Raw genomic sequence first — 57671 nt, 5'->3', positions numbered from 1 at the left:
GATAGATCTTAATGTCCTGTTTCTCGATCAATTGGTCAATCTGCCGGTCCCCAAGCTTCACGATCTTCCAGTTCTCTTTCCCGAGTTCCTCTGCACTGGTTCCGGCTAAAATAATCGAACCGTCCCTGTTCAGCTTAATATCTGACAATCTCTCCTCACGTTTACTTGACTCGCCTTTAACGTGTTTCCGCCACTGCTCATTTCCGTTTTGATCTAAATAAAGCATCCAGAATTTCTCATCATCATTCTCAATCCTTCCTTCCGCCTGAGTATATCCACCTATTAAAATCCCGGTACTCACATCTTGGCTCTTGTCTCTTGGTTCTTGATTCTTGTCTCTTGTATCCTGGCTCTTTGCCACCACACTCATCCCCATCAGCACATCCCGGTTCTTGAAGCTGTACGACTTCTGCCAGATCTCGTCGCCCCTTTCATCAAGTGAAACCAGCCACAGATCGGTTCCTTCTTCAATTCCAACCGTTTTATTGCCTGATCGTTCCGACCTTGATTCCCCGCCGATTAAGTATCCTGATGAAGTCAAGGCCAGAGTCCTTGGATGGTCATCGCCGTTGCCGCCGAAGTTCTTTTCCCATTCCACTTTCCCGTCTTTATTAAGCTTAATGATCCAATAGTCTCCCTCTCCATAGTTCTCGGTTTTCTTTGATCCGCCGGCACTGCTTCGGGAATACACGCCCAGTAAGGCGCCGCCGTCTTTGGTCGGAACCATCTTTTCCACTTCATCGAGGCCTTTTCCGCCTAAGATGAGCTGGGATAATTCTTTTCCGTTTTTATCCAGCCTTATAATCAGGACATCTTTGGAGCCGTACCCTTTTCCCGTTGCCTGAGCGGAGCCGAAGGCAACATTCCCGGCCACAAAGAACCCGAAATCCGTCGTCTGGATCACGGCTCTCGCTTCTTCATCGGAAGCGCCGCCGATGGTTTTCTGCCATAATTCATCCCCGAATTCATTGATCCGTATCAGCCAGAGGTCAGATCCTCCTTTCGAATCTTCCTTTTTATCCAGGCCTTTTGATGAGTACGAGGTTCCTGCCAGAAGAAAACCTCCCTCCTGGGTATTCACGGTGGCGGACAGGAAATCATGGTTCTTTCCGGAAAAATATTTTTCCCATACTTCTTCGCCCTGTGGGTTTAATTTTATCAAATGAAAATCGAAACCATTATTCTGTTGTTGGCTATTAGCCTGCAGTTTACTGCTCTGGATGGAGCTTCCGGTAATTAAATAGTGCTGGTCAATGGTGGTGGTCACCTGCGAAAGGAAATTCTGGGTAGAGGATTTTAGGTCCTTCTGCCATATAATTTCCTGGGCTGAAATGCCAAGTACCGTAAACACGGTTAATGCACTCATGTAGAGTTTTTTCATGCTTAGTATAATTTAAGTAATTGTGTTATTAATTTATAAAACGCTGCAAAAGTATTCTTTTTAATTCACGATTGAAAGGTCTAAATATATATTTAATGTGAATACTGTCAATTTGCCTGTTAACAGTATCTCTGCTTATATTCCTTAATGATCTTATGAAGCAACGGTATGACAGCAATGCGACAGAACCTGTCGTGTTATATTCTGGTTTTATACAACATAAAATAATTCCAGGCTGCCTTAAAGATAATCAAGCAGAATCAAAGATAAGATTATAAAGTAATAAAACAATAAATTATTTAAATAAAAACAATATAAAATTGCTTTTTAGTGGCAAGATATCATATTCGGGCTGATTGCTATATTGATATTCCATGTCAGTTTCTTCGGTCATTGTTCGATAGTTCTTCGGAAAAAAGGGGCAGTATTCCCGGTCAAAACCTGCCAAAAGCGGTCACATTGGGCAAAGGTATTTTAATGTAAAAAAATTCCGCGGTATATTGATCCTGTACCCGGCAAAATGGAAAAGATGGCGGAGGCAGTTAAAGCCCCTCCCGGCCTGTATGATCAAAGTGTGCCCTTATGCCCGCACTCATGACATTCATCCTGATCCGGTATTCTTTGACCGCTCTGTCAGATCGGACCCTATTTCAGGAGTGTACATTCATTAACCGCCCGAAAGATTTTAATGTATCTGCCCCAGGTCAGACCGGTTATTCCATAGGAGAAACAAGAGGACCTTTTACAGCATTAACAGCCGGTCCCGGCTTTTGAAGGCCGGTGAAAAAGAAAAAAGCATCAGCAATACAAAAACAAGATTGATTCGTTTTTAAATTCACAATATTTTCAATAAATTTTTGAATTTATATTAATTCCAGCCAATGGGATGTCGATTAAAAAACGGACTGGCTACCATGGGCTGAAAAAATCATTTTGGGAATCATTTTACACAAATCCGGTGATAAGGACCCCAATATCATATCCCTGGTTCCTGATCCGCATTAAAACGGTTATAAATTTTGAGAATTTAAGCGTGAAAACCGTACTTCTTAAAGAGCGTGTACCTGAAAATCAATGACAGAATAGAGTTCCTGTGTGGACAGGAAATGAAAACCGGTTCAGGTTTGCCCAGGCAGCCGCCTTATGATTCTGCCAAGAGAATCCTCATCACCGGATGCTGCAAAGCCATGGTATTGCGGCCAATCCTGTTCAATCCTACTCATCTGTCATTAGGAATCCAAAAGGGCTGAAATCCGGCACAATGCTGCGTTTAAGAACCCTAAAAGCCTTTAACCCGACCGTACCTGATCCGGGAACCGCACAAAAAATCCCCATCCTTGCGGATGGAGATCAGACTAAATCAGTATTTATATGAAATCAGGGTCAGGTCACCGGGATACGCGCTGTGGGAACCCGGTGCCTGTCCGGCATTGTTGGAGTACCCCGGACCAGTCCTGGACCTTTTGCCGTCATCCTCATCCGGCAGCGTACGGTCTGCCGTTAAGCCCGTCCTGCCCGCAGGTGCTGCGATATCCCAGACATGGCTGAAGCTTTATGGCAGCAGGCTGCATTCGCTTTTTCCGTTGCCGGGAGGGTCCTGCCACGCAGGACTGATCCCCTTTCCGGGCTGCGGGCTGCGGTGATGCTCTTCAGCGGCCGGGGAAATCCGGTCCCCCGTCCGGACGTCACCTGCCGGAGCAACGCTTCCCCGCAGCCCGGCGGCCCCTGGGCATGCTCCGGATGAGGTCCTGTCCGTGCCGTTTGGTGCCTGCTGCCGTTCCTGCTTTTCCTGAAAATCTGCCGGGATCCCTTTTGCGATTGGTGCCATGGGGTTGCTTTTTTGGGGTTACTGGCACAAAGGTATCACCGGTTTTTGAATTGGCCATGGCCTGAACACGTTTTGGCAGCTTGTGTCCGGTTTTGGCAGGTTTTGGCAGGTTTTGGCAGCCTGTGACCGGTCATATCCGGCATTTCTTCGGGTCCGCTTCGGGTCTTCTTCGGGTCGGCTTCGGAAAACAGGGGGTTTTTCCGAAGAACAGTCGAAGAAGGGTCGAAGAATGTCCGGAAAATCGGGTGTTTACGGCAGGTTATTCCGATCCGGAAATATCGATTTTGATTTTTGATGAATTGATAATTTTAAACCTGTTTGTTTGAAGATTTATCAAATAGTAAATTTTCTATTGTAAGAGCCGTTTTACCTTGATGCAAAGAATCAAAACAATTCCCCATGGTCACAGGACTTTGAGATTTTTTTATTTGTTCTTTTGCTTCTGTCATGTCTATTTTTTTTATGAATCAGCGAACCCTTTCGGGTTTACCTTGATGTAAAAGAACCAAAAGATCAAGACTTAAAACTTTTAAAGGCTACAAATTGAGCCAATGCTGAAAAGTTTAAACTTGCGCGGATTCACTGTAGGTCTGTTGATTACTATTACCGCCGCGCTTCGGACATAAAACTTTTTTTGGTGGCCCCTGCTTTCAATTTGCTTAACGCTAAAAGTTTGAGGTCGTTTTTTACTTCTGGTCGGTGTTGCTATTTCTGTATGCATCATTATTTTATAAACGCATTTTTCATTGTTTTGGGATTTCATTAAACTTATTCTTTCCCGGGTCACCAAACTTTTGGGAAAGGGGTTTTTATTTTTATTTGTTCTTTTGCTTCTGTTATGTCTAATTTTTTTATGAATCAGCGAACCTTTGCGGGTTTGCCCTGATGCAAAAGGACCAAAAGATCAAGACTTAAAACTTTGCCTCAGTATTTTATATTTTATTTGTGTATCGGCGAATCTCTTCGAGATTTGTAAACGCTACAAATTGAGCGAATGCTGAAAAGTTTAAAATTGACTCCCGTTGGTCGTCGAACCACTCCGTTAGGTTTGCGCGAATTCACTGTAGGTCTGTTGATCACTATTGCCGCCGCGCTTCGGACATAAAACTTTTGGCTCATTATTGCTTAATTTTTTTATTGGTTTCGCCGAACCATAAATGGTTTCTCTGTGGCCTATTCTTTTCAATTTGCTTAACGCTAAAAGTTTGAGGTCGTTTTTTACTCGCGGTCGGTGTTGTTATTCTGTATGAATCATTTGATGAAGGCATTTTTCTTGCCTCGGCTGATTATATACGTTTTTTGAGGTGTAACTGCTGGTATAATCAGTTATTCACTTTCTGGGAGCAGGGACCGTATTACAGCACTGCCTTCCTGTATACGCGCGCGGGCACCCGCCGGCATAAGAGCTCCAAACCGGATCATTATATTATCAGGAAAAGTTTTTCCTTTCTTTTGCTGGCTTATCCAGTATTTGACTTCCTCGGCACTGAGCTCTTCGTGATTTTCATGGGTTCTTAATTTTCTCATGATGGCCTGTGCTTCAGGAGAATGGAACAGCTTGCCGATTTCCTGCTCTCCGATGTTGCGGAAGAGCAGATGGATCAATCGTATCGACGGATGTACGCCATAGCCTACCTGACCGCGTTCAAAATGTCTTGTGGCCAGCATAGCGCCGCGCCTGCCGTTTGGATCAACGGTTTCGGGATAGGCCAGTGCCTGCCGCTGCTGATAATAATTGGTTCCTATCCATAATGTGCCGGCAGCACCGGCACCTCCCAAAATCTTTGCATTTCTTGAGCTTGCCAATAGTAATAAGTAAAATTTTTTTATAGTATTCATAATTAATGATTTTTCCGGACAGACAGAATACGTTTCTGAATGATAACAGAGTGTATCACAAATGTCTATCTAAAGATCGTGATGGAGCAGAGGGAAAATCCCCATTTATATAAATTAAGTGTTTACCCCTATTTTGAATTTTAATGGAAATAAAAAGAAAACCGGAACTCACATTTTAATCTTATGTGATTAATTATAATTGACAGGAAGTAAAGGAATTTAACTTAATGATATTACGGTCGTTTTCGTTTTTTATCTATTCTTATATAAGCTATTGGTTTTCAATTAAATATAATTAATGAAAGTTTAAAAGGATATTTCAATTCACTATTGGGAGAATTCCCTTGTTTTCTAAAATTCAGTTTTTTCCCTGAATGCCGAGTTGTTTTGATTTGAGAAATTTGTATCAGACAAAAGAGGTAAGGCAGTCTCCGATACGGCAGCATATCCGCAATATAATAAAGGCCGGCTTACCATGAAAGGGAATCTTTGAAAAAAGATCATCATACAAATGAATAACCAATTAAACCAAAAATATGGCAGAAACAGTAAACAATCAGACAACAGATGCCGTTACGCAGACCAATGTTACCGTGCTTGGCGAATCTCCGGCACAGGCCATGAGTATGCTCTACCAGATGGCTACACACGCCAGCGGAATTTCCATTCAGAATTCGGTGACCAATCAGCAGAACCTGAATCAGCTCAACCCCGCGATTGTTGCCGATGCCATTAAAATTTTAAAGGGATAATTTAAAACTTTACCAAAATGGATGAGAACAGCAATGAAACAACAGGGACCACGGCACCAACACCCGGCAATGCGGCAGAAAAGTCGGTACAATTTGTAAATGCTGAAGTATTATCACCGCCGGCAGCCTCTCCGATGGGGGGCGTTGCCAAAGTAATGATTGAGCAGTCAGCCGGAATGATGGTCCAGGATTTACAGTCCTTTTTAAAAGGGTTTGAGCAGGTGGGACTCATCGCATTGAGCAGACTGGCGAACAACTTACTGACCTACGGGTCACCGAGCGCACCTACAGGCAAAAGCAGCAGCAGTGACGCTGTAGAAGATGAAGCTCAGGTTCAGGGTACAGGCAGTGGAAATAATGATATGATGAAGGATTTATTTAAAATGGTAAATGATTATGCTGAGATGAAGGCAAAAATTTCCAATACGATTTATCATGCCACTCCTCTTCATCCTATTCCTGGCACAAAACAAAATTCTCCTCTTTTCACTGATGTTTCGGCTGAAGCTGAAGACCCCGAAAAAAAAAACGGGTGACCGAACCGGCTGCAGAAACTTCAGAAAAGAAAGACGATGCCATAAAAAACAACTTTATCCCGGCTGGCCCTGAGGGAAAATTGGTTCTGAAACCGGTCAGACTGACAGAGCCACTGGTAAAACCGGAAATAATAGAAGCCGTAGCCCCTGCAGAAGTGCATACAAGCGGATCTTCCAAGAAATCAATATTTACAAAATTAACAGATCAACTAAAAAAAATTAAAATATGAATTATTCAAGCGAAACCAAACCGGCAAAAATTTTAAACCTAGGTTCTTTAAAGGACATCAATGAAAGCCTGTATGTGGTCAGGAATAGTGATAATGCCTATTTCAGTACAAAAAAACCGGAGAACAACAGTGACCGTGTGGCTTTTAGCCTTTCCACGTCAGATATTAACATTCAGCCCATTGTAAGGCAGGTGATCTGTACCAATAAAGCAAAGAGATACAACAACTACCAGTCTTTTGTGATAGAATCCAAGGATAAATCTACAGGGATTGCGGTTATTATGATCAAGCTGGAAGAGCACCAGACCTTTTTCTGTAATGTAAGGATCCTGCCCCTCAATACCTTAACTGACATCGCAGAACCTGAAACGGACTCCAGGCTTCTTACCGTAAATCTTGAAAAATCAAAATGCATACTGAAAACGGATATTACGATCACGGCTTCCAATACGGGAGAGGCCCTGTACTCCGTTCACGATGTGGATGTCAATGCGATATCTGATCTGGTTACCCCAAATGAAATCGTAGAATTAAAAAGAGAACTGGAATTCCAGGGGGCTAAGTTAATTGCCCATTATTTTCAGGAAATCCTGGATATTATCGTTAATGAGAGCCCTGCAAATACGGGGAAATTACCTGTAATTCCTGATGAATATGTTTTAAACCTTCCTAATGACCAGTTAAAAGAAATGCTTACTGCCAATGCCATTTCAGGATGTATCGCCCTGGAAATCGTAGGAAGCAACGTCATCCAGGATCTCAACAGGGACTGGACTGCAGCAGGGGCTTTTATCGGCTATTTATTATAGGCATATGATCATTTTGAAGAGCAGTCCCAGCCTTCGGTTATTCATCATTAAAAACAAAAATTATGCGCAGAAGAATAAATCATAGAGCGAAATCTCCCGCTCCTGTGCCGGACCGTGAACCCATAGTAGTGGAAGTGGAACCGGTAGAGCCGGAAGTTATGGAAGATATCATGCCTTTTGTGATCAGTCATGAAGATGAAATTATTAATTATATCAAGGATAAAGCAACCAAGGAGACCCTGAAATCTTTAGCCCCTTTACTTGAAAAACTGGAAGAAGCCGTGAAGCAGCAACAGGCTTATCAACAGCAGCCGGCAGCAACAGCCGGTCCTGTTCCCATGAGCTATGAAGAACAGCTGAAAAAGCTTCAGGAAACTTCCACAGGAAAAATAAAGGAAAAAGAACTGAAGATCACGGAAAGAATGAACAAACTGCAGATGAGATTTGCCAATCTGCGAAAATAAACATCAACCAAAAAAAAAAATAGTTATGTTACACAATCAGAACCAAATCAACACGGAAGTTGTCGGGATGGCCCCCGCTGTCCCTGCTGCCATTTCGATGCAGGTGAGTGCACACTCTACAGGATTAATGTACGAGCAGTCCGTAACGAATCAGCACCGGGATTCGCTGATAGGATTGAGCCATTCCGTAATGGGGATTAAAAAAATGGGCTCCGGAAGATTAAAAAAAGAATTAATGATGTTGAGAAAAAGCCGTTTTAACTTTTAACTTCAACAGCAGACGACTACGGATGCGGCCTATTCCCCTGCAGGAATAAAAGCCGGTGATCTCAGCCTGTACCGTCAGGTCAATGTTTTATGCACCGCTTTCAGATGCTGTGAATCTTCAGGAATTAATTTTTTGAAATGCATTCTTCAGTCCACGGTATCATTTTATGTACAGCATGCCTACAGCAGGAATTGATTTCTATGACATGAAAAGAATCCCGGCCGCATCCTTTATTTTACCTTCTTTAAACCCCCGCAGCCTGTACGGATAAAGGTTTCACCATTGTACCGGGGACCGTACTTACCTACATCTTTTTAAATCATCAGCCTTTGAACAATGCCTGCTTATTTTCTCCGCATCAGCTGCGGGAGGTTTATCATAATCTTAAAACTAGTTTAACAATCAAATATTTATTAACCGGGATTAAAATCTCAAAAAAAAACAATTACAATTATGGCAACAACAGTGAATCCACAAATCACAGACGCAGTAACCCAGTCTAACGTAAAAGTAGTAGGTGAAGCGCCGGCAATGGCTCTTGGTAACGTATACCAGACAGCAGCACACTCCACAGGAATTATGTTTGAAAATGCGGTTAACACGCAGAATCAGCAGAATATCTTAGGTCAGGCGGCTACTACGCAGGGGGTAATGCAGATTTACAGTATGGATACGGTATCCGACGCAATTTCCATTGCAAGAATGCTGAACCCTACTTCTTAAAACCTTCTCTGTCATTAAGCAGAAAAGTAATGACCGGAAAATCCGGTTATTTTTAAAACTCAAATAAACAAAATCATTATGGCAACAGTAGTCAATGAACAAATCACAGACGCAGTAACGCAGTCGAATGTAAAAGTGGTAGCAGAAGCTCCGGCAATGGCTTTAGGCAACGTATACCAGACCGCGGCGCATTCTACAGGAATCATGTTTGAAAACGCAGTGAACACGCAGAATCAACAGAATATCCTGGGTCAGGCTTCAACCACACAGGGGGTAATGCAGATCTACAGCGTAGACACCGTAGCAGATGCAATCTCTATTGCTAAACTGCTGAATCCTACCGCTTAATAGAGGGTTTCAGTAAACAAAAAATGCAGACAACCGGAAAATCCGGTTGTTTTAAACCAAAACAAAAAATAATACATAAATGGCAACAGTAGTCAATGAACAAATCACAGATGCGGTAACGCAGACCAATGTAAAAGTAGTGGCAGAAGCTCCGGCAATCGCTTTGGGTAATGTATACCAGACCGCGGCCCACTCCACAGGGATCATGTTTGAAAATGCGGTGAATAACCAGAATCAGCAGAATATCTTAGGCCAGGCAGCCACCACTCAGGGGGTAATGCAGATCTACAGCCTGGATACGGTAGCAGATGCTATTTCTATCGCCAGAATGATGAATCCTACTTCGTAGTTCCGCATTTAAAACAATTCAGCAGCCGGATCTTTTTCCGGTTGCTTTTAAAATCAGTCAATCATAAAAAACATGACCGGAAAATCCGGTTGCTTCTTTAAACCAAAATAAATAATACATATGGCAACAGTAGTCAATGAACAGATCACAGACGCGGTAACGCAAACCAACGTAAAAGTAGTGGCAGAAGCTCCGGCAATTGCTTTGGGCAACGTATACCAGACGGCCGCACACTCCACAGGAATCATGTTTGAAAATGCGGTAAATAATCAGAATCAACAGAATATTTTAGGTCAGGCAGCCACTACCCAGGGCGTTATGCAGATCTACAGCCTGGATACGGTAGCAGATGCAATTTCTATTGCCCAGATGCTGAATCCTTCTTAATATCATGTGTTTTAGGTTTTTTTCCAGGGAGCGTATGGCAATGCGCTCCCTGATTTTTATAAATTATAGTTTAACTTAATAAAATTGATATGATAAAAATATTCTTTTATAGTGTTTTGCGAAGATCAGCCCAATATGCCGCTCGTACTTCCTGGGAAAATGAAAAAAGATATATCAGGGAATACAGGGGAATTCCGATAATGAACGGAATACGCTATGTGTGGAAGAAATTAGATCTGAACGTAGATAAGCGGCCACATTTTTATTCGGATGTAAAAGTAGTGGCAAAAATCAGACCCGGTGTGGATGGACGTGCGTTTTTTGAATTTCTGAAGACTTACAGCATCACCACAGTTCCGGGATCCGTCAAAGGCGGAAACTATAAAATACTGGGCCCAAGAACTCAGGGTGGCGATGCCACAGCCATATTCGGCGGCCCTGTACAAACAACCCATGATGATAAAAATATGACGCTGATTAACTTTGCGATGCCGGGACATTTTTTTAGCGGAGGATACGTAACCATCAGGGTTTTTGAAGAAGGAGGCCATGTGTATGCGGAGACCGTAGGATTTGGGAACAATAATTTTGCATGGTTTAATGAATGGTTTGGGAGTATGCTGTTTAAAGCAGTCATGAAATTCAATATTGTACGATATAATGCGCGGATAGCTACTTATCCAGCAATATAATCTCATCGGCATCCACAATATTATTCTGTACGGCATAAATTACCAGTCCCGCCATATTTTTTACACAGGTCTTGATCATCAGGTTGGTTTTATGGGTTTCCACTGTTTTAGGGGAGATGAAGAGGGTATCCGCAATTTCTCTGGTGCTTAATTGCTGACAAACCAGTTTCAAAACATCAATTTCCCTTTCCGTGAGCGCATCTTTGGAAAAAGCATGAAACTCCGGAAGCTTATTGGACAGCTGGCTTCGCATCACCTCAATCTGCTCGCCGGAAAAATAATGTCCCGTGTGATGCACTGCATTGATAACCCTTAAAAGCTCTTCCGGCTCAATTTCTTTCGGTAAAAAAGCATGGGCCCCCATCTTCAGCATTTGTCCCATAAAAGACCGCCGGTAAAAACTGGACAGTACGATGATTTTAGTTCCGGCGCTCTTTTGGGACAGGGCTGACATCACTTCGAGCCCGGTGCCGTTCGACATTCTGAGATCCAGCAGGAGAACATCCGGCAGATCAGTATCGGTTTCATTCAGAAAATGATGGCCGCCGGTGGAGGTCGATACCACTTCGTAACCCTCATGGGCATTAATATAATTTTTTAAAAGCTGTACAAACAGCAGGTCATCATCCACGATGCCGATTTTAATTTTTAAGTTTTCCATTTTATTGTTGGTTATTGACAAAGATGATCCATTTTGTTCCTCTTTGTGGCTTGGTTTTCAGTTTATAAAAGGCATTAATTTGTTTTGTTCTTAAGTGAATACTTCTCAGACCTATCCCGGAATGATTTCCCGTTGTAAATCCGGTGCCGTTGTCTTCAGCAATCAGGATAAGATATTGCTTTGAAATTCTTACAATTACCTTTATTTGTGAAGCTTCAGCATGTTTTAATATATTATTGATAAGTTCCTGCAGTATTCTGAAAATATGTAGCTTGGTTGAGTTGTTTAGGGCGATTTTATTTAAGGTAATCTGATAAAAATGTACGTCAATATTCACTTTCAGCTGTTCCAGATAGTCCGCAATCAAATCTGTCAGTTCAATGTCATTAAGATCCGGTGGTGTCAGGTTATGAGTAAATTCACGGATGAGCTGCATGGAATTTTTTAAATCTGAATTAAGTTCATCCGGATTTTTTTGATGGGCATTCAGGCGGATGAGGTTTAACCGGGATATAATGTTGTCATGAAGCTCTTCTGCAAGCCTTTCCCTGTCTTTTTCCTGAAAGGAAATTGCATTTTCCCGGTATTCTGTTTGTGTACTGCGGAACATCTGCATGACTTTCTTCTTGTTTTTTTTGATATTTTTTATATAATTGGTCACCAGAACAGCGATAAACAGGGTAGTAAGGAACAGCAGCCCGATGCCTATCCATATCCATAAGATAATCACACTTTCATTTTCCACACGCGGCATCCCAGGTTAATAAAAGCAATATAAGTGACCCATAATAATATGCCCCTGAAAAGCCAGACGGGCGCTACCCATTCCAGATGCTTATTAATTAAAAAATTAAAAGTAGTTGAAATGATACTTTCAATCGAGAAAAATAAAAAGATCAGAACATTCACGGTAAATAGTGTTTTGTCAGCTTTTGAAGTCCTGATCACATTCAGGAAATAGACCGCTGCAAAACTGCAGATGATAATATTCGTAATGATATTTAAATAAAAAGTGACCGATTCTGTATTTTGGGTATACAAGAGATTGACCGTTAAGCCTATTCCTGTAAAAATATAAACGGACCATTTTAAAGATGGTGAGATCTTAAAAAAATAGGTATTATAAATCCTTGTAATCATCAATAAACCAAAGCTCTGGCTGAACGGGTAAAAATAAATGTTGACCGTGTTTACCCGCATGAGCCGGAAAATAAGATCCGACATTTCCAACGCAAGCTCACCGGAGATAAAAATCAGCAACAGCTGTTTTGACTGTTTTCCACGTTTCACAAACAATCCGAGCCCTGTAAGCAGGGTAAGGTTGATGGTGAACTGTAAGTAAAATGACAGCTCGTTATACGTGGGCATCACTCTTCAGCAATAGTTGATAATCTGCTACAGGATCATTGGCGGTGAACGGCGGCCGGGGAGTAGAATAATTTTCTGCAGTCTGGCTTATGCTGTTGATCCCGACATCTTTTACCGTAATAATCTCTATATGATAGTTTTGTATGGACATGTTTTCCGAAGCTTCATTGGTAAGCCCGAAGAACGAAATACATGACCGGCTGTCTGTGAGTCCCATTCTTTCATAATCATCAAAAGGGATAGAAATGATACGGAAAGGGTCTTCTTTCTGAGCTGCAACCCATGCACTGCAATACATATTGAATCTGAAATTACGGTAAATAGCAGATTCCGAAGTAATAGGAGCCTCTGAGGTAAGTCCGGCACTGACAGGGATGGTATTTTCCGGAGGAATGCGGTTGAATTCTTTTATAACAATATCACTGAAATTCCCCTCGGTATCGCTTTTAGAATCGATCAGGAAAAATTTCAGCAGGTTATTATCGATGCCTGTATAAACGTGAATCGCCTTGTCAGGCTCATTTTTAAGGCGTTTTTTCCACTCATTAATTTCGGTTGCGTCTACAGAGAAATGGGAACCCTGATTTAAAAACCGGATAATCTCTTTTCCGCTTTCCTCATTTCCGCTTTTATAAGAATCAACCAGAGCTTTCCAGTTTTTGATCGCTTGATAAATGGTGCTGATATTCATGCTTATTTATTTATAATGGTAAAAATTTTGTGTTGAATTTACAAAAAAAGCAGGTATAATTATCATTAAGTCACTTTTTAGTGTGTTGTTTTGTTGTTTTTGGAAATAAGAAGGATAAATGAGCATATTAAAAAGAAAATCCTTCTTACTATTCACAGGTAATTTTATCCCTTAGGCTGTTTCGTAATCAGCTGCAATCTTAAAATCAATTGTAAGACAAAGCCTTTTCAGTCAGCGGTGTCTGAATTTTTATAAATTACCTGACCATTTTACCATTTCCAGTCATCTTGACATCCAAAGCACTTCCAAAGAAATGGTGAACGATAAAGGCTAAAACCACCAAGTTTGCCGCAGACCCCCGGATATGAAAAATCCTGCTGTTCCTTTGTTCCGTCAACGGATGAAAAAAAGACGCCTACAGGGAAGCAATAGAGAAAACTGCAAAAATTTAACTGTCGTTCCCAACCTTTTCCCCGGTTTCCGCATCTCTATCTATAGAAACGGTTGTTAAACCAAAAAAGATCCAATGAAAACATTATATATGAAATTCCTGTTGTTTTTTCCTGTGTTCTGCCTGGCGCAGGTTCCGGTGATCGAAACGGCGGACGGAAAAGGCGGGTACACTAAAAACAACCAGGTTGTCCTTCAGAAGCTAATGATCGAAACCAAGATCACAGGCAGCCTCTCTACCCATGTCGTGACGATGGTCTTTAAAAACAATTCCAATCGGTTAAGAGAAGGGCGGCTGACCTTTCCGCTTCCGGAAGGGGTTAATGCCAGCGGATATGCTTTGGATATCAACGGGAAGCTGCGCAGTGCCGTTCCGGTAGAAAAAGAAAAGGCCAAAGAAGTGTATGAAACCATCAGGAAAAGAAATGTTGACCCGGGTGTCCTGGAAAAAGTGGAAGGCAATAATTTCCGGACCACCATTTACCCGATTGCTGCCAACGGAGGGGAAAGGACGGTTCAGATTACCTACAATGACGAGCTGAAAAGATCAGAAAACGGCTACCGGTATTTTCTGCCCCTGAATTATTCATCCGGAATTCCGGAATTCCATATCAGGACGACTATTTTTCAGAATGCGTCTGCCCCTCAGCTGGAAGAAAAACCGGACGGCAGCTTTGATTTTGTGAAAAACGGGAATGCCTGGACCGCAGAGATCCGTAAAACCAACTATGTACCGGGACATAACCTGAGAATCAACATTCCCCGGGGCAGCGACAGTCAGAATATCCTTATCCAGAAAGCTTCCGGCGATGCATCCTATTTCCTGGCCAACCTGAACATCAGTTCCAATGAACGTCCGAAAAAACTTCCGGAGGAACTGGCCATCGTATGGGATCATTCACTCAGCGGAATCAAACGTGACCATGCTAAAGAGCTGGCTTTGCTGGAAGCCTATTTTCAGACCCATAAAAATCTGGCGGTAAACATTTATTTGATCAGCAATACGTTTGATGAAGGAAAAAGCTTTGCCATCAGGAACGGGGACTGGAGCCGTTTAAAATCGTATTTGTCACAGGTGGCGTATGACGGCGGGACTGATTTCGGATTGTTGCAGCCGGTAAAAGGAGAGGAAATCCTGTTTTTTACCGACGGACTGGCTTCTTTCGGAGAACTGAAACTCGCCTGGAAGCAACCGGTATATACCGTCTCTTCATCCAATACTGCAAATTTTAACCGGTTGAAATTCATCAGCAACAAAACCGGCGGTGAATTCCTGAACCTCAACGAAAATGATCCTGAAAAGGAAGTCAGGAAATTACTGTTCCAGCCGCTGAAGTTTTTAGGCATTGAGAGCAATCCGTCCGTTGACGAAGTATATCCTTCGCTGAAACAGACCATCTCGCAGGATTTTGTCCTGACCGGGATTTTAAAAGGAAACCAGGCTGCGGTCAAGCTGAAGTTCGGCTATGGCAATGAAGTGACAGAGGTGAAAACAGTCATGCTGAATGCCGCCGGGCAATCGGTAAAAGACTGGGAGATTTCAAAATTCTGGGCCCAGAAGAAGCTGAACGAACTGGAGATTTTTGAAAAACAGAATAAAGGCGAGATTAAAAACATCAGCCGGCAGTTTGGCCTGGTCAGCCATTCCATGAGCCTGATGGTGCTGGAAAATGTGGAAGACTATGTGCGGTATGATATTGCCCCGCCTGCAGAGCTGAAAGCATCATTCGAGCAAATGGTGAAAAACAGGCGTGCTGAAAAAGAAGAAAGGGTGAATGACCTGATGAGTAATGCCGAAGCCATGACCGAAAACCTGAAAGAATGGTGGAAAAAAGATTACCGTCAAAAGCCGAAACGGTATCCTGAACCCAGGTCGTATTCTTCAGGAACCGATACTGCAATGGTGCTTGATATACGGGAAGTGGTGGTTACCGGAGCTTCAGGAATTCAAAGAAGAAACAGAAGCTCGGAAGCCGATGTGGAACAACAGAGCGATATAGAAGAAGTCGTAATAACCGAGAGGGCTGCAAAAATGGTAAGAAGAGAGGCTGTGACTTCAGCTTCCGTCGCTGTTACTTCGGAATCCGCAAGGCAAAACCCGCAGATCAGTGTGCGGGGGATGTCTTCCATTGCTTCCCATAATGCGGTTCAGGCATTGCAGGGAAGTGTAGCAGGGCTTACCATCAGAAATAACACGGGAAATGTAATGGCAGATGAGGTTATGAATTCCGGAAGAATCAGCGTGACGGATATCCCATCCGATGCAGAATATCTGAAGTTTTTTAACGGGATAAAAAATCCGGAAATGATCTACGAAGTATATCTTACAAACAGAAAAACATACGAGAACCTGCCTCAGTATTATTTTGATGTTTCCCAGCTGCTGTTTAAAAATAATGACAGGAAAGCAGGCCTGAAAGTATTGAGCTCGGTTGCTGATCTTGACCTTGAAAACGAAGAACTGTATAAATTGCTGGCATACAGGCTGAAACAGGCTGAAGCCTATGACAAGGAATTATTGGCAACCCAAAAAGTCCTGGAGTGGAGGCCTTTCGATCCGCAGAGTTACCGGGATTATGCCTTAGCCATGGAAGATAACGGAAATTATCAGCAGGCTCTGGATAACCTGTACAGGATTCTCAACCAATCCTATACAAAAGAACTGGCCGACCGCGACCAGGGAATTGAAGAAACGGTTATCATGGAAATCAACCGGCTGATCAGTACGTACGGAAATAAGCTAGACCTTACAGGCATCAATCCGAAAATCATAGCAGACCTTCCGGTCAATGTAAGGGTGGTCATCAACTGGAACAAGGACGACACGGACATCGATCTGTGGGTAACGGATCCCAATAATGAACGGTGCTATTATTCCCACAAGGAAACGGAAATCGGCGGAAGGCTGAGTGACGATTTTACCGGAGGCTTCGGGCCGGAACAATTCCTGCTGAAGAAAGCCATTAAAGGAAAATATAAAATCCAGACCAATTTCTTCGGGGAACGGCAGACAGGCGTGGCAGGGCCGACAGCAATCATGGCGGAAGTCTTTATCAATTATGCCACAGGGAAACAGGAAAGAAAAATAGTGGTGTTCCAGAATCAGCAAACAGATGGGAAGAGAACTGATGACGGCATCCTGATCGGTGAGTTTGAATTTTAATGATCAGTCTGACACTTGCTTCAATTTCAACTTACACATAATATGATTGAGGTGTTAAAATGTTGGATATATAACATAGATTTGATTTTCAGAACTTAAAAAATGAAGGTGAAAACACAATAAATGTAATGGTGGAGCGGCCTGTATAATGGCTGATGTATGATGGAGAAGACAAAGTTTTGAGCGCTTGCAGCCATGCAGGCGCTTTTTTACAGGTAATAAAAGCAGTCATTTTTTGTATTAAGTCCTGCACTTGTCAGCATGCCTATTTTATCAGTAAAGAAACAGGAAATGATATTAAAAATTTCAGTAGATCTCTTTTGCCGGAAGAAACCGGGAATATCTGAAGAACGTTGGCGAAAAATCTTTTAAATTATTCAGATTCCTGAGTTTAGGAAACCGGTTAAAATACAGGGTAAACCTTTCCCGGCTTTCCAGACCAAGTTTCTTTACAGCCATAAAGCATTTTCTTTTTATCTTTGCTTCATTAAATAACAGTATGAGTATTCACATCAGTGCCGGCAAAGGAGAGATTGCCAAAGTCGTGTTGCAGCCGGGGGATCCGCTCCGTGCACAGTTCATTGCCGAAAAATATCTGGAAAATGCCGAATTGGTCAGCAAGACCAGAGGGATCTTTTATTATACGGGCTTTTATAAAGGGAAGGAAATTACCGTAGGGGCGAGCGGCATGGGCTTCCCGAGCATCGGGATTTATTCTTTCGAGCTGTTTACCGAATATGAAGTCGATACCATTATACGGATCGGGACCTGCGGGGCGTACCGTACGGATCTTAAGCTTTTTGATATCCTGAATGTGGAAAATGCGGCCAGCGAAAGTACCTATGCAAAATATGCCTGGGGAATTGAAGAGGAAATCCTGCCTCATCAGGGAACGATCTTTGATACCCTGAACCGGACTGCCGGAGAACTTGCATTGCAGGCAAAATCCATCAATGTCCACAGCAGTGATATTTTCTACCGGAAAGATCCGGCTGTTCCTGCGATTGCTGAAAAATATAACTGTCCGGCCGTGGAAATGGAAGCGTTCGGGTTATTTGCCAATGCGAAGCATTTAGGTAAAAATGCAGCTACGATCCTTACCGTAACGGATATTATCCCGACCCACGAGAAAATTTCCGCCGGCGAAAGGGAAAGGGCCCTGAAGCCGATGATGGAACTTGCGCTGGAATCGGCCATTAAAGGATTGTAAACTTGTATTTATATCCATTTTAACATACAAAAAGAGCCTGGCAGATGTGCTGAGCTCTTTTTTTATATCCTGAAAAATTTCCGGGCCGTTTCTGTGGTTTCATCAGCCACTTCAGAAATGCTGATTTTCTTTACATGGGCAACCGTCTGTGCCACATAGGGTAGATACGCAGGCTCGTTTCTGCGGTGCTGCATCCGCGGCATATTTTTCGGCAGCATAAACGGTGCATCGGTCTCAATCATCATGCGGTCGAGCGGGACATACCGGATCACTTCTTCCAGATGGCTGAACCGGTTCTGATCGCTTACTGCTCCCGTGAATCCCAGGTAAAAACCTTTATCAAGATAGATTTTTGCCTCGTTCAGCGTTCCGGTAAAGCAATGGACTACCGCTTCCGGCATGGTGGAACGGTAATCATCCGTGATCTCATTAAACCTTCCGAAAGCGGATCTCTCATGCAGGAAAAGCGGTTTGTTAACTTCAATGGACAGTTCGAGCTGCGCGCGGTAACATGTTTCCTGAACAGGCCTCGGCGAAAAATCCCGGTCAAAATCCAGTCCGCATTCCCCTACGGAAACCACATGGCTCTGTTCCAGCAATGTTCTGAGCTCCTGAATGCTCTGCTTGGTAAAAGACTTCGCGTCATGGGGGTGGATGCCTGCCGTGGAATATAAAATTTCAGGATAATCTTCTGCAATCCCTGCAGATTCCCTGCTTCCGCGTACGCTTGTGCCGGTAAGGATCATCTGTTGCACACCGTGATCCAGGGCCCGGTTGATTATTTCTTCATGTTCGTTGTGAAACTGTTTATGGGTTAAATTGATGCCGATATCAATCAGTGTATTCATTTTTTTGATGTTTTGTTAATTAAAAAATATCTTGTTATATGTGCCCGGCTTATAGCGCTTTTAAATGATTTTTCAGAATAATAGCTTCTGTAGCCGGAATCTGTTCTTCCGTTAATTTCTCTTGTAATTTTAGCCCAAATTAATTTCCGTCTTTTTCTTCTCTGTTTAAAAAATCTGACGGTTTCACTGAGCTGGTCTTCTATGTCAGACCTTTCCGTTCTTCTCCATTTTTTATTGCCGTACTTTTTTAAATAGGGTGGAATCTTCCCCCATTCATAACTTCTGAAAGTCCCTTTGTTATATACGTTTTTCATCGTTTTATTTCATCGTGAATTTATAAACTCCCAAACAATACGGTAACACCAATTTATCAATAATCCGATTAATTTTATCATTTAAATCGGAGTCTATCTGTCCAATGCAGAAACAGTTATTCATTTATAAAAACCTCCAGAAACCCGATCAGCTGTTCTCCGCCGTGGCTCCAGCGGATCCCGTGTCCGCCTTTTTCCCTGATTTCAAAAACAGGTCCGTGTTTGTAATGAAAAAAGACATTCCACCACGTAGTATGATGTAAAATAAAATGAATTTTCTCCATCACGCTCTGCTGCTTTTGCCGGTTGTTTCCTTGTATGGCTCCCCAGAACGGATCATCCGTTCTGCCGGCATGTTTTTCCCAGGCCCGCTGTGCCATGGTCACTTCTGTATTAAAAGGTTTTTCACAGGCTTCAATCAGTACAGCCTGCAGCGGCGGAACGGCTTTTTCATCCCGGATACTGGCTGAGGTAAGCCGCTGCCCCAGGATGTTCAGCCAATGCTCAAAAGCAATTTGCTCCATCTGCCGGGCCTTATGTTCATCAGTGTCCTTGCTTTCAAGAATATTAATAAAAATGCGGAAGCTTGCATGCCGGTCGGGTCTTATTTCTTCATGAAAGAAAGGCAGGTCCCATTCTAAAGTGCCGGTTTTAAATTTCCGGATGTTCCTGCTTATACGGTGCAGATGCTCATCCGCTAAAACAGCATGGTATTTTTCTTTCCAGGCTTTTGAAAATAACGGGAGGTAGTTCCTGAATAAATCCATGATTAAACCATTTTTACCAGGTTAACGGGAAGCTTTTCTTCCTCGGTTAAGTATCCGGCAAGGTTAAACCAGTTCCGGCAGTGGTCCAGGATCCAGGCATCTGAAGAAACGGCAATATCTGCGTGTTCAGCGAGGTATCTGTCCGGATTAAATTCCGGTTCAGCTTCCCAGTTCAGCTCGTTTTCACGGGCGAAATCCAAAACCATCCGGCTGATCCTCCCGCTGTTGGAAACAGGCTTGTCAAAAATCCAGATTAATTTCGAGGCTCCTGACTTTTGAAAGAATGCAGCCACGAGTTCGATCGATCTTAAGGTCTGGTTTACTTTTCTGTATGTTCCGTGCACACCGGAAAGGTCCCGTAAACAGCCGTCCGCACCCTGGAAAATATACGCGCCGGAAAGCAGGCTTTCCAGGATAATGATGATATTAAAGCCGTCCAGATGTACCGTTGCGTCCTGTAATGCGGAAATTTTAAGTTCTTTGTCTGCCCTGTTCCGGATCTGGGTGTCTGAGGCAGAAGCAGCACGGACGGCCTGGATCTGGCGGGCTTTAAGGCGGTAGCGGTTTCCGGCCAGTTCCGAAGATGCCTTTTCAGCATATCCTCTGCTTAACAGGTAGTGCATGTCCTGAACTGCCGTTTTCAGTTTTCCGGTCTGCTTTTCTGAACCGAAAAGCAGGTCGTCACCTGTATTTTTTCCGCGGTTTTTTTGCATGCCCAAATGTAAATGTATTTTTTAAAACAACCGCCGGCCTCAAGGTACAAAACAGAAAAGGTGAGTTTTTTCCGGCAGAAAAAACGGTCTGAAAGATTGTATGATCAATCATCAAATAAAAATTTTATTCCCGGGGAAATAATTTTATTTTTGTTAGATGTTGGAAAACCGATCCCCTTTTTTAGATACGCTGTTTCTGCTCCGCAAGGAAGAAAGCATGACCATTTATACAGACCTTCAGGAAATCTCTGCAAAGGAAGAGGCAGATGCCGCAGATTATTTTGAATCTGAATTTGAAAAAGAGCGGCTGGAATTTCTGTCGGATCAGGTCATTTTCCACAAGGAATCCGCAGTATGGGCGGCAAAGGTGCTGTATCACAGTGCACAGCTGTACCTGGTGCGAAAAGATACGTCCGGCAGCCTCGGGAAATTAATTCCTGCTTTTACAGGAAAAAGGGAGGTTTCTTCAATCCTGTCGGCAGATTTATCGTTAAGGTTTTTGCCGCAGATGATGGCAGTCCTGCACAACGCCGACCCGGAAGACCCGCTGGTCACCATGCTGGAAAATATCCTTGTACAGTTTCATTATTCAGGGATCGGATATGATTTGAACCCGGAAAATATCAATTGGGAAGAAGAATTAAACAATGCCACCTACCGGAAATTATACCTTGAAAGAATTGTAGCGAAAAAAGATTACAGGCTGGCAGAAATCCCATACCTCAACCATCTGCTGATGGCGGAATTCGGAATCTATAAAGATGAATTCTGGAAAGAATTAAAAATAACGGAAAATTAAAATTCTTCATCTCTCTCCGCTAAATAAAGCGCTCTTGGAAACTCAAAAACAATCAATCATTTGAAATTTCCTTGCGGACTCTGCGTTAAAGGAATAAAGAAAAGACGATAAATACAAAAAATTAATGACTCAGAATATTGAAAAATTAAACAAGGTCCTTACGTACGTCAAAGATACTTTCGTCGGAAAAAATGACGTGGTAGACCTTTTGGGGATCTGTCTGCTGGCCAGGGAAAATGCCTTTTTATACGGACCTCCCGGAACGGCAAAATCGGCCATTGTAAGGACACTGGCAAAAACCGTTAAAGACGGAAAGAACTTTGAATATCTGTTGACCCGTTTTACGGAACCGAATGAGATTTTCGGGCCTTTTGACATCAGGAAACTGAAAGAAGGGGAACTGCTGACCAATACCGAAGGCATGATGCCGGAAGCCTCCATGGTTTTCCTGGATGAGATTTTCAATGCCAATTCTGCCATTCTGAACTCACTCCTGATGGCTTTGAATGAGAAGGTCTTTAAAAGAGGAAAAGAAACCCGGCAGCTTCCGGCCCTGATGTTTGTGGGAGCCAGCAATATGCTTCCGGAAGACGAAGCATTAAATGCCCTGTTCGACCGTTTCCTGATCCGGATCAATGTGGATTATGTACCTCCCGAACTTCTTCAGCAGGTACTTCTGGCCGGAAGGAAACTGGAAAACGATACAGAAACGGATACGCCTGAAATTCTCCCGGACGAAATCAGGGAACTTCAGAATCTTTGTAAAAGCGTTGATTTAAAACCGGTGTATGAAGTTTACCTCAATACCATCATCAGTCTCAGGAACACAGGCATTGCCATTTCCGACCGTCGGGCCGTGAAGCTGCAGAACCTGATTGCCGCAAGTGCCCTGATCTGCGGGAGAACCGAAGCCGTTTTATCGGATTTATGGGTGCTGAAACATATCTGGGATACCCAGGAACAGATTGAAATCCTGGAAGGGATCATCAACCGGACCATTGAAAAAGACGATAACCCGAAATCCCATCCGCAGGCCCTGCAGAATAAAGCGCCGAACCCGGAAGAGATCATGAAAGACGTAAAAATCCTGGTCGGAAAATGGGAAAGCGCGACCCTGAGCTTTGAAGAACAGAATGTAATCAAAGATCAATTAAGATACCTCCAGACCCGCTGCGACTGGATCAGGAACCCTGAACAGAAACAGTATATTCAACAGGAAATTGAACATTTATGGCAAAAGATCCTTCAGAGCCTGTAAAAGAATTCTGGGCAGAGCTTCCGCGTGCGGATGAAGATGTTCTGGGTTCGGTTCGTGACTGGAAGAATATTCAGATCGCACTGGAAGAAGAGGTGATCTGGCTGAAAGGTTTTACCGGTGAACAGGCGGTTTCACCGGAAATTCAACAGCTGCCCAATTTTTTGCTGTATGAATTCAGAGAGGGGCTTTTATTTCGGAAAGATGCCCTCGTTCCCAGTAAAAAAGTCCGGACTGCATTGCTGTGGACGCCTATTGATCAGGCGTTACGGCTGACTTACCCTCCTTCCAACAACAATTTTTTCGGGATTGACGAAAAAATTACGGTCAGGCTGAAACCTAGTGAAGAAGTGCAGCCTGCGGTTGCTTTATTATCTCCTATGGCTGAAATTAAAGACTTGATGGTTACCCTGCCTAAATTTAAACTCGAAAGAATAAACTGGACGGTCATTAACAGCAAAGCACTGTTTTTAGGAACCCCGTTACTGGGTTTTCCGGGAAAAACGTACTGGACGAAGGACGGGCATCTTCTGCCGGCAGGCTTTGATTTTGAGTTTAAAAATGTAAGTGCTCTGATTCAGAAAAAATACAATGAAGCGCTGGACCAATGGCTTGTCTGGAATGAAGACGGAAGTTTTGTATCTGTTAATAAAAACGATTTCCGTAAATTGTCTTTAAGCTCATTCCGTCTCACCGAAAAATCACAGGAATGGAGTTAGAAACGTATTTCCAGTCATATGAAGGGTATTTTTGGGAATGGACCACTGATGAAGATGTTCCTGACCCATCAGGTTATCATGAAAACAACCTTATTTCAATTCCGAATGTCGGCGCGATGGCCTACAGGCCTTATGTCATCGGGGTCTTAAAGGAGCTGAAGGACCAGGGGTTTCCGTCTTTCGGCGCGCTGCTCCTTGTTTTATATGCTTTGCAGGACGGATACCTCAATATGGATGGTCTTTTCTATCATTTAAAGAAACAGGACAAATTATTCAGAACAGAGAAAAAGGATGAGATTGAATTGGCCATGCGTTTCCTGGAGAACTTAAACAGCCTGGGAAATTCAGTTAAAAAAGGCCAGAATAAAATGATCCTATTGAAGACCGTTTTTGAAAATACACACAACATTCTTTCTGCCGGCAATTCAGAATTAATCATAAAGGTTTTTGAAAAAAGGCCGTACAAAATTTCCGGAGCGGCAGAGAAGAAACCCCTGACATTTTCAGTTGTTAATAATGATATTAAAGTTTTAGCGCTGCTTCAGAATAAATTCCCAACCGCAGAAGCCATCATCGAATCACTGAAAGGCGTTGTTGATATTCCCGGGCTGGAAGACGAGGTGGTACAGGAGGAAACCACTGTTGAAAACGGAAAAGATTTTATTCAGGAACTCACTGAAGATCCCAAAACATTTCAGGTCGGAAGCCTGATTAAAAGAATCTGGAGCGGGCTGAAAATTCCGATGCGGCATCTTTCTCCCGGTGAACAGCCGATCGGAGGGATTTCTGATATGACCAACAAGGGCGATTTCAACAGGATGCTGCTGTCAGAATTTGCCCATGATGATGAGGTTTTCATGAACCGGGTGGCCAATCACGAAGCCCTGTACATCCAAAGGGAAGTTCCTCCAGAAGAAAATATTTTTGAAAGGATTATCCTGATCGATACCTCCCTGAAAAACTGGGGAACCCCCAAAGTGCTGGCGTTTGCCTCCGCCATTGCCGTCATCAAACATCCGAAAGCGCATTCGGAATGTAAAATTTTCGCTTTGGGACAGAATACGGTTCCGATTTCTTTAAATACAACGGATGAGGTCATTGATCATCTGAATCAGGTAAGTCCGGTCTTGGAAGTTTCCCGGGCACTGGAAAAGTTTTTTAATGAAGTGCATACGGAAAAGGACCTGGAGGTTTTTTTCATCACCCATCAGGAAAATTCAGACCATCAGAAACTCCAGAAAGTTATTCACGAAAACAGAGACCGGTTGAAATTCCTGGTTACCACTTCCTCAAATGGCGAGCTGAACTTTTACAAACATCATAAAGGCGCAAGGAAGCATGTGCAGAAAATGGTGCTTCCGCTGAAAGAATTATGGGCAAACCCTCCGAAACAGCAACCGCGATACACAGGTTCCGGAAACGGAATTAAAGTCCTGGTTCCGAAAAACTACCCGTTGCTGTTCCCAACACCCAAAGACAGGATGAAAACATTTCTGTATGAAGGGGAATTTTATATTCTGAGCAATAAGAAACAACTGCTGAAGACCTATTTGTCAGACAACTATTATAACAAAAACATTTACCAGAATACCAGTATTCAGCGGGGTTGCGAAGTGGTTCTGGAAGATATTTCAGTAAAACCGGGAGGACAGTTCGCGCTTACCAAAAATAAATCGGGAGACTATATCCTGGCACAGTACCGGCCGGACAGGAAGATACTTTCCAAACTGAACCTGGATACAAAAGAATATTCCGAACTCAACCTTACCGGACAGAATATCCCGCCGGGCTACAGGCTTCTTTATTTCAACAAAAGCTTTTACCTGCATGAAGAGCATGCACCTTTTGTTTTTAAGGCCGGTACAGAAGGGAATATTTCAATTGAACAGGTTAAAAATGATGACGAGATTAATAGGAATGATGTAAAAAACGAAGCTGAAATAAACCGGTTGAGAAACAGAGGGACGAAAATATTAAGTAATTTTACCAGAATCGGGATCAACGCTGCAGATGAATTGGTTGTATCCAAATGGGCTTTAACGAAACATGATGAAAATGCCTACAGCTTTGATAAGAATACAGAGGAGATCACGGTCTGGTCTGCCCAGCATAAAAATAAATTTACTTTCGGCGATGGCAGCGAAGTGATTACGGATCCCCGCGGAATGATGACCTTTATGAGCAGCAATAAAAATATTCCTGCATTTTACGTCCCTTCCACCCATTACGGGTACCTGGCATTGGCTACCGAAAAAGAGTTCGGAGGTTCGGAATATTACCTGCCGAAGGAAACAAAGCTGAAAGTAAGGGAAATGGACGATATGTATTCTGATTATATGGGCGCTTTCATTAAACATATTCTGGAGTATGGAACTTAGAATCACACCTTTTCCGAAAAATAACTATCCTAAAAAAGGGCTTTTGATCAAAGGGGCTTCAGTATTAACGTGGCTTTATGAAATGGAAGTTCTGGGGATAGAATTAAGCAGCGTCAGATCGTTTCCGGTTCCGTCCCTTGAACCGAATGTGCTGTACGGCTGTTTCTTGGTTTTCCCGGACCTGGCTTTGAATGAAATCGGTAAAAACGCCTATTTCCAATGGGTCGGAAACAAGCTTTTCATTCCGGAAAATACGGATTTTTATCCGAAAGTACATCCGGAAGAATGGCAAAGGGTTGAAGCGGAATTCCTTGTCATGCATCCTGACTTCGGACTGGTGAAATTAGAGGAAGAAATCGACTGGCTTTCCCTGATCCGGGATCCCGGACAGTCAGGGGATCAGGTACGGAAACCGCTGAACGGGGTGAAAATCCCGCAGAATATTGAAAGCTTTACAGTGGAAATGGACGATGAAAAAGTCCTGGAAGCCCTGCAGAAACCGCAAACGGAAGAAGAATGGATGAAAGATCTTCCTTTTGACCTGAAAAAGGTAATGGCAGGCAATAAAAAGGAAATCGAAAAATACCTGAAATACATTGAAAAATATCCCGACCGGGCAGTAGAGCTTGGGATTCCTCTTGATGTCATGGGGACGTCAAGAGGCAGCGGTTTCGGGAAATTTAAATTTTTGGAAAAAATAGGGTTAGGGAAACTGTTTGCAGGAAATACTTCCAGAGGCAGGTTTTTTTACCCCGCAAAGTACAGCTGGATCTTATGGTCGGTATTCATTATTGTAGGCGTGGTGTGGTTTTCAATCTACCAGTCTGTTGAATCTCCTGCGTCTCCGGAGACCGTTTCTTCCGGTAAAATTTCAGAGGTTGATGAACATATGATGTCACCGGTGGTAGCCTATCAGTCAGGCGTTACAGATATAGACCTGAAGATTGATTCCCTGTACGGATCAAAAAGATGGGATTTGCTGAATGAACATGAGAGGGCAGCAAGCTGGTACAAGGATCAGGATAATACAGACAGCTACCGGGAATATCTGAAAAACGGAGGCCGGCCTATTGAAAAGATTTCTGAAGAAATAGATCGGGTGGCACAGGAAATAAAGAGTTCCGAAGATTCACTCAAAAAAGTATACCAAAAAAAAATTGTAAAATACCTGGTGCAGAATGAGGAAAAGTACAGGAAAAAAATTGCAGATTCACTAAGTAAAGCAAGTTCAGGGAAACCCGCTGATGAAGGCATTGTAAAACATATCTGGAAAAAGAAACAGGTCCTGATCGAAGATTCCTTAGGAAGGCTGTACGGGACAAAAGAATATCAGGAGCCTCCATTTAAACCGGAAAAGGCTGAAAAAGTCAGGACGTTTGAAAAGTCCGGTTCCGGTACCAGGCATCATATTCTGGAAATTATTTTCTTACTTATTCTGATGACGGGGATTGTCGGCCTGTATTCCTATTTCGTAAAAAGAAAAGCACTGAATATCGGAGGCAGGAACGTCCCCGGAAGAACCAAGGCGATCCTGATTTTGATTTTAACAGCTATGCTGGTTTATCTGTTTTATCCCCTTATTGAAATGTTCGGGTATAACTGGTTTGTCTGGGTGCTGGTGATCTGCGTTGTCCTGCTTCTGTACCGCCTCTTCAGTGATGATAAAACCATTTTAAAATCAGATAAGGATGAATAAGCAGAGGTTTACCGATAAATTTTTGGCCGCATTTTTTATTCTGGTCTTTCTTAAAGTCATCGGCATGCTTGCGCAGCTGTTCCATGAGAGTTTCTGGAGCGTGATCGGGAAACTTGTTGTTTTCCTGATTGTGGCTGTGATCATTATGATGGTCCTTAAAAACTTTGAGGATAAAGAAAAGGAAAAGGAGTCAGGCCGCAAAGGCAGGCCAGGCGGTGATAACTTTTATATAGAGTCTTCACTTTTCGACCGGATCCGGAATAAATATGAGGAGCTTGCCCGGCAGTATATCGCGGAACAGGACTACAAAAAAGCAGCAAAAGTGTACATGAATCTTCTTCAGAACCATTACCGGGCTGCAAAAACGCTGGAAGAAGGAGGCTTTTATAATGAAGCAGCCGTAATCTATCTTAAAAAATTAAAAAACAGATCCGAAGCGGCCCAGTGTTATGAAAAAGCGAAACAGTACAGGAAGGCCATTGATCTTTACAAAGAACTGGAACAGAAAGAAAAAGTAGGCGATCTGTACAGGGAAATTAATGACGTGAAAAATGCCAATGCCTATTATCAGATGGTTGCCGATGATTATGTAAACAACAGCCAGATGGTAAAAGGGTCACTGATTTACCGAAAAAAAATGGAACTGCACGCAGAAGCCCAAAAAGTACTGCTGAAAGGCTGGGAAGAAAATAAGGATGCCTTCAACTGTCTGAATAATTACTTTGCCAACATTACTGATGTTAAAGAGCTGGGGCAGGAAATCCGGCATCTGTATGAAAAAATCACTTCAGACCAGAAGATCCCGTATCTTGAAGCGATGAAATATGAATTCAGGAAAAGCCCCGATCTTCAGAAAACCACACGGGATATCGCCTATGAAATTATTGCCGGAAAAGTGGCTACCCGTTCTGAAATCGTCAATGAACTGAAACATTTCAATCCTGATGATGATATGATCTTAAAGGATATTTCCAGATATAAGACGGGGCGAAACAGGATGTTCAGGAATTGAATGAAGGTTGCTTTCATTGCGAACCGGGGGTGAAGCCATCTTTAGTCTTATTTTACATTCAGGATTGCTTCGTCGCTTCACTTCTCCCAATGGCAAACCAATAAAATATTAATAAAAAAATTTATCTTTGCCCCAACAAAATTATGACAATACAAAGAGCACATATCAATGTCAACCTATGCGGAAGCCCTTCACTAAAGGGATTATTCGGATATGAATGGATGATGTGGAATGAGGCGGAATGTGCTTGCTTTGAAAATTATTTACAATAAACCTGTAAGATTTTATCAAAATATAGTAAAAACGCCTCGGTAAACGGGGCGTTTTTTGTGTTTTTAAGACGGAAATTATTTAGAATGAAAAAAAATAACCGGAAAAGTGAAAATTATTTAATCAACAATGAACAATTAATACGAAAATAAAACGTGATCGATAACCCGATGAGAGACAGTCATTTAGGTAATTAAGGCATCTGTACCCTAGTACGGACAGGAATTCCCTATGTTGAAAATAGGGATTAAAACACTGATTATCAATTCATTAAGTGAAAAATAAATTTGCAGGTTAAAAAAAATCATATTTACTTTGCAACCGAAAATTAAAAGCAACACGTTTTTAATCATTCAAAAAACATTTTAACAACAGGAATACAATGAAACAATTGCATAACATATCTGATTTATATTCAAGACAAAACGGACTGGAGCCGATGGGAGTAGGGTATGCATGTATTCTTGAAAGTGAATTTGTGGATAAAAGGTGCTTATATAATAGCGTCAGTTAATGAACTGATACGTTAAATAATATGAAGCGCCTCCCGAAAAGAGGCGCTTTTTTTATGTTTCTTCAGTTTTGAAATTCATAAACAGCCCTTCGGGATTATAAATACAGTTCTATAGCTCAATTGGATAGAGTGCCGGTTTTCTAAACCGGAGGTTAGAGGTTCGATCCCTCTCAGAATTACAAAGGTTCACGGAAAATTTTGGCTCCGGCTGTCTCCCGGAAAAAAATATTGAAGTGAATCTGCAAAACCGGAAAGATAACAGTGGTCGTTTACCTGCCCTGAAGGCGGAAGGTCGCAAGATCAGATGCCAGGTATTCTTGAACCATGAAAACATTAAATAGAAATGGTAAATGACCCTGCTTTCCATAACATTTGCTCCATTCGTCTAACGGTTCAGGACGGCTGCCTTTCGAGCAGTAAATAAGGGTTCGATTCCCTTATGGAGTACAATTTTTTATTAAGTAAAAAGTAAAAAGTAAAAAGTAAAAAGTAAAAAGTAAAAAGAAATTGAATAGGTTTCATAAGCCGGAGGCTGAAGGTTCGAAATCCGAAGGATTCGTGGATACAAAAATTAAATATAAAATTCATGAACAATCCTTCCGAAATTACAGTAATTAAGTTAATTGTTTCAGAAGAGAAAAAGAAAAAGTCTGTCGAGCGCAGAAGATCTTTATAAAAACACATATACAGACAGGCTTTTTCTTAACTCTAAAAATGAATAGTGGATTAACGCTAATTAATACAGAATTTAGAGATTAGAAGTTAGTTTAAAAGTGTTCATTACCAATTACTTATTGCTCATAAATTGATGGTTCGCCGAAGTGGAAGAGTCGGGGCGGTCTGCAAAACCGTTGCGTAAGCTGAGTGGGTTTGAAATGTGAAACATTCGTGAATTCAAACAAAAAAATAAATGGTTATGAACAACCCCATAGCCATCTCAAATAACTGAAATGAGATCAGTTCCGGAGAAAAGTAAAAGTCTGTCAGGCGCAGAAGTTCTTATATCAAACAAAAAATAAGACAGGCTTTGTTTTTCTTTAAAAAATCGGGTTAAAAGCCAGTGGGTAAAATTACTCATTACCCATTGCTTATTACCCAAAAATTGATGGTTCGCCGAAGTGGAAGAGTCGGGGCGGTCTGCAAAACCGTTGCGTAAGCTGAGTGGGTTTGAAATGTGAAACATTCGTGAATTCAAACAAAAAAATAAATGGTTATGAACAACCCCATAGCCATCTCAAATAACTGAAATGAGATCAGTTCCGGAGAAAAGTAAAAGTTTGTCGAGCGCAGAAGTTCTTATATCAAACTAAAAAATAAAGACAGGCTTTATTTTTCTTCACAAATTCAGGTTAAAGTAAGTGGGTTAAAATTATTCATTACCCATTGCTTATCAACCATAAAAAAAGGAAGTACGCCGGAGCTGGAGAGCCGGGGTGGTCTGACATGAGGAAGATTGAACGATTCCTTAAAAAAATAGAAAATACAGCGTTAAAAACCGTTGTTTATTGCTGAGCAGGTTCGAATCCTGCTGCTTCCACCAACACCGCTGATAATGTAACGGCAGCATGCAGGAAATGTACTCTTGTTGTTCAGGTTCGATTCCTGGTCAGTCGGTTAATTGCTCTATTCGTCTAACGGTTCAGGACGCCTTGCCTTTCGAGCAGAAAATAAGGGTTTGATTCCCTTATAGAGTACAATTTTTTATTAAGTAAAAAGTAAAAAGTAAAAAGTAAAAAGTAAAAAGAAATTGAATAGGTTTCAAAACCTGCGGGAATGGCGGAACTGGCAGACGCACCTGATTTAGGATCAGGATATTAAGGGTTCGAATCCCTTTTCCCGTACAAAACAAGAATAATGAGCAATGTACAATGGTTAATAAACCCAAAAGTCACAACTCATAATGCAAAGAATTGGTGGTTAGAAACAGCCGCACATAAAAATAACGGATCAATGATCATTTATGAATTATAAAAAGTATACAACTTAAACATGTAGAAAAAATGGAAACGCAACAACAAAAATGGCAGAACATGAACGGAAAAATTTTCCGCAGCCCTATCACACAGCTGGTAGAAGAAGCCATCCTCCGCGAACAGGCCAACGGGCACCGGCTGAAAGTGTGTGTGGGATCAGATTCCCATGTATATGGTGACGCTATCAATTATGCTACGGCAGTCGTAATCATCCGCGAGGGAAAAGGAGCGTTTACCTTTATCAGAAAAGAAAGGGAATTCCAGCGTATCAGTATCAAGGAACGGATGCTGAATGAAGTCAACAAATCCGTAGAGATCGCTTACGCCATCTGTTCTGTCCTGGAAACGTATGATGTGGAAATGGAGGTACACGCAGACATTAACACCGATCCTGATTTTAAATCCAATGTTGCTCTGAAAGATGCGATGGGCTACATTCTGGGAATGGGATATGTATTTAAAGCAAAACCTTACTCATTCGCAAGTTCCAATTGTGCTGATATGATGGTATAACGGAATGAGAAGCAGGGTAAAAGGATTGGAATCTTTTTAAAGACATAATGTAAACTTCCTGCATCCAACTTCCATCCAAAAAATAAAATAAAGCAATGGAAGTCACAAAAAGATTATTGTTTCTGGACGATATAAGATACCCGCCTGATGCGTATCATTATACAAAACAGGATATGTTCCTTTGGGAAGACTGGCATGTTGTCCGGAATTATGCGCAGTTTGTCAGCAGGATCCTGGAAAAGGGACTTCCGGAAATGATTTCTTTTGACCATGACCTTGCTGATGAGCATTATTCAGAACAGGATTCTCAGGAATGTGTTGAAAAAACAGGTTACGATTGTGCAAAATGGCTGGTAGGATATTGTTTGGATCATGATGCAGAACTGCCGGAATTTTACTGCCACTCCATGAATCCGGTGGGAAAGGAAAATATTGAAGACCTGTTAAACAACTTTAAAAAACGTAATGGATATTTTTAGATTAATTCAGCTTGTGAAAATGCATTTGAAATTCAGTTTTGATGAGCTCGACCGGGGGTTTGAAAAAGATAAAACAATCTTAAATTGTAAGCCTTCAAACGGAGGCTGGACCGCTCAGCAGATTTTAGAACACATCTTCCTGACAAACTTTTATTTGTTGATTCTTATTGAAAAAGGTTCAAAAAAAGCAATGCGGAATTATCTTAATCTTGATTTGAATCTTGAAATAAAAAATTATAGTTTCAATAAAGATAAATTTGATAAAGTAGGTGAGTATGGTGCTTTTGAATGGGTGAGACCGGAACATATGGAGCCAAAAGGAGAGTTGAATTTAAATCAAATCAGAAGTTTGATTTCTCAGCAGTATCATCAGTGCTTAAATTATTTGGAATTGATGGGAAACGGTGAAGGTCTTCTCTGCAAAACAACAATGACAGTGAATGAACTGGGGAAAATCAATGTATATGAATACATTGATTTCCTTTCACTTCACGCGCAAAGACACCTTGCTCAGATGAAAAATAATGAGTTAGAAACGATTAAAAATTAAAAAAAATGATTTTCAAAACATATAACACAATAGAAAATGCTTACCAGGCCCGCGTGATCGATCAGATCAGGCTGCAGGGCTTCGGGGATGAGGTTTTCATCGTGCAGGAAAAGGTTCACGGTGCCAATCTCTCTTTTTTTACCGACGGAAAGGAGATTAAGATGGCCAAAAGAACCGCTTTCATCGAACAGGATGAGAAGTTTTACAATGCACATGATATTTTAGAACGTTACAGGAAAAATGTAATTCATATCTTCGAAAAAGTGAAAGCCGTTTATCCGGATATGGAAACGGTGGTAATCTACGGCGAACTGTTCGGCGGAGGATACAAACATAAAGAAGTAGCACCTGTAAAAGATGCCATCAAAGTGCAGAAAGGCATAGAATATGCGCCGTACAACGAATTTTACGGATTTGATATCAAACTGAACGGCACCACGTATCTGGATACCGATTTAGCCAATCAAATTTTTGAGGAAACCGGATTCTTCTATGCGAAGGTCTTGTTCCAAGGGACTTTGGAAGAGGCTTTGAAGTTCCCGAATGCTTTCGATTCTAAAATTCCGGCCTGGTTGGGCCTGCCTGAAATCGAAGATAATAGGTGTGAAGGAACCATTATTAAAACTTTGAAAACCAGGTATTTTGGAAACGGTGCCAGGGTCATTGTGAAAAATAAGAATGAGAAATGGACCGAAAAATCAAAAATGGTTAAAAAAGACAGACCCACCAGGAAAGATGTTCATTTCAGCGGAAAAGCTCAGGAGATCTGGGAAGAAATCCGGAACTATGTAACGGTAAACAGGCTGAATAACGTCGTGAGCAAAACCGGTGAATTCGAACCTGAAATGGTGGGGAAAATAATCGGTCTTTTTGCACAGGATATTCTGGAAGATTTTGAGAAAGATTTCCCGGAAGCTTTCGCAGCCATAGAAAAAGAGGAGCAGAAGAGAATCAATAAAAAATTGAATTCCTTGGTCATTGATCTTGTAAAACAGGAGCTGATGACACTTAAAATTTAGTTTCGGTAATTTTTACCGGAACTTTTTGTGTGTTAAGGCAACCAAAAGATTTATCATTGAGGCTGTCATTCCGAAGGAATCCGGGCGTGGAAAAGAAAAAAAGTGATTTAATAAGAACTGTAAAGAAATGATACAGGCAGAAATAAAAAGTCTTTTAAGAGAAGACATCAGCATATTGATAAAAATCCCGAATTCCGGGAAGCATTATCTGTGTGACTGCGGTGAAGCAAGTTTGCTGACGGTAAAAGAAATACAGTCGGTTTCTGCACTGTTCATCAGTCATACGCATATTGACCATTTTTCGAATTTTGACGGGATTTTCAGGCATCAGATCGGAAGCGGGGAAAAAATCGTGATCTGCGGGCCGAAGAATATCCATAAACAGGTTGAAGCAAGGTTGAAATCCTATACCTGGAATTTAATTGATGAAAAGGCTATTGAATATGAAATCCGGGAAGCCGTTTCAGAATCAGAAATCAAGGTGTATAAAATCCGCCCACCGTACTGGAACCCTGAATTTTTCACCACGCAGAATTTCCTTTTTGAAGATGAAAATGTAAGGGTTGACTTTGCCGTTCTTGACCATAAAACAGATTCAGTTGCGTATCTTTTTAAGGAAAAAGATTCGGTTACCTTTAATGAAAATGCTTCCGTGTTTAGGAAGGGGAAATGGATCAGTGAACTGAAGGCAGCCTTTGAAACCCAGGATCTGGAGAAAGAAATTGAGATTGAAGAAACCGTTTACAAAGCTTCTGAACTTTTTCATTTTCTGACAAGAAATGAAGGTTATAAGTTAGGTGTAATTATGGATCATGCAGCAGCTGAAAATAATTATGAGAAAATAAAAGCAGTCTTTAGAAAAGCGGACCTGGTGTATATCGAAACCTTTTACAAGGATGAAGATCAGGAATTGGCAAACATCAATTATCACAGCTTTGCTTCAGCATCCGGAAAAATCATGAAGGATTGTGAAGTAAAAGAGGCTGTTCCGGTGCATTTTTCCAGAAGATATACCGAAAGCGACAGGCTGGACATTGAAACTGCTTTTTATAAAGCGTTTCACAACAGTTAATTAAAAATAGGATTAAATCAACCGATAAAGGTCATTGGTATGCTGATGTATAAAGTTTGTCATTCTGACAAAGAAGAATCTCAACATTATTAAAATTGATTCTTCACTCCGCTTATGAACTGGGTCCGCAGAACTTCAGTTGATGTTCAGAATAACAATGGAAATAATGAACTTTTACGGTTAAAAAACAGACAATTAAAAATGAAACCCAATATATTTTTTACGGCAGACCATCATTTTGGTCACGAAAATATTATAAAATTTTCCGGAAGGCCTTTTGAGTCTCCGGAACAGATGAATGAAGAACTCATCAAAAGATGGAATGAGAAAATCGGAACCCAGGATACCGTCTACCATTTAGGCGATGTCAGTTTAGGCAAGCCGGATTTCACCAGAGAAGTGCTGGACAGGCTGAACGGAAACATCCACCTGATTAAAGGTAACCACGAAGGGGCGGCCCTGACCTGTCCGAAACGGTTTGCCTCCATAAGGGATTACCACGAACTGCGGATTGACGAGCCGGAAAACAGCAACGGCAAGCAGAAAATCATTCTGTTTCACTACGCTATGCGGACCTGGAACGGTTCACACCGGGGAACGTGGCAGCTCTATGGCCATTCCCACGGAACTTTACCGGATGATGAAATGGCTTTAAGTATTGATGTCGGTGTGGATTGCCATAACTTTTATCCGGTTTCTTACGAAGAAGTCAAAGAAATCATGAAGAAGAAAAAGTGGGTGCCGCCGTTTGCACCGAGAAATTAACATAAGTAATTGGTAATGGGTTATTTGAAAATCATTGCTCATTTACCAATTATCATTTATTTTAAATCAATTATGAAAATAACAAACGAAATACTCATCATCGACCTGGAAGCTACGTGCTGGGAGTACGACAGGATTCCTGCCGGACAGAAAACCGATATCATAGAAATAGGGATTTGCGAACTGAACCGGGCAACCCGGGTCATTTCCAGAAAACAAAGCATTTATGTCATTCCTGAACGGTCGAAAATCAGTGCATTCTGTACTGACCTGACAGGAATCACGCCGCAGCTGATAAAAGAAAAAGGGATTCATTTTGAAGAAGCCTGCGAGAAAATCAGGGATGAATACAATTCAGCTTCATTGGCCTGGGCAGGTTTCGGAAGCTTTGATAAAGAACAGGTTTCGCAGCAGTGTGATTACCTTGGTATCGAAAATCCTTTTTCCGGAAATTATATCAACATTATGCACCAGTTCAGGGCCTATAACGGACTTTATAAAATGATGGGACTGAAAAGAGCTCTTAAGGCCCTGAACATGGATTTTGAGGGAAACCATCACAGCGGAGCGGACGATGCTTATAATGCCGCCAGAATTTTAAGGGAAATTTTGGAATAATCTGAGCCGGGAGTCTGAAGCCGGAGGCCGGAAGTGAATAATGACTCTCATAAACTTCCATCTTCCTGCTCCCATCTTCCCGCTCTTTACAACAAATATGTAAACAAATGAAAACAACAGACAATATATTAATTATAGACCTCGAAGCCACGTGCTGGGAAGACCGGCCGCCGAGAGGACAGGAAAGTGAAATCATAGAAATCGGCGTATGCATCATGGATACGCAAACCGGTAAGGTTTCACAAAGTGAGGGCATCCTGGTGAAGCCCCAATTTTCAACAGTAAGTCCGTTCTGTACGGAACTGACTTCCATTACCCAGCAGATGCTGGATGATGAAGGCATTTTACTGGAAGACGCTTTGGATATCCTCAGGGCGGAATACAATTCCGAGGACCTTACCTGGGCAAGTTACGGGAACTACGATCTGAATATGCTTCAAAATCAGGCAAGGAGATTCAGGGTTGATTATCCTTTGAGTGATGACCACATCAATGTGAAGACATTATTCGGGCAGACGCATCCGACCGTCCGGAAAAGTGTCGGTATGGCAAGAGCTTTGGGCGAACTGAATCTCAAGCTTGAAGGCACCCATCACAGAGGGGTGGATGATGCGAAAAATATTGCAAAGATTCTGCATTGGTGCCTGAATCAACAGTAATGTAACCGTTTGGCAATCTGAAAATGTAGCCATAGCTCCCTTTTTACAGGGAGCTTTTTTGTAAGAGATCAGTAGATTTTAATTGAAATATTCCACGACAGTGTAATTTCCGTCATCGTACTTTTCCAACAGTTCTTTCAGATAGTATTTATGTTGTACGCCTGTTAAAACCGCAATTTTTTTACCTTTATTTTCAGCTGCTTTTCTGATAATGTTAATCGCCATAGAATTGTTTCTGAGATCCCAGAAATTACACCATAGCTGATAACCGTCGCGGTAAGAAATTTTTTCTCCATTTGGCTTAGTGACAAATTTTCTTGAAAACAGATCTTCAGAAGCAGAGATTTTGGGCAGCTCATGGTGCTGGATATATTGCCTGTACCGGTTAACCGTTTCAAAGGCTAATGAATTTAAGTTTTTAATATCAGTTTTGGCAAAATCAGACAATGTTTTATTGGCATTTATATATTTTTCGTAGATGATTTTATTTGTAGGGCTCAAAGCATTCTTTTGGTAAAGACTGTCCATCAGTTTAATGGTAAGATTGTCAGTGGGGACCATTCCGTTGTCTTTTCTGTACTGGTTTCGCCCTTCAAACTCAAATGGCAGGTTAAGCGTCTTTGGATATTTTTTCAGATACATTAATGTTGCAGTCTGTTCATTCGACTCAGGACGTATCTCTTTGGTGTAATCCGCTATTTGTTTGCTGTCATTTTCCTGAAGCAAAATTTCGGGTTTGAGGGTATCCAGTATGTTATAAAGCATTTGAGGGTTCAGAACAGGTGACGAATCGTGAACGACACCGATAATATAAATTTTGGTCTTTTCAGCCGTTTGAGAATAAGTGATGATTGAAACTAAAAGGCAAAGTAATGAGGCTGGATATTTCATAAATTTAATTTAAAACACGTAATGGTTTTTGGAAAGCAAATCTATGAATAAGTCCGGATTAACCAATGTCGTTTACCCCTGAAAAATGATTAATATGATTTTTAATTCTGTTTTCTCTTCAGCCACTCTTCATAAGAAATCACGCCGAGCTCAGGCTTTCCGTCACCTTCCAGAATTGAAATAAATTCCAGCTGGTTTCCGTCCGGATCATTGAAATAAATGGCTAATGCCGGCATCCAGGCAAAAACCATCGGTGCATCCATTCCGTCTTTGAGAAAATTGTAAGGCTTTAAATTTTTATCTTTCAAAAACTCAGCAGCATAATTTAAAATATCTTCCTGATCAGCAGAAAAGGCAAAATGCCTGGTCTGCAGGTTTTCTTTCTGTTCCCACAAACCCAGCATGGCTTCTTTGTTTTTTCCGATCCATAAAAAAGCAATCGGGCGGGTGTCATCACGATGCGCAAATTCCAATCCTAAAACTTCTGTATAAAATGATATGGCATTTTCTAAATTGCTTACCTGAATATGGGTTTCATATAATCCTTTAATCATAATGCTGATTTTAATTCTGATCAAAGCTAAAACATTTATCTCTGGAAATATCGGTCTGCTGATTTCTTTATCCAAACTGAATGATAGACAGTTTTTATTTCCGTTAATATCAGCAATTCCGGCTATAGAGCGAAAAGTTTTTGTCTTTTGGAGTTTTTCTTAAAAAAAAATCATAAAAATTTAACTGCGCAAAAACACTGCGCAATACCATCATTGCTTTGCATCAGAAATCAGGGAGGAATGATGATCTCCAAAAATGTTTAACATAAAAACAGTAACCATGAAATTTAATTTTTTAAAAAAATCAACGCATGCCGCCACCAACTACGAAGGGGCAAAAGCATTCACGATGACCCCTGCAGAAGAACTGTACAGTGCTGTTGTTACCACAGGATTATCAAACACGTCTTATGAAAAGGGAAATGACAGACTGACAAGAATCCAGTCTCTGATTCAGAAAAACGATCCTGAATTCGTGGCGAAGCTGGCGGTGTATGCCAGGAAAGAAATGTACCTGCGTTCCATTCCATTGGTTTTGACGACTGAACTGGCGAAACAAACTTCAGGGACTGACCTGGTAAGCAAAACGGTTGACGGAGTGGTGCAGAGAGCTGACGAAATCACGGAATTGCTTGCGTATTATCAATTGGCCAACCAAAGGACAGATGTTAAAAAACTAAATAAACTTTCAAAGCAGATCCAGAAAGGTCTGGTGAAATCGTTCAATAAATTTGACGAATACCAGTTTGCAAAATACAACAGGAAAGCTGAAGTTACCTTGAAAGATGCCCTGTTTCTGGTTCACCCGAAAGCAAAGGATGAAAACCAACAGGCTGTTTTCAATAAAATCGCCAATGATGCCCTGGAAACGCCGTATACCTGGGAAGTTGAGCTCTCAATATTGGGACAGACAAAATTTACGGATGATGCTGAGAGAAAATCAGCGTTCCGAAACAAATGGGAAGAACTGATCTTCAGCAACAAGCTGGGGTATATGGCAATCTTGCGGAACCTCAGAAATATTCTGGAAGCCGGCGTATCTTCGGAGGCAATGGATAAAGTGTGCCGCTACCTGTCGGATGAAAAAGCCGTACGAAATTCAAAGCAGCTGCCGTTCAGGTTTTTGGCGGCATACAGGGAATTGAAAGCCATCGATTCACCTTATCTGTCATCAATCCTGGAAGCATTGGAAAATGCGGTAACGGTGAGTGCGAAAAATATCAAAGGTTTTCGTTTTGACACTTCGGTGGTTATCGCGGCAGACGTTTCCGGTTCAATGCAGCAGCCGGTTTCCCCGAAATCTAAGATCCTGCTGTACGATATCGGTCTGTTGATGTCGATGATGCTGCAGTCGCAGTGCAAAAATGTGGTTTCCGGGATGTTCGGTGACCGTTGGAAAAGAGTTCCGATGCCTAAAAACGGGATCCTGAGAAATGTGGACGCGTTTTACAAAAGAGGAGGCGAAGTAGGTTATGCCACGAACGGTCATCTGGTGCTTGAAGATTTGATTAACAAAAAAGAGAAAGCAGATAAAATCATGTTGTTTACCGACACCCAGATGTGGGATACCGGTGGATTTTCAAACGCTTTCGGAAACTCATGGAGCCGGTACAAAAAGATCAATCCAGACGCAAAATTGTATATTTTTGACCTGGCGGGTTATGGAAAGCCGCCGCTGGATGTCAGAAAAAATGACGTATACCTTATCGCAGGCTGGTCCGACAAGATTTTCGATGTACTGAATGCTTTGGAAGACCGGAAATCAGCGGTAGAAATAATCAAAAAAGCAGTGCTGTAAAAGGCACTGCTTTTAAAAATAAAAACTAATAACCATTAATTTTTTTAGGAGCTTAATCCCGCTTTCCGCTGTATCTTTTTCGCCAACGCTTTTTTAAGCCATTTCAGAAAAGGATGCCGCTGCAATCGGGGCTAAATAGAAAAACTGTATAAAATGATACAACTTTTTAATGTCATTGAAATTAATCCTTTTAGATACTCGAAGGAAGAATATGAATTGCCCGAACTGGCAGATTTATCAAACTTTGAAGATTTTCATGAAAGATGGCAAAAAGCTATAGCAACATTAAATCTGGATTTGAATCCAATTAAGAAAGGTTCTTATTTTGTAGATATTGAAACTGTGGATGATGAAAATTTAAAAATTATTTTGAAAGTAGTTTTTAATGATGTCGAAACTGAAGACGAAGATTATCTGATGTTATTTAATGGTGGGTTGATTTTAAAGAAAGATGATGAGATTCTTCTTGAACCAACTTGCTGTGTAGATCTTGCAGATTTAAAGGATTGGGAATATATTTTTGAGAATAATTCATCAGGCTGGTCACAATTATGGATTGGGCATCCTTATGTTTTTTATAGAAAAAATGAAGGTAAAATTGAATTTTCAGAGTATACGGAGTTAACGTTAAGTGAATTGGAAAACATACAGCCTGTTTTTGAAGTTAATGAATCAGAATTAAAAACTGAAATTAATAAAATGAGAGAACGACAAATAAATTTCAATCATAGAGTCGTAAAACTTTTAAAATAAATTTCAACTGCGTAAAAAGAATGCGTAGTAACGCAATAACTTTGCAACACTAAATAACAATAACCATAAGAACTTAAAAAATAACCGATGCAGTAAGAAAAGAAATCCTTCGACTTCCCATTGAAACAGAGTCTTTTTGTGAGATCGCTCGGTTTAAACTAACCAATGTCGTCTGTAAGAGTTCCATCGTCAAACTTATAACTTGAACAATCTAAAAACGCTTATAATTATTACTTGGTTTTTAAAATAAATTTCAACGGCATAAAAAGAATGCGTACTCACGCTATAATTTTGCGGTAATACAAAAACAATAACTATGAATCATTATAAAAAATGTCTGAAAGAAGCACTGTATTGAGGTTAATACTCAATACTTATGAAAAAATTCAAGTCACTAAGACAAGCTTTCGGAATCGATAAATACGGATTGATTGATTTCCCGGAGAAAACTTCAAATATCCGGATTTCCAGAATTTTATATGGGGACGATATGGGATGTTCATGGTGTTTTCCACATGGCTACGAAACTATTAATTCAAAAGAAATTAAGTTTCAAAGAAATTGGAAAAAATATAGAAATACCCAATGGAAAAATAAAAAGTAAGTGTCGTAAAACAGAATTTCTTCGTTTGGGGACAGCAATACAGGTTCGAATCCTGTTCCCGGAATCGGGATGGTGTAATGGTATCACTCTGTCGGTAAGTCTCTGTTTGATTTTTTACCTTACTTAAAACAACCGGTGCCGTAAGAAAGAATTCCTTCGACTTTCATTGAACAAAAATTCTTTTTAAAAATTGCCCGGTTTTAAATTATCCAGCAAGTGCCGCAGATAAAAGTTACTTTGATTTTTACAGGGGTTCGAAATCAAAGATTCGACGGAGTCAATCTTCTCGCCGAAAGGTATGGTCGAGTGGTTAGACCGTTTTTAGCAAAACTTTTATCAGTATTTGCTTTGTATTTTTAAAAATAAAATAATAAATATCAAGTGTCGTTTTAGAATCATACTTCGAATATTAATCATTGGGTCACAGGTTCGAATCCTGTCTTTTCCCTTGAAAAGGAGAAGTAGCTCAGCAGGTAGAGCAAATGCACTGAAAGATTCTTAATTTTTTACCTTGATTACCATAAAGAGTGTCGTAGAGAAAACTTACTTCGGTACATCTTATGATATTGGTTCAACTCCAAAAATAAACCTGAAAACGGTTTATATAAGTTTTTTCATTTTTTGCCTCTTTTTAATAAAAATAAAAACAAGTGCCGTAGAATAGTGTTACTTCGCTATCACCGACGGGGTCGCGGGTTCGAGTCCCGCCTCTTCCACAACAAAACACAAATGGAAACGGGAGAGTAGCTCAGCTGGTTAGAGCACGACTGCACTTTTTGACTGTTGCCTTGTTTAAAAATAAAGTGTCGTAAGGAAAAGCTCCATCGTCACATTTGGGGAGGAGTAATGAAGCCGGTAATTCCGGCAGGATTATCCGGTTCGACTCCGGCTTGACGTGCCCCGTTTTTTCTTTTCCTATCTGTTGCCTTTAATAATAAAATCCGGAAACGAACGTATCGTTTCCGGATTTATTTTAGGGTATTGTGCACAGCTTACCGGGCCTGTACTTTTCAAATTCTTTCTCAAAATTTTTTCCGTTTGGTAATGGTCGTCCTACTGATCATGTATTTTTTAGACATACAACTGGTGGACAGATTGTGTTTCTGCTGATCCTGCAAAAGATTCAGGATTTTAAGATCTTTCAGTTGATCAGTATTTTTCATTAATGGAATCCTGGCCAGTTTTATGTCATTCAGACACAACAGATTCCGGACTCAGATTTTTAAACCGGGGGACAGGATGCTTTTATCGTAAAGAGTTCAATCAATGCTCCTGAGTAATGCGGCGATATAAAGTTTGTGCAAAAAAAATCAAGTGCCTACCTTTGGGGCGTCATGAAAAATACCTTAAGCCTGTTCGATTTTTCGAAAAAAATAAATTATAAAAACGAATTGCTGGCCGGATTTACCGTTGCTATGACGATGATTCCGGAATCGCTTTCGTTTGCCATACTCGCAGGGCTTTCTCCCCTGACAGGCTTATATGCTGCCTTTATGATGGGTTTGGTTACGGCTGTTCTGGGCGGCCGGCCCGGAATGGTTTCCGGCGGGGCCGGTGCCACCATCGTGGTGCTGATCGCACTGATAAAAACCCACGGTATAGAGTATCTTTTCGCAACGGTTGTACTCGGAGGGATCTTTCAGATGGCGGTGGGGATTTTCCGGTGGGGAAAATTTGTCCGGCTGATTCCGCAGCCTGTGATGTACGGTTTCCTGAATGGCCTGGCAGTTATTATTTTCATGGCCCAGGTCGAACAGTTTAAAATTACCGGTGCTGACGGGACGGTAAGCTGGCTGCAGGGAAGTTCTTTATATGTAATGGCCGGGTTAACGGCTTTAACCATTGCCATCGTGTACTTTTTTCCTAAAATAACAAAAATGGTTCCGGCATCTTTGGTAGCCATTATACTGGTTTTTGCAGTAGTTTCAGGATTCGGGATCAGTACAAAAACCGTGGCCGACATTGCCAGTATCAGCGGAACCCTGCCCAGGTTCCACATCCCGAAAATTCCTTTTTCATTAGAAACTTTACAGGTTATTTTTCCGTATGCGCTGATCATGGCCGGGGTCGGTCTGATCGAATCGCTTCTAACCTTATCCATGGTTGATGAAATTACAAACTCAAAAGGAAACGCCAATAGGGAATCGGTGGCACAGGGACTGGCCAACATTACCAATGGGTTCTTCGGCGGAATGGGCGGATGTGCCATGGTCGCACAGACCCTGGTAAACCTCAATGCAGGATCAAGAACCCGGCTTTCGGGAATTATTGCTTCGGTTACTATTTTAATCATCATTCTCATCGGGGCCCCTTTTATTGAGAAAATTCCGATGGCTGCTTTGGTAGGGGTGATGATGGTCGTGGCCATCAGTACCTTCCAGTGGGTATCGATCAGAATTATCAATAAGATGCCGAAATCCGATATTTTTGTCGGTATTACAGTGGCCCTGATTACGATTATCCTTCATAACCTGGCCCTGGCCGTCTTGGTGGGCGTGGTTATTTCAGCCCTGGTTTTTGCCTGGGACAGTGCAAAAAGAATCCGGGCCAAAAAGCATATAGATGCTGACGACGTTAAATATTATGAAATTTACGGACCGCTGTTTTTCGGTTCTGCCACTGCTTTTACCGATAAATTTGATCCGGCAGGCGATCCGGAAGTGGTGGTCGTTGATTTCAGGGAAAGCCGGATTGTTGATATGAGTGCCATTGATGCCCTGGATAAACTGTCAAAAAAATACAGTGAAATGGGTAAAAAAATTCATTTAAGACATTTAAGTGAGGACTCTGTCAAAATGCTGAAAGATGCGGAGGCGGTCATTGAAGTGAATATCCAGGAGGATCCTACGTATAAGGTGATGCCTGAAAAATAGAAGCATGGGGGTAATAAACGGAAGGCTGGAAGAGTATAGCTCTACGTAAAAAGAAATCTGTACAGATCCGTGAAATCTGTGGGGAATAAAATTAGTACCAAGAAGAAAAACACATTAAAATCTGCGAAAGAAACTCTCCGTTCATCATTGATGATTTATGATGAATAACCAAACAAGGACTGTAAACAGAATTTACAGCCCTCATTATTTAGGTTACCAATGTATTCGCAATGAAATCCGGTACTAAAGCATAGTGTGATAATTTCATGCTGATCGACGCTCTGCCGCTTGTCAGGGTTCTCAGATCAGAAATATATCCGAACGTTGAAGCCAGCGGCACTTCCGCAGTGAAGATCTTTCTTCCCGACTTTTCATCAATCGAGGTAATCATCCCTCTTCGTTTGTTGATGTCTGCCGTTATGGCGCCGGTATATTCTTCAATACTTATAATTTCAACCTGCATGACCGGTTCCAGCACCTTAGGTTTGCACTGTTTTGCAACCTCTCTGAAACCATCCCGTGCAGCGATTTCAAAATCTAAAGCATGAGAATCATTACTGTGCGCAGAGCCATCCAGAAGTATAATTTTCATACTTTCCAAAGGGTTTCCGCTCAAAGGCCCGTTTTCCATGGCTTCTCTGAAACCTTTTTCAACAGCCGGAATAAATTCATTCGGAATAACTCCTCCTTTAATCTGATTAATGAATTCCAAACCGGTTTCATTATTTTCACGAGGCCCGATTTCAAAAGTAATGTCAGCAAACTGTCCGCTTCCCCCGTTTTGTTTCGAAAGTTTTTCCCTGTGCTTTCTGGTTTCGGTTAAAATCTCCCGGTAAGAAACCTTAGGTGTTCCCTGGCTGATTTCAATTCCGTGATTCAGTCTGATCTTTTCCAGCGTCACTTCGAGATGTAATTCTCCCAAGCCGCTCAACAAAGTTTCGCCCGTTTGTCTGTCCCTTTCAACAACTAGTGAGGGATCTTCTTCCTGTATTTTTGCTAAAACCAGACCGAAGGATTTCTCATCAGCATTTGTTTTCGGCTCAATCGAAACGCGGATCACCGGTGCAGGTATCGTAATGGATTCCAGCAGAACCGGTCGTTCAGCAGATGATAAAGAATCTCCTGTTTTCGCATCCTTTATTCCCGTTAAAGCAACGATATCACCGGCTTTTCCTTCTCCAATCGTTAACGTTTTGTCCGACTGCATCTGCAAAATTCTTGAAATCCTAAAACTTTCGCCTGTTCTCACATTCTGTACGGTATCGCCGGGTTTTATGCTTCCCGAATATATCCTGAGCATGGCCAGTTTACCCATATGCTTATCGATAACGACTTTGAAAACCAATCCTGAAAACGTTTCCTCTTTATTCCTTTCGAGTTCAACGGTTTCTCCGGTTCTTGCATCCTTTCCTTTCACAGAAGGCAGCTGATCCGGAGCCGGAAGATAATCCGCAACTGCATCAAGCAACGGCTGGACCCCTTTGTTTTTAAAAGCAGAGCCGCATAAAATAGGCACTAAACTTTTTGACTGACAGGTTCTTTTTATAGCTTTGGTAATCATTTCTTCGGAAATCTGATGTTCAGCATCCATGAAAATTCCAAAGAAAGTTTCATCATGTTCTGCCAAAGTCTCCGTTAGTTTCATTCTCCATTCATCCGCCTCGGCTTTATAATGTTCAGGAATTTCCTTCTCAACGACAGTTTCTCCGTTTTCATCGGTCCAATACAATGCTTTTTGCTTAATCAGATCAATGGCCCCTTCGAAATGATCTTCAGAACCGATCGGAATCTGCAGTGCCAGGGGAACCGCATTCAGCTTTGTTCTGATTTCATGTAAAACAGCAAAAAAATCGGCTCCGATTCGGTCCATTTTATTGATGAAACATATTTTGGAAATGCCATGCTTCTCAGCCTGGAACCAGACATTTTCCGTTTGAGGCTGGACTCCCGAGGAAGCACATAAAACGGCAATAACACTGTCCAGAACCCTTAATGAACGCTCGACTTCCACTGCAAAGTCAATATGTCCCGGCGTATCAATAATGTTGACATTGAAAATGGCATCGTCTTTTTTCCATTGGGTTGAAATGGCAGCGGATGAAATGGTAATTCCCCGGTTTTTCTCCTGGATATCCTTGTCCATTGTAGTATTTCCGTCGTCTACGTTTCCGATTTTGTGGATCATTCCCGTGTAATAGAGCAACCGTTCCGTTAAAGTCGTTTTTCCTGCATCGACGTGTGCTATGATCCCTATATTTCGTGTGTTGTATTTCATTTTGTTTAATTTAAATTGTTGATTTAAAAGCTGTGCTTTGTTTTTAACGCAAAATTCCTGTTTAAAACTATTTTATTTGAGAGCAAAGAATGGCGACAAACCTTTGATGAAGCATACTCTTAAAATCAATTTATTGATTAAAGCATTTGCTCACTTTTTATCAGGAAGAAAATTATTCTTGCGTTAAAATTAAAGACGGCGAACTCGAATATTCGAAAGCTGAAAGTAGGGGTAGCAAAAAAGGCCTATCTGAACAGACGGGCCTTCGTTATATTTTTATTTATAAAGGTCGATCGTTATTCAGATAAATATTTAGTGCTACCAAAGTACACAGCTCTGATAGGGTGGTTTAAAGTAATTATATTTATCATTTTTGTTGACATTATTGATTGTTAATCGATTGCGAAATTATAAAAAATATTTAAATGTCAAAAGCTTTTTAAAAATATTTTTCTGGTACGGATTTCGATAATCTTAAAAAGTTATAAAAAATTATAGTTTATCACTAAAAATTCTATCTTTGGGAAGAATTGGCCTGATTCGGTTAAAAACTAATGATGAAACTTGAAATCAATTCAACTTTTCTAAGAAAAAGCTAAATAAAACTTTAACTTATAAGATTTTGAAAACAGATATAGACATCCGTAATCACTCACATTTTTCTTTTGATCTGTGGCTTACCCTCATCAAATCCCATCCTGAATTCAAAGCCAAAAGAGTGGAGCTGTTCTCCTCTTTTTTTGAGGTTAATAAACCAATTGACCAGGTTGCGGAAGTCGTAAAATATTATGATGATCTCTGCAATACCATCAATGAAGTTATCGGCGGTAATGTGGATACTTTTGAAATCTATCTGCTCATTCTGGGTGCACTGGATGTGGATCTTAAGCAGTTAGATAAAGAAAAATTAAATCAATTCTATCAGCAAAGCGAAGACCTGTTCCTCGAGTACAAACCGGTTGTGATTTTTGAAAATTTACACCAGTTTTTTGAAGAAATCAGAAATCAGGGGAAAACGATCAGTATTCTGAGCAATACCGGTTTTATCAAAGGCAAAACGATGCGGAAATTCCTGATTAATGAAAATCTTGATCAGTATATTGATTTTCATGTGTATTCCGATGAAATGAACTGTTCAAAACCCAGTCCCCGGATATTCCAGGAAGTAAAATCTTTAATCAAAGACCAGGCGCTTGACTTACACCGGATTCTGCATGTCGGTGACAATCCCGTTGCGGATTATAAAGGCGCAAAGGATTTCGGCTTTAATGCACACCTACTCAAACACCCAATATAATATGAATAAAAGATACAGCTTACATCCCATTCATTCGGCGGATGAGTTTACTTTTTCGCCTGAAGAATACAGCTATTTTAAATATGGCGACAAGGCGTATGCAGAGAAATTTGCCAAAGAATTATTCAATGGTTTTGTTTTTGAGCACAACCGCCTCCTGGATTCCGAAAAAGAAATCGTAGTGCTGCCGAGTCCTTACATGGCCATTCCTACGGCTTCCAATTTTTTGTGTTTTTACTTTAAAAAGCATCTTGATTTTTATCTGTTTAAAAAAGGAAAAAAATCAAGCATTTTATCAAAAATAAACAGAAACCATACCTATACGACTGATTATGGAAATCTGAGTTTTGAAGACCGGAAAAATTTAATCTCCAACGATACGTATTATCTGGATAAAGATTTTCTCAGGGGAAAACTTTGTATTTTTATAGACGACATTAAAATTACGGGAAGTCATGAATATACCGTGAATAAAATTCTGGAGCAGTATGACGTGGAAGGAGACTTCCTTTTTATGTATTATGCTGAGCTGATGAACTTTGATATCGATCCGAAAATTGAAAACTTCTTTAATTATTATGCGGTGAACACTGTGGAACATATTGCAGAAGTGATGATGAGACCGAGTTTCCAGTTCAATACACGGATTGTAAAATATATTTTGGGCCTGGAATCAGGTAAATTTGACTATCTTTCGTCTAAAGTAAAAAAAGAACACATGGATCACCTGCTTGAACTGGCGATCAGCAACAATTATCATTTAATAAAAGAATACGAAAACAATATAAACACTTTAACACAAACTGAATTATATTATGGCTATTAACTTACAGAAAGGACAGAGAGAAAATATAAACGCTCCCAAATTTACCGTGGGATTGGGATGGGATGTCAACAATACCTCAACGGGAACAGGCTTCGACCTGGATGCTTCCTTATTTTTACTGGGCGAAAATAAGAAACTGGTTTCCGACAACCACTTTATTTTTTATAATAACCTGGAATCTCCGGACAAAGCGGTTATTCACACAGGAGATAACCTGACAGGAGACGGATCAGGAGATGATGAGCAGATTAATATTGATTTGACCAAAATTGATGAGGCCATAAAGGAAATCACAATTGTGGTGACCATTCACGAAGCAGATGCCAGAAGACAGAATTTCGGACAGGTAAGAAATTCTTTTATCAGGATTTTCAATACCGAGACCAATGAAGAGATTTTAAAATATGAACTGGACGAAGATTTCTCCATTGAGACTGCTGTGGAATTCGGAAGGATCTATAACAGAAACGGTGAATGGAAATTCGAAGCTGTAGGAAGCGGACAGAGAGAAGGCCTTGACAAATTTGTATCAATGTATCAATAATCACTATGGATAATCAACCCAACCAACCTATAGACCCGCTTCAGTCGATTGAACCGCTTAAAACCTTTGAACCTGCACCACAGCAACAGCCTGCACCGGCAGCATCTCAGGGAGCGGCACCGGTAGTCGTAGACAGGGACGGCAACGTTAACCTGGCTCAGCTGCAGGTAGAAGAACGCAAAAAATATGAAGTTCTTGCCGATTCCATCGATGAAACCAATCCGGGATCAATCGTCAACTTCGGAGCCGATCTTCAGAGGACACTCTCTAACCAGAGTGACAGTTTCTTAGGGAATGTAAGACGTTCCAATTCCGGAGAAGTGGGAGAGCTGATCAATAATTTATTGGTTGAGCTTAATTACGTGGATGTTGAAGAACTCAACCAGAATAAATTCAAAAGCTTTTTAAGCAAGCTGCCGTTCATGAAAACACTGATAACGCAGGTGGAGAATTTATTTGCAAAATATGACAAGATCGTCAACAATATCGACCAGATTGCCTATAAAGTAAATGCGGGAATCATCACTTCTACAAAAGACAACGCAGTACTGCAGACAATTTTTGAAAGCAATGTCAATGCGATCAAACAGATCGAAGGACTGGTGATTGCCGGAAACCTGAGAATGGAAAAAGCAGCCGCCGAGCTTGCGACCATGGAGGCCGCCCCGCAGAATTACCAGGATTATGAGATTGCAGACAAAAGGGATTTTATCGCAAGGCTGGACCGCAGGCTGGCAGACCTTAAAGTGGTCCGTCTGATCATGATGCAGTCGCTTCCGCAGATCAGGCTGGTGCAGAACAATAACGTTTCCATTGCTGAAAAAGCGCAGACCATCTTAACGACCACGCTGCCGCTCTGGAAGAACCAGCTTTCGCTAGCCGTTGCCATGTACAGGCAGCAGCAGAGCATTGAAATCCAGCAGAAAGTTTCTGCCACCACTGAAGAGATCTTAAAGAAGAATGCCGAGCGTCTGGGCCAGAATTCGATCAATGTGGCCAGAGCCAATGAACAGACGGTCGTTTCCGTGGAGACGTTAAGAGAAACCACTTCCAAACTGATCAGTACCTTAAATGAGGTAAAACAGATCCAGAAGCAGGGAGCGGAAGGCAGAAGAAAGCTGGATCAGGATCTGATGACGCTGGAACACGAACTGAAAGCAAACGTAAGAGGATAATAATACCCTGAAAAGGTGGATGATGAAGCTGTAAACATACTGTCCCAAAGTAAAAGAAGATTAACGAAACTTAAACTTCTTGCCAATTTTTTTGAAAATGCTAATATAATATCGATCTACATTAAAACCGATGTTATCCATCATCTTTTTCAGGAGAATAAAGCCCTTGATTACAGTAAGCTTGAATTGTTCCACCTTCAGTATACCGACAGCCTTATTGAGCTTCTGACGAAAATCAAAAGACAGAAGGAAAATGACATGCTGGCGGTCATCAATGAAATTGATGTCAACAACAAATATATTTCAGGTTTTGAAGAAAAACAGGCCGATGGTTTTGAAACGGAACGGAGAATGTACAGCGGTATATTTTCCAATCAGTTAAAAAGCCTGTATAAAGACCTTACGGAAGACAAGTTCCGGCTGAATTGGGAAAATGTGCTGTATTTCTATAAAAAATATGCAGCTGAATTCTACAAGACCGGGGTGGATGAAGAATTGCTGAAGTCGGGATCATTTCCTGCATATCAGTACCTCGACTATCAGGTGGAAAGGAAATTATTGGGAAGGCTTAATATCCAGAACTTTAAAGTCCGTTTTGTCTGCGGGTACAATATTTCGGGGAATGAGTATGAACTGTTCAAGTTATTTCAGACTGATGATTATTTTATCTTTGACATTGAAGGCAGGAAAATGTATCTGATTGATCCTAAAAAACTGGAAAAACTGGATATGATGCCCAATGAATCAAACCAGCAGACCCTTGTCCATCAGCTGAGAAGTAAAAATGAGAAGCTTGAGGAAACCATCAGCGAAAGAAAGAAAGTACTGCCGGACCAGGTAATTACCGTCTTGCAGGATTATCTGAGAAATCTGGAAAATGTAGACATCATGAGCAAGATATTCGACATTAATGAAGAAACCAATATCCTTCGTGCGATGCTGAATTTAAATCTTAATAATTAATAATGAAACCCAAACAAAACAGTAAAACCGTAAAATATTAGGTAGCGGTTTTGCAGGAAATAATAACACTAAACATCAAAATATGGCGATTAACTTACAGAAAGGTCAGAGAATTAACCTGACAAAAGAAAACGGAACGGCACTTACGCAGGCCTGTGTAGGAATCAACTGGGGAGCAATAGAGAAAAAAAGCTTCTTCGGCGGAACATCAAAAGAAGCTGTGGATCTTGACGGAAGCTGTATTTTATATGATTCAAATAAAAATGCTACGGAAGTGATCTACTTCGGTAACCTGAAATCAAAAAACGGATCTGTAAAACACAGCGGGGATGACCTGACAGGTGACGTGAACGGGGATGACGGGCTTGACAATGAAGTAATCACCGTAGATTTCAGCAATCTGGATTCCAATGTTGAACATGTTGCCCTGGTTTTAAACAGCTACAAAGGGCAGGATTTCGGAACCATTCCTTTTGCTTCGATCAGGATTTATGAAGGAACGCCTACCAATGTGAGGGAAGTGTTCGCCAAGTATGATATTGCCAATGATGCCTCTTTCAAGGGTCATGTGGCGATGGTCATGGGGGTATTCTACAAAAGAAACGGAGAATGGAAGTTCAATGCGGTCGGAGATCCTACAAAAGACAGGAAACTGGAGGAGACCATTGAAACTGTAAAGCAGAAGTATTTGTAAACATAGAAACGGTTAAATATTTTATCAGTATAAACAGAGGTAAGCATATTAATCAACAGGCTTAATCCGGTTTTTACTATTGATAAAATTTAAATATTAAATTCAGCAATAACTGTCTGTTGTACAGCTATTGCTTTTATCGTATCATAAGCACATTAGAAAGTGGACACACATCAAAGTATTTTAGATCTTCATCCCGGTCTGGTCTGGGGATTTGCGGTAACCGTGGTTATCATGTTGCTCCTTGACTTAGGGGTTTTCAATAAAAAGAGTCATGAGGTTTCCTCCAAGGAAGCGACTATCTGGTCAATTGTCTGGATCTCGCTGTCTATGGCTTTTTCCGGAGTGGTCTATTGGGTTTATAATTCAGATATAGGTCCCGGAAGCCATGCACTGGCGGTAGAGAAATTTACCCAGTATCAGGCAGCATACTGGATTGAAAAAGCGCTTTCAGTGGATAATTTATTTGTATTCATATTGGTTTTCGGGTTCTTTAAAGTCCCGAAATACCTTCACCACAAAGTGCTGTTCTGGGGTATTATCGGGGCCCTGATTTTCAGGGCGGTATTCATCTTTGCGGGAGTCGGCCTGATTAATCTGACCTACCTTCCTGAAATGAATATTTTCGGGCATCCGGTGAAGATTAATGTTGTGATGGCCCTGTTTGGCCTGTTCCTGGTCTATGCCGGAATTAAATCCTGGGGTGGCGGTGACGATGGTGATGATGAAGATTACAGCAATACCGCAGGGGCAAGACTGATTAAAAGATTCTGGAAGGTTTCCGATAATTACGTAGGGGATAAATTCTTTACCGTTCAGAACGGTATCAAAATGGCCACGCCGCTTTTAGTGGTGGTTGCGGTTATTGAATTTACGGATGTCCTTTTTGCAGTGGACTCCATCCCTGCGATCTTTGCCATCTCCAATGATCCGTTTATCCTATATACGTCCAATATTTTTGCGATTTTAGGATTAAGATCTCTGTACTTCCTGCTGGCGAACTTTATTCATATGTTCAGCAAACTGCCTTACGGGCTGGCGGTGATCCTGACCTTTATCGGTATCAAGATGCTCATTGCACCGTGGTTTCATATTTCGTCTCCTGTTTCATTGGGAATCGTAGGTGGAGTATTGGTCATCTCCGTTCTGTTATCAGTGATTTTCCCTGATAAAAAAGATGATGAAGAAAAAGAAGAAATCGGACAATAAAATTAAATAGAAAGGCTTTACGATAAGTAAAGCCTTTTTTTATGTATGCCTGAATTGATTAAATAAACAATGCACTTCCTGAATAATTACAGTTCGTAAAGCAGGCTTAGTATTTACTATTGGTATTTCAGCAGCTTGTTCATCTTACGCCGGGTCTGTATTGAAACTTTATACGCTTCATCCCTCAGCTTCTGGATTTTCCCTACCGGCTGAAAGAAAACTTTGTTTTCAAAAGGATTGAATGACAGCATTTCATTATCACAGGATTGAGCATCCAGCAGAGCGTTTTTATCGATTTTCACTTCCCCGATTTTGATGAAGGGCGACTTTTTCCATTCTACGTTCAGCTGGTTAACAGGCTGGTTCTTTAAATCGTAACAGATCTGGACCAAAACATCAGCGGTAAAGTTGTGATCGGTTAAATAATTTTCAACGGCATCCTTTATTTTTAATTTTTTCCCGAAATGCCGGTCGACAGACTGGGGTTTCAGTTTAATCTTCATCATATGGTCGCCCAGGCGGTATACGCCAACGGAATGAAAATCAAATGATAAGATGAAATCATTCCTTTTGTTCCAGAGTTTTATCATATTCTTCACAAAGGAGCCGGTAAAGGTGGAAGGGATTACTCTAATAATCTGAAGCATTAACGAAAAAGAGCTCCATTTCTTGACAAAGAACTGATTCACAGAAGTAAACAGTTTTAAAAAAGTACTCACGGAATTAATCGGGAATAAAGGAAAATTTACCAAAGGGTAATTGGCGATAAGTGTACCTTTACTGTCTTTTATCTTAACCGCAAAGCCATAGGCAGGAATATCTTTTTTCCCACGCGTAACCTTAAGGTGGGCATTGGAAAACCTGATTGTCAGGTCATATTTTTCCTGATCAAAAAACGGCTGGAATCTTTCAGGAATATTTTCAGCGATTAAAAATTCACCTTTTACAACCGCATAGGTCTTTGCATGCGCATTCCGGGTGGCATAATGGACATCACTGGTGGTTGGTGACTGTTCAACGAAATCTGAAATGCTCTTTTTATTGATTTCAAGAAGTTGCTCTTCGTCTGCAGTCAGCTTATCGTATTCTTTGTTATATTTTAATGGATCTGGCATTTAGTTTTTAAGTCCAATTATAACGCCAAGTTTTTAAAACGGTGTTAATAGAGTATTAAAGATATTTGAACTTTTAATGACTGAAGGTTAATATTAAAAGAAAGGAATTTAGAAGCCTGAAAATAAGTGTTTTATAAGATTGAAATAGAATTGTAATGGACAGCTTTCATTTTCCAATCTTTATCTTCCAGCCTTAAAAATACTATATTTGTAAAAAATATCAATTATGGGCGTAGCAGATATGTTATTTAAACGTAAAAAAGAGCAGGCAGAAAAGAACCTGAATGACGGTAAAGAGTATATGGAAGAATATGGCAAGCGCGAAACGGTAGTTCAGTTGCCGAGCGGCCTGCAGTATGAGATCATCAAAGAAGGAGACGGCGAAAAGCCGGGCCCGAGGTCTACCGTAAAATGCCATTACCACGGAACCACGATTTCCGGAAAAGTTTTCGACAGTTCCGTAAAAAGAGGAACTCCGGCTTCATTCCCTTTAAATAAAGTGATTAAAGGATGGACGGAAGCTTTACAGCTGATGCCAGCAGGAAGCAAATGGAGACTGATTATCCCTCCGCATTTAGCGTATGGAGACCAACAGATCAGTAAAGAAATCGGACCGAACAGCACGCTTGTTTTTGAAGTGGAATTGCTGGAGATTAAGTAACCTGACCTTAAAAATAGCTTAAAATTTACCTGGATTCCGGGTAAATTTTTTTATTTCCGTATTTTAGTCATGAGATTAATTAGAAACAACGAAGTGATCAAAGTTGAACATGGTTTGTCGTAATCGAAACCCGTCAGACTTTTAGTAAGTCTGAAGCGTGTAATGATAATACGGCGAAAACTGTATGATGACTTGATAAAATACAATGAAATGAAAAAGCTGATTTGCCTTTTAACGGCTTTCTTTATGCTGACTTCCTGTATTTCCAGAAAAAACCAGGCCATCAGGCAGAATATCCTGACTTTAAGAGACAGTTACTGCAAAGCACCCTTTAAATATAATTATTCAGATAAAATACCCTCTTACAATTCAGATTCCATTATTGCGGCCAACCATGAACTGACGGTAAATTTTTCTGATCAGAGCATCCTGATTTTAAATGCATTGGACAATCTGGATGAGGTTCATGAGATCATGGAGCTTAAAAAAGATACTTCCCTGGCTTCCCAGGTAAAGGTTTTACAGCTCAAAAGTAAAATCAACAGCAAAATAACCATTGCTTTAACGGAACTGGATGCGGTAGCTGCAGAATTTGACTGTGAAGGGGAACGGGTCGCGCAAATCGGACATTATGTGGATAACCTCAATGATTCCCGGAACAATAAATTGATTTTATATTCCATTATTACAGGAGCTGCCGCATCCATCGCAGGCGGGATTGTGAAGGATGATGCGTGGAGCAGTGCGATTGACATCGGCGGCGGTGCGCTGGGCGCTGGATTCGGTCTGGCCACCTTCAATCCGAAAGGAAAAAAAGTGGAATTCATTCACCAGAGGAACTTGTTGAGGGACATCTGGAAAGAAAGACTGGAATCCCCTAATTTCCCGCCTTTTATCTGGTACATGTACACGGAGAAAAAATTTTCTAATAAGGAAAAGCATTCCATTATCAGCAGTATGAAACAGAGATGGCTGCATTATCAGTTTGATGATGATCAGAACGCAGCAGACCATTCCGTTATTTTCAGTGACGGCGGATATTACCGTTCCGATGACCTGCACAACAGGGCGGCTATGCTGAACCAGATGCAGTCGGCAACCCGAACCATCAATCAGAACATTAATTATCTGCTGCTGGATCTTGATAAATTGATTTTATAGCTTCAGGCAAAGTTTATAAAGTCTGGAATGGAAACAATAATTTCTTCAGTTTTTAAGGTAAACATTTAGCATTTAAATCTGTAAATTGCGTCTGTTATTTTTACCCATGTCAGAATTAAGAAGAATCAGGGAAGAGCAGAACCTCACTCAGGAAGAACTGGCCGAAAAGTCAGGACTTTCCGTCAGGACGATCCAAAGGATTGAAAGCGGAATAACGCCCAAAGGATATACATTGAAAGCCTTGGCTTCAGGTCTTGGTGTTCATGAAAAAGATGTATTATCTCCGGAGGTTCATGAAGAAGAAGTTACAGATGAACAACCTGTCTTAATACAGGAAGAAACAGAGACTGTACATTACAGCCTGGTCAAAATAATTAATCTTTCCTCGATTCCTTTTGCATGGTTCCCGATTGCTAATTTCCTTTTGCCGTTGTTGATCATGCTGTTCACAAAACAGAAATCTTCAATGGTCAAACAGATTATTTCTCTCCAGATATTTTCAGCGGTTATAGCACCGGTTATATTTATGATTGTCGCTCTTATGAAACTCGGTTCAGGATCTGTTTTGATTACCATGATTCTTCTGGCACTGGCCAATCTGTATATAATCCTGAGAAATGCGTATGAAATTGATAAAAGGCAGAAGCTTTTTTATAAACTGAATTTCAATATGATATGATCCTGACAGGTAATTGTCGGGTCTTTGTCGGGTTGTTTTTTTAGCTAAAATCAAATAATTCCGAATCTTTGTCAAAAAAAATAAATGACAAAATGTTTTCGCTCCGGCATTCTTATTTTCTTCATGTTCATCGGAAGCCTGCAGGCCCAGATTGATAAAAAATCACCGCTGTTTTTAGAACTTAAAAAGCAGGACAGCCTCTTTTTTGAACGCGGGTTCAATAACTGTGATATGTTGTATCTGGAAAAATCAGTAGCCGGAGATCTTAAATTTTACCATGACAAAGGCGGCTTTCAGGACAAAAAAACGTTTTTGGAAAGGACAAAGCAGAATATATGTTCAAATCCCAACCAAAAGCCTATCCGTAAAGTGATAGAAAACAGCCTGGAGGTTTTTCCTCTGTATAATAACGGGGATTTGTATGGTGCGATACAGTCCGGGGAACATCAGTTTTATATCCGTGAAAAGAATAAAGAAGATCTGTTAGGTGGCCAGGCCAAATTCACCACAGTCTGGA

At 41.1% G+C, this 57671-nt stretch carries 59 protein-coding genes and 5 tRNA genes (2 of these 64 running past the window's edge); 47 read left to right on the top strand and 17 right to left on the bottom strand.

The window, feature by feature from the left end; all coding sequences use genetic code 11:
* The 4 genes from H561_RS0109230 to H561_RS0109195 all read right to left on the bottom strand — a co-directional run.
* Positions 1-1381: the 5' portion of a T9SS type A sorting domain-containing protein gene (locus tag H561_RS0109230; protein ID WP_027386728.1), read on the bottom strand. 230 nt of this gene lie to the left of the window's left edge; 1381 of the gene's 1611 nt are visible here — the first part of the coding sequence; it begins with the start codon at positions 1379-1381; the stop codon falls past the left edge of the window.
* Positions 1382-2933: 1552 nt separating this feature from the next.
* The gene (locus H561_RS23295; protein WP_051349348.1) at positions 2934-3209 is read right to left on the bottom strand and encodes a hypothetical protein; all 276 of its coding nucleotides are present in this window, start codon (positions 3207-3209) and stop codon (positions 2934-2936) included.
* A 308-nt stretch (positions 3210-3517) separates the two neighbouring features.
* Positions 3518-3658, bottom strand: coding sequence for a hypothetical protein (locus H561_RS23920; RefSeq protein ID WP_155845769.1), 141 nt, complete (start codon positions 3656-3658; stop codon positions 3518-3520).
* Between the two features lie 877 nt (positions 3659-4535).
* Positions 4536-5048, bottom strand: a complete 513-nt coding sequence (locus H561_RS0109195; protein ID WP_027386723.1) for a hypothetical protein — start codon at positions 5046-5048, stop codon at positions 4536-4538.
* A 536-nt stretch (positions 5049-5584) separates the two neighbouring features.
* Between H561_RS0109195 and H561_RS0109185 the strand changes: the two genes are divergently transcribed.
* From H561_RS0109185 to H561_RS0109130, 10 genes are all read left to right on the top strand, one after another.
* Positions 5585-5800 (top strand): RebB family R body protein, encoded by a 216-nt coding sequence (locus H561_RS0109185; protein ID WP_027381237.1) that lies wholly within the window; start codon positions 5585-5587, stop codon positions 5798-5800.
* Positions 5801-5817: 17 nt separating this feature from the next.
* Entirely contained in the window at positions 5818-6336 is a 519-nt protein-coding gene (locus H561_RS0109180; protein ID WP_027386722.1) for a hypothetical protein, read from the top strand.
* 226 nt (positions 6337-6562) lie between these two features.
* A complete protein-coding gene (locus H561_RS0109170) occupies positions 6563-7375 on the top strand; it encodes a hypothetical protein (protein ID WP_027386720.1) in 813 nt (270 codons plus the stop codon).
* 62 nt (positions 7376-7437) lie between these two features.
* Positions 7438-7839: a hypothetical protein gene (locus tag H561_RS0109165; protein ID WP_027386719.1), complete on the top strand. Its 402-nt coding sequence runs from the start codon at positions 7438-7440 to the stop codon at positions 7837-7839.
* Positions 7840-7864: 25 nt separating this feature from the next.
* Complete coding sequence (locus H561_RS22320; protein ID WP_034761818.1) at positions 7865-8107, top strand: RebB family R body protein; 243 nt, start codon at positions 7865-7867, stop codon at positions 8105-8107.
* 453 nt (positions 8108-8560) lie between these two features.
* Complete coding sequence (locus tag H561_RS0109150) at positions 8561-8830, top strand: RebB family R body protein (protein ID WP_027386718.1); 270 nt, start codon at positions 8561-8563, stop codon at positions 8828-8830.
* A 78-nt stretch (positions 8831-8908) separates the two neighbouring features.
* Complete coding sequence (locus H561_RS0109145; protein ID WP_027386717.1) at positions 8909-9178, top strand: RebB family R body protein; 270 nt, start codon at positions 8909-8911, stop codon at positions 9176-9178.
* A 79-nt stretch (positions 9179-9257) separates the two neighbouring features.
* Complete coding sequence (locus H561_RS0109140) at positions 9258-9527, top strand: RebB family R body protein (RefSeq protein WP_027386716.1); 270 nt, start codon at positions 9258-9260, stop codon at positions 9525-9527.
* Between the two features lie 120 nt (positions 9528-9647).
* A complete protein-coding gene (locus H561_RS0109135; protein WP_027381246.1) occupies positions 9648-9914 on the top strand; it encodes a RebB family R body protein in 267 nt (88 codons plus the stop codon).
* 89 nt (positions 9915-10003) lie between these two features.
* On the top strand, positions 10004-10606 hold the full coding sequence (locus tag H561_RS0109130) for a hypothetical protein (RefSeq protein ID WP_027386715.1): 603 nt from the start codon (positions 10004-10006) through the stop codon (positions 10604-10606).
* Here the strand turns inward: H561_RS0109130 and H561_RS0109125 are convergent.
* The 4 genes from H561_RS0109125 to H561_RS0109110 are packed head-to-tail and all read right to left on the bottom strand — an operon-like array spanning position 10587 to position 13326.
* Positions 10587-11267: a response regulator transcription factor gene (locus tag H561_RS0109125; protein WP_027386714.1), complete on the bottom strand. Its 681-nt coding sequence runs from the start codon at positions 11265-11267 to the stop codon at positions 10587-10589. The genes H561_RS0109130 and H561_RS0109125 overlap by 20 nt on opposite strands.
* A gap of 1 nt (position 11268) precedes the next feature.
* Positions 11269-12021: a sensor histidine kinase gene (locus H561_RS0109120; RefSeq protein ID WP_027386713.1), complete on the bottom strand. Its 753-nt coding sequence runs from the start codon at positions 12019-12021 to the stop codon at positions 11269-11271.
* Positions 11994-12635, bottom strand: a complete 642-nt coding sequence (locus H561_RS0109115; protein ID WP_027386712.1) for a hypothetical protein — start codon at positions 12633-12635, stop codon at positions 11994-11996. Before H561_RS0109115 ends, H561_RS0109120 begins: the two co-directional genes overlap by 28 nt.
* A complete protein-coding gene (locus tag H561_RS0109110) occupies positions 12622-13326 on the bottom strand; it encodes a hypothetical protein (protein ID WP_027386711.1) in 705 nt (234 codons plus the stop codon). Before H561_RS0109110 ends, H561_RS0109115 begins: the two co-directional genes overlap by 14 nt.
* Before the next feature lie 526 nt (positions 13327-13852).
* On the opposite strand from H561_RS0109110, the gene H561_RS0109105 reads away from it, so the two are divergent.
* Positions 13853-16939, top strand: a complete 3087-nt coding sequence (locus H561_RS0109105; RefSeq protein WP_081411650.1) for a VIT domain-containing protein — start codon at positions 13853-13855, stop codon at positions 16937-16939.
* A 306-nt stretch (positions 16940-17245) separates the two neighbouring features.
* On the opposite strand, the gene H561_RS23915 is transcribed toward H561_RS0109105, so the two are convergent.
* Complete coding sequence (locus H561_RS23915; protein ID WP_155845768.1) at positions 17246-17398, bottom strand: hypothetical protein; 153 nt, start codon at positions 17396-17398, stop codon at positions 17246-17248.
* 40 nt (positions 17399-17438) lie between these two features.
* Between H561_RS23915 and deoD the strand changes: the two genes are divergently transcribed.
* On the top strand, positions 17439-18149 hold the full coding sequence (gene deoD, locus H561_RS0109095) for a purine-nucleoside phosphorylase (protein ID WP_027386709.1): 711 nt from the start codon (positions 17439-17441) through the stop codon (positions 18147-18149).
* Positions 18150-18211: 62 nt separating this feature from the next.
* Here deoD and H561_RS0109090 read toward each other — a convergent pair whose 3' ends face one another.
* The 4 genes from H561_RS0109090 to H561_RS0109075 all read right to left on the bottom strand — a co-directional run bounded on the left by H561_RS0109090 (position 18212) and on the right by H561_RS0109075 (position 20791).
* Entirely contained in the window at positions 18212-18997 is a 786-nt protein-coding gene (locus H561_RS0109090) for a TatD family hydrolase (protein ID WP_027386708.1), read from the bottom strand.
* A complete protein-coding gene (locus tag H561_RS0109085; protein ID WP_027386707.1) occupies positions 18994-19311 on the bottom strand; it encodes a hypothetical protein in 318 nt (105 codons plus the stop codon). Before H561_RS0109085 ends, H561_RS0109090 begins: the two co-directional genes overlap by 4 nt.
* Positions 19312-19427: 116 nt before the next feature.
* Positions 19428-20078: a hypothetical protein gene (locus tag H561_RS0109080; RefSeq protein WP_027386706.1), complete on the bottom strand. Its 651-nt coding sequence runs from the start codon at positions 20076-20078 to the stop codon at positions 19428-19430.
* Positions 20079-20080: 2 nt separating this feature from the next.
* Positions 20081-20791 carry a DUF434 domain-containing protein gene (locus tag H561_RS0109075; protein WP_034761810.1) on the bottom strand — a complete coding sequence of 237 codons (711 nt, stop codon included), beginning with the start codon at positions 20789-20791 and terminating at the stop codon, positions 20081-20083.
* 157 nt (positions 20792-20948) lie between these two features.
* On the opposite strand from H561_RS0109075, the gene H561_RS0109065 reads away from it, so the two are divergent.
* From H561_RS0109065 to H561_RS0108975, 20 genes are all read left to right on the top strand, one after another.
* Positions 20949-21590 (top strand): hypothetical protein, encoded by a 642-nt coding sequence (locus H561_RS0109065; protein WP_228372244.1) that lies wholly within the window; start codon positions 20949-20951, stop codon positions 21588-21590.
* 124 nt (positions 21591-21714) lie between these two features.
* Positions 21715-22848: an AAA family ATPase gene (locus tag H561_RS0109060; protein WP_027386703.1), complete on the top strand. Its 1134-nt coding sequence runs from the start codon at positions 21715-21717 to the stop codon at positions 22846-22848.
* On the top strand, positions 22821-23564 hold the full coding sequence (locus H561_RS0109055) for a hypothetical protein (RefSeq protein ID WP_027386702.1): 744 nt from the start codon (positions 22821-22823) through the stop codon (positions 23562-23564). The genes H561_RS0109060 and H561_RS0109055 overlap by 28 nt, the downstream gene beginning before the upstream one ends.
* Positions 23555-25942 (top strand): hypothetical protein, encoded by a 2388-nt coding sequence (locus H561_RS0109050; protein ID WP_027386701.1) that lies wholly within the window; start codon positions 23555-23557, stop codon positions 25940-25942. The genes H561_RS0109055 and H561_RS0109050 overlap by 10 nt, the downstream gene beginning before the upstream one ends.
* Entirely contained in the window at positions 25932-27638 is a 1707-nt protein-coding gene (locus H561_RS0109045; protein ID WP_027386700.1) for a hypothetical protein, read from the top strand. The genes H561_RS0109050 and H561_RS0109045 overlap by 11 nt, the downstream gene beginning before the upstream one ends.
* On the top strand, positions 27631-28650 hold the full coding sequence (locus H561_RS0109040; protein WP_027386699.1) for a soluble NSF attachment family protein: 1020 nt from the start codon (positions 27631-27633) through the stop codon (positions 28648-28650). The genes H561_RS0109045 and H561_RS0109040 overlap by 8 nt, the downstream gene beginning before the upstream one ends.
* A gap of 143 nt (positions 28651-28793) precedes the next feature.
* Positions 28794-28922 (top strand): penicillin-binding protein, encoded by a 129-nt coding sequence (locus H561_RS23615; protein WP_081411649.1) that lies wholly within the window; start codon positions 28794-28796, stop codon positions 28920-28922.
* Positions 28923-29539: 617 nt separating this feature from the next.
* A tRNA-Arg gene (locus tag H561_RS0109030) sits at positions 29540-29613 on the top strand.
* A 195-nt stretch (positions 29614-29808) separates the two neighbouring features.
* Positions 29809-29881: transfer RNA gene (locus H561_RS0109025), tRNA-Glu, on the top strand.
* A gap of 958 nt (positions 29882-30839) precedes the next feature.
* Positions 30840-30974, top strand: a tRNA-OTHER gene (locus tag H561_RS23910).
* 80 nt (positions 30975-31054) lie between these two features.
* Positions 31055-31128 (top strand) — tRNA-Glu (locus tag H561_RS23905).
* Between the two features lie 73 nt (positions 31129-31201).
* Positions 31202-31275, top strand: a tRNA-Leu gene (locus tag H561_RS0109015).
* Positions 31276-31434: 159 nt separating this feature from the next.
* Positions 31435-31920 (top strand): ribonuclease H-like YkuK family protein, encoded by a 486-nt coding sequence (locus H561_RS0109010; RefSeq protein ID WP_027386697.1) that lies wholly within the window; start codon positions 31435-31437, stop codon positions 31918-31920.
* A gap of 95 nt (positions 31921-32015) precedes the next feature.
* Positions 32016-32399 carry a cyclic-phosphate processing receiver domain-containing protein gene (locus H561_RS22315; RefSeq protein WP_081411648.1) on the top strand — a complete coding sequence of 128 codons (384 nt, stop codon included), beginning with the start codon at positions 32016-32018 and terminating at the stop codon, positions 32397-32399.
* Positions 32386-32949, top strand: coding sequence for a DinB family protein (locus tag H561_RS0109000; protein ID WP_027386696.1), 564 nt, complete (start codon positions 32386-32388; stop codon positions 32947-32949). Before H561_RS22315 ends, H561_RS0109000 begins: the two co-directional genes overlap by 14 nt.
* A gap of 5 nt (positions 32950-32954) precedes the next feature.
* On the top strand, positions 32955-33968 hold the full coding sequence (locus H561_RS0108995) for an RNA ligase, Rnl2 family (protein WP_027386695.1): 1014 nt from the start codon (positions 32955-32957) through the stop codon (positions 33966-33968).
* 127 nt (positions 33969-34095) lie between these two features.
* On the top strand, positions 34096-35040 hold the full coding sequence (locus H561_RS22310; protein WP_051349347.1) for an MBL fold metallo-hydrolase: 945 nt from the start codon (positions 34096-34098) through the stop codon (positions 35038-35040).
* A gap of 114 nt (positions 35041-35154) precedes the next feature.
* Positions 35155-35805: a metallophosphoesterase family protein gene (locus H561_RS0108985; RefSeq protein WP_228372243.1), complete on the top strand. Its 651-nt coding sequence runs from the start codon at positions 35155-35157 to the stop codon at positions 35803-35805.
* Between the two features lie 72 nt (positions 35806-35877).
* On the top strand, positions 35878-36423 hold the full coding sequence (locus H561_RS0108980; RefSeq protein WP_027386693.1) for a 3'-5' exonuclease: 546 nt from the start codon (positions 35878-35880) through the stop codon (positions 36421-36423).
* Positions 36424-36530: 107 nt separating this feature from the next.
* Positions 36531-37082 carry a 3'-5' exonuclease gene (locus tag H561_RS0108975; RefSeq protein ID WP_027386692.1) on the top strand — a complete coding sequence of 184 codons (552 nt, stop codon included), beginning with the start codon at positions 36531-36533 and terminating at the stop codon, positions 37080-37082.
* A gap of 78 nt (positions 37083-37160) precedes the next feature.
* Here H561_RS0108975 and H561_RS0108970 read toward each other — a convergent pair whose 3' ends face one another.
* Both H561_RS0108970 and H561_RS0108965 read right to left on the bottom strand, forming a co-directional pair.
* Positions 37161-37973 carry a hypothetical protein gene (locus tag H561_RS0108970; protein ID WP_027386691.1) on the bottom strand — a complete coding sequence of 271 codons (813 nt, stop codon included), beginning with the start codon at positions 37971-37973 and terminating at the stop codon, positions 37161-37163.
* Between the two features lie 101 nt (positions 37974-38074).
* Positions 38075-38527 carry a VOC family protein gene (locus tag H561_RS0108965; RefSeq protein WP_027386690.1) on the bottom strand — a complete coding sequence of 151 codons (453 nt, stop codon included), beginning with the start codon at positions 38525-38527 and terminating at the stop codon, positions 38075-38077.
* 280 nt (positions 38528-38807) lie between these two features.
* On the opposite strand from H561_RS0108965, the gene H561_RS0108955 reads away from it, so the two are divergent.
* The 4 genes from H561_RS0108955 (at position 38808) to H561_RS0108935 (ending at position 44555) form a co-directional block, all read left to right on the top strand.
* Positions 38808-40325, top strand: coding sequence for a TROVE domain-containing protein (locus H561_RS0108955; protein ID WP_027386689.1), 1518 nt, complete (start codon positions 38808-38810; stop codon positions 40323-40325).
* A gap of 153 nt (positions 40326-40478) precedes the next feature.
* The gene (locus H561_RS22305) at positions 40479-41078 is read left to right on the top strand and encodes a hypothetical protein (protein ID WP_051349345.1); all 600 of its coding nucleotides are present in this window, start codon (positions 40479-40481) and stop codon (positions 41076-41078) included.
* A gap of 376 nt (positions 41079-41454) precedes the next feature.
* Positions 41455-41682: a hypothetical protein gene (locus tag H561_RS0108945; RefSeq protein ID WP_027386688.1), complete on the top strand. Its 228-nt coding sequence runs from the start codon at positions 41455-41457 to the stop codon at positions 41680-41682.
* A 1334-nt stretch (positions 41683-43016) separates the two neighbouring features.
* Positions 43017-44555, top strand: coding sequence for a SulP family inorganic anion transporter (locus H561_RS0108935; protein ID WP_027386687.1), 1539 nt, complete (start codon positions 43017-43019; stop codon positions 44553-44555).
* Positions 44556-44763: 208 nt separating this feature from the next.
* Here H561_RS0108935 and fusA read toward each other — a convergent pair whose 3' ends face one another.
* Entirely contained in the window at positions 44764-46830 is a 2067-nt protein-coding gene (fusA, locus tag H561_RS0108930) for an elongation factor G (protein WP_027386686.1), read from the bottom strand.
* 622 nt (positions 46831-47452) lie between these two features.
* On the opposite strand from fusA, the gene H561_RS0108925 reads away from it, so the two are divergent.
* The 7 genes from H561_RS0108925 (at position 47453) to H561_RS0108895 (ending at position 53538) form a co-directional block, all read left to right on the top strand.
* Positions 47453-48127, top strand: a complete 675-nt coding sequence (locus H561_RS0108925; protein WP_034761806.1) for an HAD family hydrolase — start codon at positions 47453-47455, stop codon at positions 48125-48127.
* Position 48128: 1 nt separating this feature from the next.
* Positions 48129-48953 carry a phosphoribosyltransferase family protein gene (locus H561_RS0108920; RefSeq protein ID WP_027386684.1) on the top strand — a complete coding sequence of 275 codons (825 nt, stop codon included), beginning with the start codon at positions 48129-48131 and terminating at the stop codon, positions 48951-48953.
* Positions 48943-49497, top strand: coding sequence for a TerD family protein (locus H561_RS0108915; protein WP_027386683.1), 555 nt, complete (start codon positions 48943-48945; stop codon positions 49495-49497). Before H561_RS0108920 ends, H561_RS0108915 begins: the two co-directional genes overlap by 11 nt.
* Positions 49498-49502: 5 nt before the next feature.
* Positions 49503-50672, top strand: a complete 1170-nt coding sequence (locus H561_RS0108910; protein ID WP_027386682.1) for a toxic anion resistance protein — start codon at positions 49503-49505, stop codon at positions 50670-50672.
* 15 nt (positions 50673-50687) lie between these two features.
* Entirely contained in the window at positions 50688-51635 is a 948-nt protein-coding gene (locus tag H561_RS0108905) for a hypothetical protein (protein WP_027386681.1), read from the top strand.
* Between the two features lie 82 nt (positions 51636-51717).
* Complete coding sequence (locus H561_RS0108900; RefSeq protein WP_027386680.1) at positions 51718-52329, top strand: TerD family protein; 612 nt, start codon at positions 51718-51720, stop codon at positions 52327-52329.
* Between the two features lie 162 nt (positions 52330-52491).
* On the top strand, positions 52492-53538 hold the full coding sequence (locus H561_RS0108895; RefSeq protein ID WP_027386679.1) for a TerC/Alx family metal homeostasis membrane protein: 1047 nt from the start codon (positions 52492-52494) through the stop codon (positions 53536-53538).
* 116 nt (positions 53539-53654) lie between these two features.
* Here the strand turns inward: H561_RS0108895 and H561_RS0108890 are convergent, their stop codons facing one another.
* Positions 53655-54653, bottom strand: a complete 999-nt coding sequence (locus H561_RS0108890) for a catalase family protein (RefSeq protein WP_027386678.1) — start codon at positions 54651-54653, stop codon at positions 53655-53657.
* A gap of 226 nt (positions 54654-54879) precedes the next feature.
* Between H561_RS0108890 and H561_RS22300 the strand changes: the two genes are divergently transcribed.
* The 4 genes from H561_RS22300 to H561_RS0108870 all read left to right on the top strand — a co-directional run.
* Positions 54880-55314 carry an FKBP-type peptidyl-prolyl cis-trans isomerase gene (locus H561_RS22300; RefSeq protein ID WP_051349344.1) on the top strand — a complete coding sequence of 145 codons (435 nt, stop codon included), beginning with the start codon at positions 54880-54882 and terminating at the stop codon, positions 55312-55314.
* Between the two features lie 210 nt (positions 55315-55524).
* Positions 55525-56475, top strand: coding sequence for a hypothetical protein (locus H561_RS0108880; RefSeq protein WP_027386677.1), 951 nt, complete (start codon positions 55525-55527; stop codon positions 56473-56475).
* Between the two features lie 106 nt (positions 56476-56581).
* On the top strand, positions 56582-57154 hold the full coding sequence (locus H561_RS0108875) for a helix-turn-helix domain-containing protein (protein ID WP_027386676.1): 573 nt from the start codon (positions 56582-56584) through the stop codon (positions 57152-57154).
* Positions 57155-57238: 84 nt separating this feature from the next.
* Positions 57239-57671, top strand: the 5' portion of a protein-coding gene (locus tag H561_RS0108870; RefSeq protein ID WP_027386675.1) for a serine hydrolase. Its footprint extends 1034 nt past the window's final position; the window shows 433 of its 1467 coding nt (coding positions 1-433); its start codon is at positions 57239-57241; its stop codon lies off the right edge, out of view.

The organism is Chryseobacterium gregarium DSM 19109 (assembly GCF_000430845.1).
GTDB classification, from domain to species: domain Bacteria; phylum Bacteroidota; class Bacteroidia; order Flavobacteriales; family Weeksellaceae; genus Chryseobacterium; species Chryseobacterium gregarium.
The sequence above is the reverse complement of the archived record's forward strand: the minus strand, read 5'-3'. Positions and strand labels throughout refer to the sequence as shown.

Coding starts and splice junctions, on each gene's coding strand:
- H561_RS23295 (WP_051349348.1), bottom strand. CDS start 3,209: ATGGCACCAATCGCAAAAGGGATCCCGGCAGATTTTCAGGAAAAGCAG.
- H561_RS23920 (WP_155845769.1), bottom strand. CDS start 3,658: ATGACAGAAGCAAAAGAACAAATAAAAAAATCTCAAAGTCCTGTGACC.
- H561_RS0109195 (WP_027386723.1), bottom strand. CDS start 5,048: ATGAATACTATAAAAAAATTTTACTTATTACTATTGGCAAGCTCAAGA.
- H561_RS0109185 (WP_027381237.1), top strand. CDS start 5,585: ATGGCAGAAACAGTAAACAATCAGACAACAGATGCCGTTACGCAGACC.
- H561_RS0109180 (WP_027386722.1), top strand. CDS start 5,818: ATGGATGAGAACAGCAATGAAACAACAGGGACCACGGCACCAACACCC.
- H561_RS0109170 (WP_027386720.1), top strand. CDS start 6,563: ATGAATTATTCAAGCGAAACCAAACCGGCAAAAATTTTAAACCTAGGT.
- H561_RS0109165 (WP_027386719.1), top strand. CDS start 7,438: ATGCGCAGAAGAATAAATCATAGAGCGAAATCTCCCGCTCCTGTGCCG.
- H561_RS22320 (WP_034761818.1), top strand. CDS start 7,865: ATGTTACACAATCAGAACCAAATCAACACGGAAGTTGTCGGGATGGCC.
- H561_RS0109150 (WP_027386718.1), top strand. CDS start 8,561: ATGGCAACAACAGTGAATCCACAAATCACAGACGCAGTAACCCAGTCT.
- H561_RS0109145 (WP_027386717.1), top strand. CDS start 8,909: ATGGCAACAGTAGTCAATGAACAAATCACAGACGCAGTAACGCAGTCG.
- H561_RS0109140 (WP_027386716.1), top strand. CDS start 9,258: ATGGCAACAGTAGTCAATGAACAAATCACAGATGCGGTAACGCAGACC.
- H561_RS0109135 (WP_027381246.1), top strand. CDS start 9,648: ATGGCAACAGTAGTCAATGAACAGATCACAGACGCGGTAACGCAAACC.
- H561_RS0109130 (WP_027386715.1), top strand. CDS start 10,004: ATGATAAAAATATTCTTTTATAGTGTTTTGCGAAGATCAGCCCAATAT.
- H561_RS0109125 (WP_027386714.1), bottom strand. CDS start 11,267: ATGGAAAACTTAAAAATTAAAATCGGCATCGTGGATGATGACCTGCTG.
- H561_RS0109120 (WP_027386713.1), bottom strand. CDS start 12,021: ATGCCGCGTGTGGAAAATGAAAGTGTGATTATCTTATGGATATGGATA.
- H561_RS0109115 (WP_027386712.1), bottom strand. CDS start 12,635: ATGCCCACGTATAACGAGCTGTCATTTTACTTACAGTTCACCATCAAC.
- H561_RS0109110 (WP_027386711.1), bottom strand. CDS start 13,326: ATGAATATCAGCACCATTTATCAAGCGATCAAAAACTGGAAAGCTCTG.
- H561_RS0109105 (WP_081411650.1), top strand. CDS start 13,853: ATGAAAACATTATATATGAAATTCCTGTTGTTTTTTCCTGTGTTCTGC.
- H561_RS23915 (WP_155845768.1), bottom strand. CDS start 17,398: ATGGCTGTAAAGAAACTTGGTCTGGAAAGCCGGGAAAGGTTTACCCTG.
- deoD (WP_027386709.1), top strand. CDS start 17,439: ATGAGTATTCACATCAGTGCCGGCAAAGGAGAGATTGCCAAAGTCGTG.
- H561_RS0109090 (WP_027386708.1), bottom strand. CDS start 18,997: ATGAATACACTGATTGATATCGGCATCAATTTAACCCATAAACAGTTT.
- H561_RS0109085 (WP_027386707.1), bottom strand. CDS start 19,311: ATGAAAAACGTATATAACAAAGGGACTTTCAGAAGTTATGAATGGGGG.
- H561_RS0109080 (WP_027386706.1), bottom strand. CDS start 20,078: ATGGATTTATTCAGGAACTACCTCCCGTTATTTTCAAAAGCCTGGAAA.
- H561_RS0109075 (WP_034761810.1), bottom strand. CDS start 20,791: ATGCAAAAAAACCGCGGAAAAAATACAGGTGACGACCTGCTTTTCGGT.
- H561_RS0109065 (WP_228372244.1), top strand. CDS start 20,949: ATGTTGGAAAACCGATCCCCTTTTTTAGATACGCTGTTTCTGCTCCGC.
- H561_RS0109060 (WP_027386703.1), top strand. CDS start 21,715: ATGACTCAGAATATTGAAAAATTAAACAAGGTCCTTACGTACGTCAAA.
- H561_RS0109055 (WP_027386702.1), top strand. CDS start 22,821: ATGGCAAAAGATCCTTCAGAGCCTGTAAAAGAATTCTGGGCAGAGCTT.
- H561_RS0109050 (WP_027386701.1), top strand. CDS start 23,555: ATGGAGTTAGAAACGTATTTCCAGTCATATGAAGGGTATTTTTGGGAA.
- H561_RS0109045 (WP_027386700.1), top strand. CDS start 25,932: ATGGAACTTAGAATCACACCTTTTCCGAAAAATAACTATCCTAAAAAA.
- H561_RS0109040 (WP_027386699.1), top strand. CDS start 27,631: ATGAATAAGCAGAGGTTTACCGATAAATTTTTGGCCGCATTTTTTATT.
- H561_RS23615 (WP_081411649.1), top strand. CDS start 28,794: ATGACAATACAAAGAGCACATATCAATGTCAACCTATGCGGAAGCCCT.
- H561_RS0109010 (WP_027386697.1), top strand. CDS start 31,435: ATGGAAACGCAACAACAAAAATGGCAGAACATGAACGGAAAAATTTTC.
- H561_RS22315 (WP_081411648.1), top strand. CDS start 32,016: ATGGAAGTCACAAAAAGATTATTGTTTCTGGACGATATAAGATACCCG.
- H561_RS0109000 (WP_027386696.1), top strand. CDS start 32,386: ATGGATATTTTTAGATTAATTCAGCTTGTGAAAATGCATTTGAAATTC.
- H561_RS0108995 (WP_027386695.1), top strand. CDS start 32,955: ATGATTTTCAAAACATATAACACAATAGAAAATGCTTACCAGGCCCGC.
- H561_RS22310 (WP_051349347.1), top strand. CDS start 34,096: ATGATACAGGCAGAAATAAAAAGTCTTTTAAGAGAAGACATCAGCATA.
- H561_RS0108985 (WP_228372243.1), top strand. CDS start 35,155: ATGAACTGGGTCCGCAGAACTTCAGTTGATGTTCAGAATAACAATGGA.
- H561_RS0108980 (WP_027386693.1), top strand. CDS start 35,878: ATGAAAATAACAAACGAAATACTCATCATCGACCTGGAAGCTACGTGC.
- H561_RS0108975 (WP_027386692.1), top strand. CDS start 36,531: ATGAAAACAACAGACAATATATTAATTATAGACCTCGAAGCCACGTGC.
- H561_RS0108970 (WP_027386691.1), bottom strand. CDS start 37,973: ATGAAATATCCAGCCTCATTACTTTGCCTTTTAGTTTCAATCATCACT.
- H561_RS0108965 (WP_027386690.1), bottom strand. CDS start 38,527: ATGATTAAAGGATTATATGAAACCCATATTCAGGTAAGCAATTTAGAA.
- H561_RS0108955 (WP_027386689.1), top strand. CDS start 38,808: ATGAAATTTAATTTTTTAAAAAAATCAACGCATGCCGCCACCAACTAC.
- H561_RS22305 (WP_051349345.1), top strand. CDS start 40,479: ATGATACAACTTTTTAATGTCATTGAAATTAATCCTTTTAGATACTCG.
- H561_RS0108945 (WP_027386688.1), top strand. CDS start 41,455: ATGAAAAAATTCAAGTCACTAAGACAAGCTTTCGGAATCGATAAATAC.
- H561_RS0108935 (WP_027386687.1), top strand. CDS start 43,017: ATGAAAAATACCTTAAGCCTGTTCGATTTTTCGAAAAAAATAAATTAT.
- fusA (WP_027386686.1), bottom strand. CDS start 46,830: ATGAAATACAACACACGAAATATAGGGATCATAGCACACGTCGATGCA.
- H561_RS0108920 (WP_027386684.1), top strand. CDS start 48,129: ATGAATAAAAGATACAGCTTACATCCCATTCATTCGGCGGATGAGTTT.
- H561_RS0108915 (WP_027386683.1), top strand. CDS start 48,943: ATGGCTATTAACTTACAGAAAGGACAGAGAGAAAATATAAACGCTCCC.
- H561_RS0108910 (WP_027386682.1), top strand. CDS start 49,503: ATGGATAATCAACCCAACCAACCTATAGACCCGCTTCAGTCGATTGAA.
- H561_RS0108900 (WP_027386680.1), top strand. CDS start 51,718: ATGGCGATTAACTTACAGAAAGGTCAGAGAATTAACCTGACAAAAGAA.
- H561_RS0108890 (WP_027386678.1), bottom strand. CDS start 54,653: ATGCCAGATCCATTAAAATATAACAAAGAATACGATAAGCTGACTGCA.
- H561_RS22300 (WP_051349344.1), top strand. CDS start 54,880: ATGGGCGTAGCAGATATGTTATTTAAACGTAAAAAAGAGCAGGCAGAA.
- H561_RS0108880 (WP_027386677.1), top strand. CDS start 55,525: ATGAAAAAGCTGATTTGCCTTTTAACGGCTTTCTTTATGCTGACTTCC.
- H561_RS0108875 (WP_027386676.1), top strand. CDS start 56,582: ATGTCAGAATTAAGAAGAATCAGGGAAGAGCAGAACCTCACTCAGGAA.